This is a genomic window from Pseudomonas sp. OV226, assembly GCF_003148705.1.
Lineage (GTDB): Bacteria > Pseudomonadota > Gammaproteobacteria > Pseudomonadales > Pseudomonadaceae > Aquipseudomonas.
Genome location: NZ_QGGS01000007.1, coordinates 114,031 through 169,621, shown reverse-complemented (window position 1 = coordinate 169,621; position 55,591 = coordinate 114,031). Strand labels below are relative to the sequence as shown.

The window sequence follows — 55,591 nt, the reverse complement described above, 5'->3', positions numbered from 1 at the left end:
GTGTTCAGCGAGAGCAGGCATGGTTTGAGCACGATTCATGATCTTTTCCTTATTATTGTTCGCTCTCACCTATTGGTGTCGGCGGGTGCACTCTTTTCTAAGGGGTGCAGGAAATCGTCGCGGCTCGTCATGCCGCTGACAGTGCTTGTTGGGTGTTGATTTCCGGGTGAGCTCTACGCAGCTTGAGAGCCGATAAAGTTTTTGCCCCTGGCGCCCTGCATGGCGAAAAGAATCATTTGCTCGGCTTGCTCTGCCGTCACGCCATAGTCGGAAAACTCGGTTTTCACGCCCAGGCTATGCAGGAATTCACGCAGCTGAGCCTGGGCTTTATCCAGGTCGTTGCCGAAAATTCGTTGCAGGGTACGGTCGCGCGCTGCGTCGTGACCCCAGGCCAAGCCCAGCACCAGCGGCAATGTGAAGGAGCAGGCGATGCCATGCGGCAGGCCATAGTGCAGCGTCATCTCGTAGGAGATGGAGTGGGCGAGGGCGGTTTTGGTGTTGGAAAACGCCAATCCTGCCTTGAGGGCGGCCAATGCCATGCGAGAACGCAGTTCCTTGTTGGAGAGATCACGACGCAGGAGCGGCAGGCATTCGAGGATGTCCGCAATGGCGGAGATGGCGAAGGTGTCCGAAACCGGATTGGCATTGATGTTCCAGACCGACTCCAGCGCGTGAGACAAGGCATCCAGCCCGGTAGAGACGGTGACGCCACCTGGGACGGTCAGCATCAGCTGCGGGTCGACAATCGCGACTTTGGGCCAGGTGCACTCAAGGTGCAGCGAGTATTTTTTGTGGCTGGCCGAATCCCAGATCGTCGCCCAAGGCGTCACTTCGCTACCGGTACCCGCCGTGGTGGGCGCCGCGATCAGTATTTTGCTGCGCGCCGGAATGAAGGGCTTGCCGGTTGCCAGCAACGCGAGCAATTCATCAAAGTGCCCCGATTCAGTACCCACGATCAATGCCTTGGCGGTATCGATGGCACTGCCGCCACCGACGGCGATGACGGCGTGGCATTCGCCGGCTTCTTGCCAGAAGCGTTCATAGGTATCACGCAGCTGTGCCACGTCAGGATTAGGCTGGACATCTTCGATCACATACACTAGGCGGTCACCCAGCAGGTCTTGAATGCGATCAACCAAACCCAGCCCACGCGCCTCGGGGAAGGTCACAAGGGCGACTGTCTGGTGTTCAGTGATGTCGGCAAGTTGATGCAGGCTGCCCCAGCCGAATCGTGTATCAACTGGATTGTGGAATCGGGCAATCATGGCGGGTCCTTTGTTTTTGTTGTTGGAAGTGGCCCCATACTCGGGGTGCTTCAACAACAGCTCAAATCGATAATTCGCAGGCGTTAATCGGCTGAACCGATACTTGATTCAATGTGAGTGCATGCAAGGGGAGTGTTCAGGTGTGAGCGCCACGCTGGATCGCGTTGCGCAATCGACCCGACATCGCATCAGCAACGATCACCATGAGCGTGATGACAATGATGCAAGTGGCAGTCTCCTGATATTTGAAAAGTTTCAGACTGCTCACCAGCTCAAAACCAAGCCCGCCAGCGCCCACCATGCCCAGTACCGTCGCCGAGCGTAAATTGACTTCGAAGCGGTACAGCACCACTGCAATCCAGGCGGTGATGACCTGCGGCAATACGCCGAAAACGATGACTTGTAAGGGCCGTGCGCCGGTTGCCTGAAGCGCTTCGATCGGGCCTTGGTCGATCTCCTCTATGCTCTCGGCAAAGAATTTTCCAAGCATGCCCAGGCCATGCAACGCCAGCGCCAGCACGCCGGGGAAGGGCCCAAGGCCTACCGCCGAGACAAATATCAGGGCCAGAATCAGTTCATTGATGCTGCGAGTGAAATTGAGAAATTGCCGGGTCGTGTGGAAGACCAGCCGGTTCCGGCTCAGGTTGCGGGCCGCGAGAAATGACAGCGGAATGGCCATCAAGACACCGAGCAATGTGCCCCAAATGGCGATTTGCAGCGTCTCCACGGCGGGCGCCAACAGTCGGGGAAGAATGCTCAGGTCGGGTGGGACGGTGCGTGACAGGAAATCACCAATTTGTGGCAACCCTGCCGCGAGTTCACCCACGCTTAATTGCGCGCCCGTGGCGCTCCAGTGCAGGGTCAGAATCACCGCCAGCACGATTGCGCCCGTGGACAGCCAGCCACGCGGTCCGCGAGGCAGGTCTACTGTCCACAGATAACTTTGCTGTTTCATGCTCAAACCCTCAGTTGCGCGCAAGGGATTATCAGTTCGTCCGCTTTCGCGGAGGTGCTTGGGGCTTGCGTTGTCTGGCCGGGGTAAATGCGCTGCAAGTCGTCTTCGGTCATGCTGGAAGCGGTACCGTCAAACACCAGTTTTCCGTGGGCCAGGCCGACGATCCGGTCGCCGAACTCTCGGGCGTACTCAACCTGATGCAGGTTGCACAACACCGTGATACCCAGCTCCCGCGTGGCATCGCGCAAATATTGCAGCACCAGGCGCGCGGTCTTTGGGTCGAGACTGGCCACCGGTTCGTCCGCCAGAATCACTTTTGGGCGTTGCGCCAAGGCACGAGCGATGCCCACGCGTTGCATCTGCCCCCCGGAAAGTGCATCGGTGCGTTCGCCGGCTTTATGTGCCAGCTCTACGCGCTCCAGGCACTGCATGGCCAGCGCCACTTCTTCGCGCCGAAACAACTGCAGGATCGAGGTGAGCGTTGGCACTGCGCCCAGGCAGCCGGTCAGTACATTCTTCAGTACGCTCAGACGCGGCACGACGTTGTGGTGCTGAAAAATCATCGCAGCCTGACGTCGCAGAACGCTGGTGTCGCGACAGGCGAGTGCGTCAATGCCTGCCACCGAGAGCGTCCCGGAGTCGGCTTGGACAAGTCGGTTGATGCAACGCAGCAACGTCGATTTACCCGCGCCGGACTGGCCCAGCACCACCACAAATTCTCCCGCAGCCACGTCCAGATCAATCCCGCGCAAAACCGGGTTTGATCCGTAGTGCTTGGTCAGTTGGCGGATACTGATCATTTGAAACTCCGCAAATCGAGATCGAGCACCTTGGCGGTGTCGCGGACGACGTCGTAATTCGCATCGGAAGTAGGCTGGAAGCCATCCAGTTGGCCCTGGTCACCCCATGGCACGTCCTTGATCGAAGCCAGGGCGGCAGCGACTTTTTGCTTGAGTGCCGGGTCGAGGTTCTTGCGCCAGACCATTGGCGACTCCGGGATCGGACGAGAAGTCCACACCACCAGGAAGTCATCCGGCTTCACCAGCCCCCTGGTCACGGCGTTGGCCAAAATGCGGTCGGCTACGGCGGCGGCATCCACCTTCTGGTTGGCTACTGCGAGGATGCTGGCGTCATGGGAGCCGGAGAAAATCACGCGCGAAAACAAAGTAGCGGGATCAAACCCAGCCTGTTCCAGTCCGGCTTTGGGGAACAGATGACCAGAAGCAGAGCTTGGGTCGACAAACGCGAAGGTGTGATTCTTCAGGTCGGACAATTGATGAATGCCGCTTTCCTTACGGGTAATGATCAAGCTCTTGTAGGCGCTCTGACCGGTTTTCTTGGTGACGGCTACCGCGAACGCTTCAACGTCTGCTACCGACGTTGCCAGCACATAGGAGAACGGGCCGAGGTAGGCCACGTCCAGCTTGCCTGCACGCAGTGCCTCGATGATGCCGTTGTAGTCCGTGGCGACAAAGGGTTCGACGGGCATGCCCAGTTGGGCTTCAAGGCCGCTGAGCACTTGCTTGCTCGACTCGATCATGGCTTGGGAGTCTTCTGACGGGATCAGGCCAATCCGCAGTTTGTCGTTCGCCGCCGCGTGGCTGGCAGCACTGATTGAGAGGCAGGTCAAAGCGGCGACACGCAAAAATCGGGACAGGTTCTTCATGGCATTTCCGGAGTCGGGTTGGAGTTGCCCAAGGTTAGAAATGTCACGTGACAGTCATACGATCAGTTCAATATGGGTTTTCGGTGCTAACTATTGATGGAGTCTATGGATGTCTACCGCCAAAATGCGTGCATTCCTCGCGGTGGCACGCCATGGGAGTTTCAGCGCTGGCGCGCGCGCCTTGGGGCTAAGCCAGCCTACGCTGACCACCCAAGTGCAAAGCATGGAGCGGCAATACAATCTTGAGTTGTTTCATCGTCGCGGGCGACGCATTGAGTTGTCCGATGTCGGTCGCCAATTGCTACCCATTGCCCAAGCGATGGCTGCCTTGGATTTGGATGCGCACAACCTTTTGCGCGACTCAGGCCGGCTTGACAGTGGCCAGCTCAAGCTAGGGGCGGTGGGGCCTTTTCATGTGATCGAGATGGTCGACAACTACCTTCAGCAGCATCCGCGCATCGATGTTTCGATACGCGTTGGCAACTCGGCTCAGGTGCTTGCCGATCTTGAGAGTTACGTGACGGATATCGCGGTACTTGCTGGACGGCACGATGATCCAGGGCTCTGCGCCGTTCACTACGCGCGTCACGCCATCATCCTGTTTGCCCACCATGATCATCCTTTTGCGGAACGCGATTCAGTACGACTTGAAGAGCTGGAGGGGCAGCGGCTGCTACAACGAGAGCCCGGTTCTACAACTCGCCTGGTACTGGAGCAGGCTTTAACGGCGGCCGGAGTTGTACCGCGTATCGCAATGGAAATCGGCAGCCGTGAAGCACTGCGCGAAGCCGTGGTGCGTGGTATCGGGTTGGGCGTTGTGTCCGAGGCGGAGTTCATCCCCGATCCCCGCATCCGAACGATCCGGATCGACGGAGATCAGCTTTACACAGAAACCTATCTCTATTGCCTGACCGAACGTCGCTCCAGTCGGCTGATCACATCGTTCTTTGATGTAGTGCTTCATACAAACCTAAAGGCTTAAGCCACGCAGGCAATTAAGTGGCTGCTTTTGGCCGATTTCTGCCTGAGGCCAGGGGCTGGAATCGACCGATTCTGTTGAAAAAGTCGGTATGTCCAGACTGCTCCCATACTGACCGCTGAAAACGTCTTTTTTTGCGCGTCGCAACGCGAAATCTGAGCCCCGAATCTTCTGCTCAAAGTAAAGATTTCAATCTCAAGCGCATACTTTTCTACCGTAGAAACCATGGCCGACTTTTTCAACAGAATCGGCCGATAGTTGTCGGTCAAGATGTAGCTTTTCGTCGTGTGCAGCGCAGGTTTGGTCCGCCGATGGAATCTGGCACTCAACAATAGGCGCTTTTAAATCCTTACCGATGGTTGTTTTCTGTAAGACCTTGCAGCCCTTGTTCTGTAAGGGCTGCAGAGGATTGCCAGAATCCCCGGATCTAACACCGGTCCACCTGAGCCGTGACCAAATTGAACCCGTGTCTAACGGCCTGATTGGAAGTCGCTCAGTCTGGCCACCTCTACAAATGAGTGCGGGCGTTGTTTCTCGAGAGACCGAACGTGATATGACGGTTGTTTTCGCCATCGTGGGTGAGCCAATCCGCGATACACCAACCTAGGCTATCCCTCCATCAACATGGCTGGGTTGACTGGTTGTGATAAGCAGGGCCGCTAAACCTATAGAATCGGGGGGTCGCAGTGGTCGATCATGCTCACGGTGATGTGCTCAAAGCAATGCGGCGTTGGTGGATATCTTGGTTCCAGAGTGGGTGGCTGCTCAGACAGAGTTCCTTGTTTTGAAGCGAAGCGATCTGATCTGTTGGCCGCGGCTCGTCAGCGGCTACGGCATCACAGGGATGCCGGCAACACTGATTGCTCAGGTTGAACGTGGGCGTTTTGAGGGTTGAGCCAGCGCCTTCGAGCGTCCCTGCCGTCGCTCGAAGGCGCTCAGGTTACTTCAGGTTGCCGCTGAGGAATTGCTGCAGGCGCTCGCTTTTGGGGTTGCCCAATACGTCCTCGGGCGCACCTTGCTCTTCGACCCGCCCCTGGTGCAGGAACAGCACCTGGTTCGACACTTTGCGCGCAAAGCTCATTTCGTGGGTCACCATGATCATGGTGCGGCCTTCTTCGGCCAGCCCCTGGATCACCTTGAGCACTTCGCCCACCAGTTCCGGGTCCAGGGCCGAAGTCGGCTCGTCGAACAGCATGATCTCCGGTTCCATGCTCAGGGCACGGGCAATGGCGACCCGTTGCTGCTGACCACCCGAGAGAAACGCCGGATATTGATCTGCAACCCGTGCCGGCAAACCGACCTTGTCCAGGTAGCGCCGGGCGCGATCCTCCGCGTCCTTCTTGCTGACGCCCAGCACCCGGCGTGGGGCCATGGTGATGTTTTCCAGTACGGTCATGTGGCTCCACAGGTTGAAGTGCTGGAACACCATCGCCAGGCGAGTGCGGATGCGTTGCAGTTCATTGGCGTCGGCCACGCGCATTCCGTGGCGATCATGGACCATTTGAATCGGCTGGTTATCCAGGCTCATGGCGCCGTCGTTGGGCGTTTCCAGGAAGTTGATGCAACGCAGAAAAGTGCTCTTGCCCGAACCACTGGCGCCGATCAGGCTGATCACATCGCCGGTCTTGGCATTTAGCGAAACGCCCTTGAGGACTTCATGGTTGCCATAACTTTTGTGCAGGTTTTCAACGGTCAGTTTGTACATGAACAAGCATCCTGAATTTAGTGAGCCGGGCCGAGGAAAGACAACCAACGGCGTTCAGCCAGGCGGAACAGGCCGACCAGGGAGAAAGTGACTGCCAGGTAGATCAACGCGGCGAGGCCGAACGACTGGAAGGTCAGGAAGGTCGCCGAGTTGGCGTCTCGCGCGACTTTCAGAATGTCCGGAATGGTCGCGGTGAAGGCCACGGTGGTCGAGTGCAGCATCAGAATCACTTCGTTGCTGTAGTAAGGCAGCGAGCGACGCAGGGCGGACGGCATGATCACGTAGGTGTACAGCTTCCAGCCGGTCAGTCCGTAGGCTTTGGCCGCTTCGACTTCACCGTGGTTCATGCTGCGAATGGCCCCAGCGAAGATATCCGTGGTGTAGGCGCAGGTGTTCAGGGCGAAGGCCAGGATGGTGCAGTTCATCGCATCGCGGAAGAACGCATCCAGTACCGGCTGAGCACGCACCGCGGCCAGGCTGTAAATACCGGTGTAACAAATCAGCAGCTGAATATAGAGAGGCGTACCCCGAAACAGATAGGTGTAGAACTGCACCGGCCAGCGCACCCAGACATTGGTCGAGACCCGGGCGATCGACAGCGGGATCGACATCACGAAGCCGAAGAAGATCGAAGCACTGAGCAGCCAGAGGGTCATGGCCAGCCCGGTGATGTGATTGCCGTCCTGGAACAGGAAAGGCTTCCAGTATTCCTGCAGTAGCTCGATCATCGCACGGCCTCCCGGGTGCCTGCGGCGTAGAAGATTTCCATCCGGCGCAAGACGTAGTTCGAAACGGTGGTTATCACCAGATAGATCAAGGCGGCCAGCATCAGGAAGAAGAACAGCTGATAGGAGCTCTTGCCCGCGTCCTGGGCCACTTTGACCAGATCGGCCAGGCCAATGATCGACACCAGCGCGGTGGCCTTGAGGATCACCATCCAGTTATTACCGATGCCCGGCAGGGCAAAACGCATCATTTGCGGGAACACCACGATGCGAAAGCGCTGAGCGCGGGTCAGGCCGTAGGCGGTAGCCGCTTCCATCTGCCCTCGGGGTACGGAGAGGATGGCGCCACGGAAGGTTTCGGTGAAATACGCCCCGTAGATGAAGCCCAGGGTTATGACCCCAGCACTGAACGGGTTGATCTCGATGTATTCCCATTCCATGAAATCGGTAAACGAGGTTAGCCAGGTTTGCAGGCTGTAGAAGATCAACAGCATCAGCACCAGGTCCGGCACGCCGCGAATCAGCGTGGTGTAGGCCTGCGCAGGGACGCGCAGCAGTGCCGATTTCGAAAGCTTGGCGCTGGCGCCGATCAGGCCCAGGCCAACGCTCACCAGCAAGCACAGAAAGGATAATTTGACAGTCATCCACGAGCCTTGCAGCAACAGCGGGCCGAAACCCTTAAGGCTAAAGCCTGACAGCCCAAGAATCTGCAATAGGTTTTCTAGCATTGAGCAGCCCTACCTCAATCAATAAAGTGCCCATCCGGAAATGGGCGCAGGGTCATTATTTGCCGCTGTAGAGATTCAGATCGCCAAAGTGCTTCTGCTGGACGGCCGCATAGGTGCCATTGTCGTGCAGCGCCTTGATACCTTTGTTCAGCAAGGCCTGGAGCTCGGCGTTGCCTTTGGTGAGACCCACGGCGGTTTTGGCTGGTAGTAGCGGGCTTTCGACCGGCTCGCTGACTTGGAAGTCGGCGCCTGGTGGCGATTTCAGGAAGCCCAGTTCGGCTTGCAGCATGTCCTGGATCCCAGCGTCGAGACGACCGGAGATCAGGTCAGCGTACACCTGGTCCTGGTTGGCGTAGGCCAGGGTCTGTACCCCGGCCTTGTCCAGTACGGCCTTGGCGTAGGCTTCCTGGATGGTGCCTTGCTCGTAGCCGACTTTCTTGCCCTTGAGGGAGGCCGGATCGGTGCCGATGGCCGCGCCTTTCTTGAAGACCAGCGCGGTCGGGCCAGAGAACAGCTCGTTTGAGAAATCGATAACTTTCTCACGCGCTGGCGTGGCGGTCATGGAAGAAATCACGCCGTCGAACTTGTTGGCCTTGAGGCCGGGAATCATGCCGTCGAAGTCACTTTCGACCCATTTGCACTTGACCTTCAGCTCAGCGCAGATCGCGTTGCCCAAGTCGATATCGAAGCCCACCAGGCTGCCATTGGCGGCCTTGGATTCGAACGGCGCATAAGAGGGGTCGACGCCAAAGCGCAACTCCTTGTACTCCTTGGCCAGCGCAGAACCGGCAGCCACACACAAAGCCAATGCAGAAAGGGTGAGAAATACTTTTTTCATTATTTTATTCCCTGGGACCATCGAAAGCGCTTGTGCCGCAAGAGCGCATGTACTGCGTGGCACAATGTCTTATGCACACGCAGATACTTGTACAGACAAGCATATGCAATCACCCGGCCAATTCGCGGATTGGACGTTTGAGAAAGCGCGTACAGCGCTCTGGTAAGGGCTTGGCAGGCAGGTGAGCGCAGGGAGTGAGGCAGCCTGCGAGGCTGTTACCAAAGCAGGTTTTTACACCCGGATGGGGTATGCGGTAACAAAGTGTGAAATTACGCGGCGTGCGCTCCAGCGGTTTACCCGAATTTTCGTTTCTACCGTCCTTCAACCCGTGAATCACGGCAAACCCCTTGCCGTCCGAATGGCTGCCCTCGGCTCGTAAGGGCGTTTACTTCGCGGGAGACCGAACGTGTTGCGACGTCGCAACGGGATGCAGTTTTTGCACCCCACCAAAGGTTGTTTTCGTCGTTGTGGGGAGGCTTGCCTGGTCGCTAAATACGGTCCCGGTTGCTGTTTTCAAACCTCGGCGTCAACACATGTCGGAATTGACTCGCAGACCACGCCGTTCGTGACTTGCGGTCTGTTTTGCGGATCTTGAGATCTAACGCCTGTCCACCTGAGCCGCGACCAAATTGAACCCGTATCTAACGGTGCCAGCAGATACCTTTCGAGTTTCCTTGGCGCTTCAGGGAGCGAAGCGGTCATCATCCAGCGTCCGTTATTGGCCCAAGCTATGTGAAAACTCGAAAGGGAGACGTATCTGACAGGCAATTACGTTGCAGAGTCCACTTTTGGCTGTCGGGCGTACAGAATTTAACAATCGGAGGCTCAGATGAACTGCCCGCTTGCCTTCAAGACGGTGCATCCAAGGCGGCCATGTCGAACAGGCCATTCAATCGCGACCTGAGCAAACACGGCTAGGCGCGGGCACGCCGGTATAGTCGACTCTATTGCCTACCGTATTTCCCGGAGCCTCCATCCAGTGCCTGACTTGCCGAGCAACGCCGCCTACACAAAACGCTTCGACCTGGTACTCGCCTACATCGACGCCAATCTCGAAGGTGACTTGTCCGTGAAGACGTTGAGCGAAGTCGCGAACTTTTCGGCGTTTCACTTCCATCGCCAATTCACCGCGTTCGTGGGCGTGCCAGTTTCACGTTATGTACAACTGATGCGACTACGACGCGCGGCGCATTGCTTGTCTTCTCTCGCGAATTACTCGGTGCTGGACGCCGCTTTCGGTGCGGGTTTCGAAAGCCCCGAAGCATTTTCCAGGGCGTTCAGGCGGGCGTTCGGTATGACGCCGAGTGCATTCAGGAAGCAACCCAATTGGCAGGTCTGGAGTGCGGTGTTCACCATCCCTCATTTTTCCAGGAACATCATCATGCAGATACGAATTGTGGAGTTTCACGAAGTCAGGGTTGCAGCACTCGAGCATTGCGGAGCGCCCGGGTCCATTAATGAGAGCGTGCGTAAATTTATCGAGTGGCGCATGCAGAGCGGACAGTCGCCGGTGGCATCCAGTCGCAGCTTTGGTATTCCTTCCGGCAACCCCGATACGACCCCGGCCGACGAGTTCCGGTTTGCAATCTGCGGCGAGATTCACGAGGCAGTAGCAGCGAATGAGTTCGGCGTAATCGAGAGAGTTATCCCTGGCGGGCGCTGCGTCGTGGTGCGTCACGTGGGCTCGACGGATCACATCGGCGAATCGATTTATCCGATCTATCGCGACTGGCTCCCTACCAGCGGCGAGGAGCTTCGAGACCAGCCGTTGTTCTTCGATTATCTAAGCATTTCCCTCGAGACACCGCAGGATCAATGGCAGACCGATATATATGTGCCTTTGCAATAGCGGAGCGGACATGTTGCTTCTGGTTTGGAACGATCGTCGTTGAGTTCATGAAAAAATGGGGACAGATTTTTACGTCCCCTTTTGAATGGAAAAATAAATCAGTCACTTTTTTCATTTTTTTTCATGGTGGCCTATTTCTGCCTGTTGCCACCCTAGGAAGCAATCTGCAGCGCTCTACCGATCATGGTTATCGTGGGTTTGGCAGTTCTGATTAACACGCGAACCGCTTTTCTGCCTGAATCGATAAAACATCCAATATTCCTACAGTCAGCCATCCCAAGCTCACTCTGCCAACCCAGCCCGCCGCAATCCATCCGCAAACCGTGCAAGATCCTCCGCACGCTGGATAGGCAGCCAATCCCTAAGGTTAGAAACCCGCAACAACGGATCCAGCTCTTGCAGGTGCTGCATTGCCTGCTTCGCTTTGTCCATTCGTCCGCTGAGCGCATAGCTGGCTGCCACCAGAGCCGCCGGGGCCAGCAGACTGGGCAGGTTGCCCAAGGCTTTTTCCGCCCATTGTGCAGCGAGATCGAAGCGGCCGGCGAAGAAGTACGCGAGCGACATTCCGATTTGCATCCTGAACATTTCGGGGTCCACCGGGCTCAAGCGAACGGCATGGGTCAAGTCCTTGATGGCGCCTTCTGTTTCACCGCGCAGTGCACGCAAGATACCGCCCAGGAACCAGGCGGGGGCGAAGTTGGGATTGAGCAGGCGCGCCCTGTCGAGCAGCGCAATGCCGCCATCGACATCACCGGCCAGATGAGCGAGCGCATGCCCGCCGCGGGTCAACGCGACGGCATCATCGCGTCCGAGTGTCACCGCCAGGCGCGCGAGCCGTGTGCCTTCGGCAATTTCTGCCGGCCGGTCGGTCATCCAGCCGTTGAGCTTGCGCCAGAAGTGGCACCAGGCGGCCATGCCATAGGCCGAAGCGAATTCCGGATCGAGTTCGATGGCCGTGTAGAACATCGGCAGCGCCTCCGCGATGGCTTCACGGGTGCCGCTGTGCAGTTTTGCCATGCCTCTCAGGTAATAGTCGTAGGCGTCGAGGCTTTCAGTGGGTTTGCGTTTGGCGCGTTCGATTTCTGCCCGTTCCAGTTGCGGCGCGATTGCACCGACGACGCTTTCGGCGATTTGATCCTGCAGCTCGAAGATGTCGTCGAGCAGGCCTTCGAAGCGTTCCGCCCAGATATGCGTACCACTTGTCGCGTCGATGAGTTGCCCGGTGATGCGCACCTTGTTCCCGCACTTGCGCACGCTGCCTTCGAGCACGTAGCGAACGCCCAGCGTCTGACCGATGCCTTGGATGTCCACCGCTTGACCCTTGTAGGTGAAGCTCGAATTGCGCGCGATGACGAACAGCCAGCGGATCCGCGAGAGGGCGGCGATGATGTCCTCTACCACGCCGTCGGCGAAGTATTCCTGCTCTGGGTCGCCGCTCAGATTCTGGAAGGGCAGGACGGTAATGGAGGGCTTGTCCGGAAGGGTGAGCACGGCAGGGGGGAGTTCATTGGGGGTGAAGGGCGTGTGTTCGCCGATGCCTGGTTCGCCAGGCGCTCGCGCTTGTTCTACCTCGCCGACAAAACGGTAACCCTTGCGGGCAACCGTGCGGACAAGGCGCTGCTCTTCGCCCGTATCGCCGATGGCCTTGCGCACCGCATTGATGTGGCTGGTGATCGTCGATTCCGAGACGATCCGGCCGCTCCACACGGCCTTGAGCAGGTCGTCCTTGCTGACAACGCAATCGCGGTTGTTCACCAGATACTGCAATAGATCGAAGGTCTGTGGCCCGACGGCCACGGCTTGCCCACGCAAGGTCAATTCCCGGCGCTCTTGATCGAGCACGAAATCTTCAAACGCGAATTGCAAAGTGGGCTTCCCCTGGCAAAGCGCCTTCAACTCCGTGTCCCAGGCCGCTGGCGATATTTTAGTTGAGATTGATAATACGTCAGCTCGAAACCCCCTGCATGGTCCACGGTGAGGATGGACGAATAACCGCTTCTCTGGACGCAAATCCAAGCGTTCACGAAGGTAAATCCAAGCTTGCTGCAAGGACTTGCCGTGCACGCGCGCGCAACCTCTCTACACCGACGCAATGATTGCAGTCGACAAGTGGAGAAAAGCCATGAAGATCGTAGTTATCGGAGGCTCCGGCCTCATCGGATCGAAACTTGTGAACATCCTTCGCGAGCGCGGCCATGACGTGGTCGCCGCCAGCCCCAGCACGGGCGTGAACAGCATCACCCGCGAAGGCCTGGCCGCAGCGATGGATGGTACTGACATCGTTGTCGACGTGGCGAACGCGCCGTCGTGGGAGGACCAGGCCGTACTCGATTTCTTCGAAACATCGACACGTAACCTGCTGGCTGCCGAAGCGGCCGCCGGGGTTCGTCATCACGTAGCGCTGTCGATCGTCGGCAGCGAACGGCTTCCCGACAGCGGTTATTTCCGGGCCAAGGTCGCGCAGGAAAACCTGATCAAGGCGTCCGGCATTCCTTACTCCCTCCTGCGTGCCACGCAGTTCTTCGAGTTTGTCGAAGGCATCGTCCAGTCGTTCGCCGTCGGCGAGGAATATTGTGTTTCGCCGGCGCTGATCCAGCCGATAGCGTCCGACGACGTGGTGGCGGCGCTGGTCGATGTGGTGCTGGCAGCACCGGTCAATGGCACGGTTGAAGTCGGCGGCCCGGAAGCCATGCCGATCGACGAACTGGCCCGGCGTTTTCTGCGGGCGACCCGGGACAACCGCAAGGTCTTGCCGGACGTGCACGCACGTTACTTCGGTGCCGTGCTCAACGATCAATCGCTGGTGCCTGGCAAGAACCCACGCCTGGGCGCGATCCGCTTCGAAGACTGGATCGCTCGGTCGGCGAGCCGGTGACGGCTCGCACCCTCACATCCCTATCCACGAAGGAGCAACCCCATGGTTACCCGAATCCTGATGGCCGCCGTCTTCGCCGCGCTCTCGATCAGCGCAGCGTCCGCCGCTGAGCCGCCCCACGGCAAGGTGACGGTCGTATTCGACCGTCCCATTCCCAATCTTCCCGGCAAGAGCATGAAAGGCGTGGTCGTCGAGTATGGGCCGGGCGCTGCGTCGCCATCCCACACCCATCCGAAAACGGCCTTCATCTATGCAACCGTCCTGGAAGGCTCATTTCGCATCCACGGCAAAGGCCAGCCGGAAAAGATCTACACCGTCGGCGAAAACTTCGTAGAGGCGCCGGGCTCCGTGCACCTGGTCAGCGCCAACGCCAGCGACACCCAGCCTGCACGCCTGCTGGCAGTGTTCGTCCTCGACACCAACGAAAAGGAACTCGTCACACCGATCAAAAAGTGAGCCGGTCAACGCACTCATGAAAGTTCGACAGCCGGGTGGCAGGCTTCTGCCGCCCTTGCCGCTGACTCGGGCCCCGCAACCCCTGCCGTCGTGGCGCGGCGGAACAAGCGCAAGACCCTCGGCAAACTGCTGTGCGTCGCTGATCGAGCATCATGTCGTCATCAATGGCACGGTCCTCGGCGCCAACGTCACCCCTGGGGGAAACGCGCTCATCGAACGGCTGACCACCACGGGGGCGATGCTGGCGGGGAAGGGCGTGGATCAAGTCGCCGCCGGGCGGGCAGCGACGAGACTGCTGGGCAAGGTCGTGTCAGGTCAGGCGACGGTGATTGCTTTCGATACGGCGTTTTACGCTGTTGCGATGCTGTTTGTGGTTGCCGCGCCTGTGCTGGTGGGCATCAAAATTGGGCTCTCGAAATACGCGAAGGTGCGTGCGATGCGGGCCTTAGCTGAAGTCGGAAGGGGGGTAGCCACCAACAAAATCCCTATATTGGGTCGGTTTCAGCCGGTCGTGACAGGCAGCAATCGGCCAGAAGCGATTGCTCCATGGTTCTAGCCGTCTTATTCAGGTGAAGCCTTGCGCTGTTCAGTAATCCGCCGATTAGTCGATAATTGAAATACCCCTTTGCTATCGGCACGCCCAAATGGATCAGATTCTTTCTCTTCTCTCCGATACCATTCCCAAAGCCCAAACCCTGGAGCAGCTCACGCGTCCCTTGCTGACCCTGCTCAGTAAGATAACCGGTATGGAGTCGACCTACCTGACGACCATTGATACCGACGAGGGTGTCCAGCGTGTCGAGTTCGCACGTAACGTCGGTGACATGGTAATTCCTGAAGGGCTGGTCGTGCCTTGGGCAGATACTCTGTGCAAGCGGGCGCTGGATGAGAATCGCATGTACTCGGACAATGTTGCCGAATGTTGGGGTGATTCGGAGGCCGCCGCGGCCTTGGGCATCAGAACCTACGTGAGTGCGCCAATCAGATCCCAGGATGGGCAAGTGCTGGGAACGGTATGTGCTGCCAGCTCGGATCAAGTGGCCCGCTCTGCTGACGTGGAACCCTTGCTGATGCTGCTGTCAGGGTTGCTGGGGTATTCCCTTGAACGTGGGCTGCTTGTTGAGCGACTCCAGGCTGCCAACGCCGAGTTGACCAAACTGGCCCTGACAGATCCACTCACCGGCCTGTCTAACCGGCGTGCCATCCTAAACGATGCTGCGCGCCTGTTCGCCCTGGCCCAGCGGGAGAGCAAGTACATACTCATAGGTGTCATCGATCTGGATGGGTTCAAGTTCATCAACGATACCCGCGGCCACCTGGCAGGAGACCAGCTACTGCGCGGCGTGGCCGCAAAACTGCAGCATGACCTTAGAGCCAGCGACATCATCGGGCGTACTGGCGGTGATGAGTTCATCGTGATCGCCTTGGGCACACCCTCCGAACACACCGACCCGGCGAACGACATGCGACATGCCGCCGAACTGCTTCAGGATCGCCTGTCCAAAGCGACGATAGGGCGATATGAGCTGGGCCACGGTCTTGGTGATATTCAATATACCGGCGCGAGTGTTGGGGTAGTGGCAGTGATACCGGGCAGCATGACTGTGGACGAGGCCACAAAGCTGGCAGACCGCGAGATGTATAAGGTGAAACAGCAGCGAAACCGTCAACGGTTGTAGGAAAGCCGAGGGTCAGCTGTGGGGCGGATAGCGACCAGAAGCGGGCATTCAATTTCGCTATTCATACATTTCCCGAGCGTGCGAAATTACCAGCCCTTCAATTTCTCTCAAAGGCAGACTCATGACCTGCACCCTGGCAGTCTCGAATATTTTAGGTCCATGGAGTGGGGATGACCACACAGGGCTAATGCAGCGCTGCAGGGAGGCATGGGACACACCTCTAGAGAGTTTGAATGATCTTATGGTCGCCACTTTTTTGAATCAGAACATCGCGACCAAACACCTGCTCATCGAGGCAAAGCGCCGCATGGAAGAACAGGAACGAGATGGAACCGAGTACTTCGACGGCCAGCTTCTCGAAGCTATAGAGCGTCTGCAATCTGGGGAGTAATTCATCCCGACGAGTTATTGTGTTCGACACGGCATGCGCCCTACGGTACTAGCGATGGTTGCGATAGCGTTCGGTCAAGGACTGCACGAGGATGACGTAGGATTGCGTCTCGGCGTAGGGAGGCACCCCGTTGTACTCGACCACGGATGCTTCGCCGGCGTTGTAACCTGCCAACGCCAGCACCTGGTTGCCATTGAAGCGCTTGAGCAACCAGGCCAGGTAGCGCACGCCGCCACGAATGTTCTGTCGTGCGTCGAACGGATTGTCCACGGCGAAGCGCTCGGCGGTGGCGGGCATCAACTGCATCAGCCCCTGGGCGCCGGCTTCGGAAATGGCGTTGGGGCGAAACGCCGATTCGGCATGTATCACTGCGCGGATCAGCGCCCTGTCGACACCATAATGATCCGAAGCGGCTTCGATCTCCCGCTGATAGGAATGGGGGTCCAGGCGCAGTGAGGCGACCTTGAAATCCTTCGGCACCCTGCACAGATAGCAGCCCTTGATGACATAGAGCTCAAGGACATCGACCCGTGCGGAGATCCCGACGGGGCGCCGGCTCACATATTGACGAATACCCCTGTGGATGAAGGTAAACACCCGAATCCGCACCGCGCCTGAGTTGTCGTCCTGCACAAGCCGTGGCAGGGCCATTGGCTTGGCGCCGACACCCGCCATACCATTCAGGCGAGTGCAGCGGGCGCTGGCGATGGCTTGGTTGGTGTAGCTGATGGCTCCGTCGTTGGCTTGGCATTTGAACATGGCGCTGGCGCACAGTGGCGCGACCAGCAAGGCCAGCTCGATACAGCCAAGAAGGCTCTTGCGAGCCCATCGCCATGCTCTGGAACTCATCACATCGCTCCGCGCCGCAGACGCCGATCAGGCCTGGGGCGCCTGGCCCGGGCGCTGCCTTGGGAGGGCCTATTCTGGGTGATCCGCCTTTTGTTCTGATAGTTATACCCCTTGTATCCGGCCTTGGAACGTGTTTCTTCACCACGCCGTCCGCATCGGTCAGGCGCACGGTGCCTTCGAGGATGTGGCACATCCCGACGCAAACGAATGTCTCCTTCTGGCCGATTGCTACCCGTCGCGAAGGGGCGCAGTCGACCCGCAGCTGATGGTGAAGAAAATGCCCGCTGACCGTTTACGTCCAGCGGGCTTTTGTTTCCAGGTCAGCTACATCGAGCACTGCGAAGGAGTGGACGTCTGGTCACAGTGCGATGTCAGCCGGTGCCTTTTCCTTCGCCGGCTTGTTCTCCTCTTTTTCAGCCATCGGCGTAGCGACTTGACTGATTGCCGGTGGGGGCATCAGTTCAAGTATCTTGGCGGTATACGCCCACTCTTCAGCCACTTTTGCCGGATCGTTGTTAAGTTGGGTACCGTAGCTCGGGAGGATCTGATGCAGTTTCTCCTGCCAGGCGGGCGTCGCGACTTTGTCTTTGAAAACTGTCTGCAGCAAGCTCACCATGATCGGTACTGCGGTCGACGCGCCCGGAGATGCACCCAGCAAGCCGGCAATGGTGCCGTCCTGGGACGTGACAATCTCCGTGCCCAGTTTCAGGACGCCACCGGCCGCTTCATCACGCTTGATCACTTGCACGCGTTGGCCGGCTTGCCACAGATGCCAGTCTTCGGCTTTGGCGTTGGGGAAGTATTCCCTCAACGCATTGAGGCGATCCTCGTCCGACAGCATCAGCTGACCCGCCAGGTACTCAACCAGCGGATATTGCTTGATGCCGACGCGAGTCATCGGCCACACATTGTCTGTCGTGGTGGTACTCAGCAGGTCCAGAAAAGAGCCCTGTTTGAGAAACTTGGTACTGAAGGTTGCGAATGGACCGAACAGGATCAGGCGCTTACCGTCCAGTACGCGGGTATCCAGATGTGGAACCGACATGGGCGGCGCTCCCACCGAAGCCTGGCCGTAGGCCTTGGCGAGATGCCGCTCGGTGATGGCCGGGTTTTCTGTCACGAGGAATGAGCCGCCCACTGGAAAGCCTGCATATTCCCTGGCCTCGGGAATTCCCGATTTCTGCAACAGCTTCAGCGCTCCACCCCCCGCACCGATGAACAGGAACTTGGCATCGGTTGCTGTTTCGCTACCGTCCTTGAGGTTTTTGTAGCTGACGCGCCAACTACCGTCTTCGTTTCGGGTGATGTCCTGCACTTCGCTCGACAGCTTCAGGGCAAATTTCGGCGAGGTTTGCAGATAGCCGATCAGTTGGCGGGTCACTTCTCCAAAATTGACATCGGTGCCATTGGGGTTCCACGTGGCCGCAATTTTTTGCTTCGGATCACGCCCCTCCATCATGAGCGGAACCCATTTTTTGATCACGGCCGGGTCTTCGGAGTACTGCATACCGCGGAACAGCGGGCTGGCCTGCAAGGCCTCGTAACGCTTTTTCAGAAAGCTGGCGTTGTCAGCGCCCCAGACGAAACTCATGTGCGGGGTGGAATTGATGAACGAACGTGGGTTCTTCAGCACGCCTTGCCTGACCTGCCAAGCCCAGAATTGCCGGGTCAACTGGAAGCCTTCATTCACTTCAACAGCTTTCGAGATCGTGACTTTTCCGTTCTCGTCTTGCGGCGTGTAATTCAACTCGGCCAAAGCCGAATGGCCTGTACCCGCGTTGTTCCAGCCATTGGAGCTTTCCAGGGCGACACCGTCGAGGCGCTCGACCATTTCCATCGAGAGCCCTGGCTCCAACTCATTAAGCCAAACGCCCAGGGTCGCGCTCATGATGCCGCCACCGATCAGCAATACATCGACTTTTTTGGCTTCTTCGGCGTGCGAATGCACAGCGCCAAATGACAGCGTTAAACCGGCAAGAATGTGTCTCAGTTTTTTCGTGTTCATCCTGTGCTTCTCCCACAGATTTACGGTGATCCCTACCGCTCAGATGGCTCTATCGTTGGTGATAGGTGGTAAAGACCTGGTGAGAAGCTTCAAGATCAAGCATCACGTGAATCCAGGAGCCCGATTGGGCACTACGCTCGGCACCCAATGAAAATCAGGGTAACGAGGATTGAAGGCTCCTGTTTCCGTGTTTGCTAACTTATTGTGCCAATATGCATTTAATTCAAGCCATCCCCCTAATACACCTGCGGCACAATCAATTCCGCCGGCGTCGGACTGCGCGAATAGTCCTCCTGCCGTACACGCTCCGGCAATTCAATCACCGGGTATTCGACCTCTTCATAGGGCATCTGCCCCAACAAATGGTGAATGCAGTTGAGGCGGGCCTGTTTCTTGTCGTTGGCCTGCACCACCCACCATGGGGCTTCGGCGATGTGGGTGCGTTCCAGCATGATTTCCTTGGCCTTGGTATAGGCCTCCCAGCGCCGGCGGGATTCGAGGTCCATCGGGCTGAGTTTCCATTGCTTGAGCGGGTCATGAATACGGCTGAGGAAGCGCAGGTGCTGTTCCTGGTCGGAGATTGAGAACCAGTATTTGATCAGCTGGATACCGGAGCGCACGAGCATCCGTTCAAACTCTGGCACGGTGCGGAAGAACTCTTCATATTGGTCGGCGTTGCAAAACCCCATGACCTGCTCGACGCCCGCGCGGTTGTACCAGCTGCGGTCGAACAGCACGATTTCCCCGGCAGCCGGCAGGTGCGAGACGTAACGCTGGAAATACCATTGCGTGCGTTCGCGGTCGTTGGGCGCGGGCAGGGCGGCGACCCGGCAGACCCGTGGATTGAGCCGCTGGGTAATGCGCTTGATCACCCCACCTTTACCCGCCGCGTCGCGACCTTCAAACAAAATCACCACGTTGTGCCCGGTTTTCACCACCCAGCTTTGCAGCTTGACCAGTTCGCCCTGCAAGCGGAACAGCTCGCTGAAATAGCGTCGTCTCTGTTCTTTTGCACTGCTGTCACCCTCATGCGCATCAAACAGCGCATTGAGGTCGTGGCCGTCCTCCATCAATTCCAGTTCCAGCTCTTCGTCGCGGTGATCGAGCAGCTCGCGATGGATACGTTGAATCAGGGTGTCGTTGTCTAAAAGCATGGCCATAACTCCCGACGAAGGTGGAAGTGGTCATGCTAGGCCTGTGGATGTGACGGGCCAGTGACGGTTGTGGCGTGGTGAAAAAAAGGCCGGTGTCATCTTGGTGTCACCTAACCCATGGCAGGATCCTCGCAAACCGTCTTGAACGCTTCGATGGACTGCGTTCGCGGGCCAATGAAACTGCCAGGAATCCGCACCATGAAAGGAGACGCCTCGCTATTTGCAGCCATTGACCTGGGCTCTAATGCATTTCGCATGATGATTGGCCAGCCGGTCAAACGGAACCAGAAGTGGATGATCCAGGAAGTGAAAACCCTGCGTGAACCGGTCCGTTTATCGGAAGGTTTTCAGGGCGGCGCGCTGGATGAGATGGCGCTGGACCGTGGATGGCAGGCGCTCTCGCGATTCGGTAAAAAATTGCGCGGTTTTGAAGCCGGCCGGGTGCGGGCGGTGGCGACCAGCGCGGTGCGTGAAGCTGACAATGCGCAACTGTTTCTGGCCAGCGCCGAGCGGCATCTGGGGTTCAGGATTGATGTCATCTCGGGGCATGAAGAGGCGAATCTGGTGTACGCCGGCGTCGCCCATTCGATCCCCAGCCCGGCCAGTCTGCGTCTGGTTGTGGACATCGGTGGCGGATCCACCGAGCTGATTCTGGGGCAGGGCGCCCAACCGTTGTTGACCGAAAGCATTGCCATCGGCAGCGGCACGTTTGGCGCGCGTTACTTTTCGGGTGGCTGCATCACCGCCCCGGCGTTGCTGGAAGCCGAGCGGGTGGCCACGCTGCAGTTTGAAAAAGTGGCGCGGCGTTACCGCGCCTTGGGTTGGCAGCAGACTATCGGCTCGTCGGGAACGGCGCGAATGCTCGCCAAAGTGCTCAAGGCCAACGGCATGAATGACGACGGCGAAAGCGGCATCACCTACAGCGGCCTGCTGCGCCTGTCATTGCGCCTGCTGGAAGTGGGGCACGTCAAACAGCTCAAACTGGCCGGCTTGCAAAACCATCGCTTGAGCTCCTTGCCCGGTGGCCTGGTGGTGATGTTGGCCGCGTTCAAGGTCTTTGGTATCTCGCACATGACGCCCTCCGAAGGTGGACTGAGGTTCGGGGTGATGCATGGCTTGATGTCCAGGCATTGAACCCCGTCCCCCTTTCTAGACACCGTCAATGAGGCGAGGCAATCCCGACGGGTTCAGGTCTCGCAGCACCTCGGGCAGCAGCGCTTGAGGAAAGCCCTGGTAAGCCACCGGACGCAAGAAACGTTCAATCGACGTCATGCCGACCGAGGTGAAGCGGCTGTCCGACGTGGCCGGAAACGGCCCGCCGTGAACGGTGGCAAAGGTCACTTCCTGCGGATGCGCGAAAGCATTGACGACGATGCGCCCGGTGCGTCGTTCCAATACCGGCAACAAGCGCTGTGCCAAAGGCAAATCATCGTCCTCTAGGTGCAGGGCCGCCGACAGCTGACCCCGCAGCGAGCGCGCAACGGCGAGCATCTCAGCCTCATCCCGGACCTTCACCAGCAACGCTGAAGGGCCGAATACTTCTTCGGCGAGCAGCGTCTCGTTCAGGAAATGTGCGCCGTCGACCTCCAGCAACGCGGAGGCGCCTTCCAGCGCGGCACTGGCTGCCGAGCCTTCGGCAATGCGCTGGGCGCCGGCGTTCTCCATGAAACCGAGACCGTTCAAATAGGCCGCGTGAATGCCCGGTGTCAGCATCGGTCGCGCCGAGGTCTGGTTGACGCGTTCGATCATCGCGGCGCGCATCGCCTCAAAGCCCGGCCCGTCAATGGCGATCAACAGCGCAGGTTTGAGGCAGGCTTGCCCGACGTTCACCACCATGCGTTCGATAAAGCTGTCACCGATCCGCGCCCCTTGAGTGGCCTGTGCGTGGGGCAGGATGAACGTGGGGTTGATGCTGGTCATCTCGGTGAACACGGGAATCGGTTCGGGGCGCAGTTGCGCACGGCGATACAGCGCCATACCGCCACGTTCCGAGCCGGTGAACGTCACCGCTTTGATCAACGGATGATCGACCAGCGCTTCACCGATTGCATTACCGCCACCGCGCACCATCGAAAACACGCCTTCGGGCAGCCCGTGTACTTGCACGGCGTTGCGAATCGCCTGGGCCTGGATTTCCGACGCTCCGGGGTGAGCGTTATGCGCCTTCAGGATGACCGTCGCGCCAGCCGCCAGTGCCGAAGCGGTGTCGCCCCCGGCGACCGAGTACGCGATCGGAAAATTGCTCGCGCCGAAAATCGCCACCGGACCGAGGGCGATCTTCTGCAGTCGATGGTCCATGCGCGGGCGTGGCTGGCGATCAGGCTGCGCCGGGTCGATGGCCAGTTGCAGGAAGCGCCCCCTGCGCACGACCTCGGCGAATTGGCGGAACTGAGTGGCAGCTTTTATTGCTTCACCCTCAAGTTGCGCCTCGGGCAGGCCGGTTTCGAGTGCTGCCCTTGCTGCCAACGTCTTGCGCACCGAGTCGAGATTGTCGGCAATGCTGTCGAGGAACGCCGCGCGCCGGGTGAGCGAGGTGTGGCTGTACTCATCGAACGCTTCATCGGCGAGGGTCGCGGCCTTGTCGACGTCGGCTACGCCACCCAGGGCGAACGCCGGTTCAATCAACTGATTGCTGGCGGGATTGAGCGCCCTCATCGTCCCTTCGGTACCGGGCACATCGCTGGCGCCGATCATCAGTTTGCCTGTCAGTGTCATGGGCGTTCACCTCGGGTCAGGGTGGCGATGAGCTCTGGTGTGGTGACAATGGCGTGGGCGAACGTCGGACCGTTCAGCTCATGCGCCGCGTGCATCATTTCGGGCTTGAAGGCGGCCGTCGCGTCGCGCACCAGGGTGACGTGATAACCCAGTTCCACCGCGTAACGGGCGGTGGCCTCGATGCAGGTATTGGCCAGCAGGCCAACGATGATTACGTGAGTGATGCCTTTTTGTTTGAGTCGAAAATCCAGGTCGGTGTTGGCAAAACCACTGGAGCCCCAGTGTTCCTGAACAACGATGTCACCGGCCTTGGGCGCGAAATCGGGGTGCCAGTCGCCGCCCCATTCCCCGCGAGCGAAGTGATGCATGTGCATGATCTTGCATTGGGTGGGGCTTGGGTGATCCCAATCCTCGTAGTCGCCTTGTTCCCAGCGGTGGTGCGGTACGATGACCACCGGAATCTCGAGGGCCCGGACGGTGCGGTCGAGTGAGCGCAAGTTGTCGAGCAGGCCGACTTGTTCGGCGATCGGTTCGATAAGCGGATAGACTTTTCCGCCTTCGGAAAGGAAATCGTTGTAAGGATCGACCAACAGGTAGGCGGTTCTGTCGAGGGGATAGAGTGCTTTTGACATGGCTGTTTCTCCAGGAAATTGAGTGACCGGTGCGTCGGGCTTGCCCGTGCATCATGTTGATATGATAATCATAGTAACTGTGAAAGAGGCAAGGCCGCATGTCGGTAAACACCGCTGTTCCCGAAACCTTGTGTCCGATTTCCCGGGCTGAATCTGTCGTCGGCGACCGCTGGACGGTCCTGGTGCTGCGCGAGTTGTTCATGGGCAGCCATCGATTCGACGAGATCCAGGCGCAAACCGCCGGGACTCCGCAAATGATCGCCACCCGCCTCAAGCGTCTGGAGGCCGACGGACTGGTCGCCCGCCGCCCCTACAGTGAGCGGCCGTTGCGTTACGAGTACCACCTCACACCCAAGGGGGACGCGTTCTATTCCGTGGTGCTGGCATTGCGAGCGTGGGGGGAAACCTGGTGCAAGTCAGAGGAGGAGGGGTTGGCGGTGGTTTACACCCACGCCACCTGTCGTCAACCTGCCGGGCTGGGGCCGTTGTGTGCGCATTGCGGCGAGCCGTTGCGTCGTGCAGAGCTGATCAGTACGCCCAGCGAGGCCTATGCCGCAGAACGAAAGGCACGGCGTGATGCGTTCAAGGGCGCGCGCGGGGCGGACCCGGTTGCGGCGGCTCAGGATCAGTAGACGAGCGTCGGCGATACCGTGAGAAAAGCGTTCCCACGCAGCGCGCGGGAACGAAGGAGGGCAACGGCTTCAGCTCAGATTGCCGCAGAAAATGTTTTGATGGCCATCGCCCGGGCTTTCACGCACCACCAGCACATAGCCGCCGGCGCGGAGTGTCTCGACCGCCACGGGTGCGCTTTTCCAGAAGTACTGCATCGATGCCGATGAATAAAACCGTGCATTCGGCCCGTCGTTCAGGTCATACGCCGGCGTAGAGCCCAGTTGGGCGCAGCTTCCGGAATAGATATAAGCCATCAAGCGACCGGGTAACGCGCTGCCCATGGTTTCGCCGCTGACGGCAAACCAGAACTCGGTTGCATTGCCTTTGGGCATCATGATGGGCCGGGCGATATTCCCGCCGTTGACGGACGTAGCGTGCAGGGGAACGTTAGTGATCTGACTGTCTGGCACCGTCGAACACCCGGAGAGCCACCCGACCGCCACCACCAACGCCAGCGAAGATACGATTTTCATCGTGAAACTCCCGCTTGTAAGGACGCGTTGAAGTGATCCCCCCTGTCAATTTTAGCTGTGTGGTGACAGAGGACATTTCTTCGGATGGTCGGTCGGAGCGGACGGGGGCTTGTATCGCAACGTATCCCCGGTGCCGGCAGCCACCTTTGCATACAAAACCAAGGGATGTGCGACACACGCGAGATACACCGGTCCCTCCAAATGGTGTCACCGCATCGGCGGCAATCACTGGAGAATGACGATGTCCCGTATCACTTCCCGTAACACCGCTGGCCGGCTCGGTTTCACCCTTGCCGCTGTTTCACTGGCAGCCTTTGCAAGCTTTTGCCAGGCGGGCGAGACCACCCCTGAAGCACAACCTGCTAAAAACTGGCAGGCCGGCATTCACCGCACAGACCAGGTGCGCCAGGACCTGGACGTCGCCGACCGCGAGGTGATTCAAGTGCGTGTCGATTTCGACGCGGGCGTGACGTCGCCAAAGCATTCGCACCCTGGGGTTGAGGTCGCCTACGTTATCGAAGGCACCTTCGAGTATCAGTTGGAGGGGCGGGCACCGATCACGCTGAAGGCGGGCGATTCGCTGTACATCCCGGCGGGCACCGTGCATCTGGCGAAGAACGTGGGTAGCGGCAAAGCGTCTGAGCTGGCGACCTACATCGTGAAGAAAGGCACGCCGTTGCTGGTGCTGGAGCACTGATCAGTGATTGCCCGATGCATGGCATCGGGCATTTCTGTTTAGCGCTTTATCGCTGAATCCCAGGCCAACCGGCCTGGCGCAGTGCTTTTAGCAGCGTCTCGGCATCAAGCCCCGGCACAGTGTGGCCATTACCTTCGACCGTATCGGACGCCAACAGGGCATTGATAATGGCTTCTTCCACGGCTTCGGTGGCGGCCAGAAACAACTCGCTGATGTGATCGTTGTTGACCATGCTCAGGTTGTCGCACGTCGGCGCGCCTTTGCCTTCATAGGCAGCTGGCGGTACGTGCTGGTTGCCGGTGGCGAAGGCAATGAAGATGTCACCGCTGTGGTCTTCGTTACCGCCACCGGTGCGGGCGAGGCCGAGGCTGGCACGTTGCGCGAGGCGCGTGCATTGGTGCGGCAGCAACGGCGCATCCGTGGCCAGGCAGACGACGATGGAGCCCATGCCCGGAAACGGCAGCGAGGCCTTGAGGAAGGGCGAGTCGACCTGTTCCATATAGCGTCCGACCGGGTAACCGTCGACGCGCAGTTCATTGCGAATACCGTGGTTGGCCTGAACAATCGCGCCGACCGTCCAGCCGCCCTGCGCAGGGCTCAAGCGTCGCGAGGACGTGCCGATGCCGCCCTTGAACTCGTGACAAATCATCCCGCTGCCACCGCCCACCGCGCCTTCGATCACCGGGCCACCCACCGCATTGCGTTGGGCCTGGGCCACATGTTCGGGTTTGACGTGGAAGCCGTTGATGTCATTGAGCAGGCCGTCGAACGTCTCCAGCACCACCGGCATGTTCCAGTAAAGTCGGCCGTCGTCGGGTGGGTTCTCACGGTCCAGCGCAATCAGCGCGTCGCGCACCACGCCCAGGCTGTGGGTGTTGGTGAAGGCGATCGGACTGGTCAGCAGGCCGGCTTCACGAATCCACTCAAGACCGGTGGCGTCACCGTTGCCGTTGAGCACATGCACACCGGCAAAGCACGGTTGTTGATTGGTGGAACCGGCGCGCGGTTCGATCAGGGTGACGCCGGTGTGGATGTCACGACCGCTGTCGGTGCGGCCACGCACATCACTGTGGCCGACGCGCACACCGGGCACGTCGGTGATGGCGTTGAGAGGGCCGGGTTGCAGTTGGCCGAACTGGATGTTCAAGTCGCGGGCACGTGGTTTCATGGGTTTTCTCATGTTTATGGTGTTAAACAAAATTATTGGATGACCGATTCCCTGTAGCAGCTGGCGAAGCCTGCGTCCGGCTGCGCAGCAGTCGTAAAGTCAGAGCGCACGGTGTTTCAGGTAAGCCGCATGAGCCGGATTTACGACTGCTTCGCAGCCGGACGCAGGCTTCGCCAGCTGCTACAGAGTCACCGGGGGTTATTGACCGTTTTTCACCTTGCTCCAGATCCGCGTCCGCACCCGCTCGGTGGCGGGCGGCAGGGGCTGGAGGGTGAACAACGTGGCCAGCGCTTCAGCCGACGGATAAACGGCAGGATTGGTGCGGGTCGCCTCAGCCACCAGCGGCGTCGCGCTGCGATTACCGTTGGGGTAGTTCAGGTGATCGCTGACCGGGGCGATAACATCCGGGCGCATCAGGTAGTCGATGAAGGCCAGGCCTTGTTGCGGATGCGGGGCGTCCTTGAGCAGTACCAGCGTGTCGAACCACACCGGCGCACCTTCCTTGGGCAGGCTGTAGGCGATCTTCACGCCGTTGTTGGCTTGCTCGGCATTGGTCTTGGCTTCCAGCATCGCGCCGGACCAGCCCACCGCCACGCAGATGTTGCCGTTGGCCAGGTCGCTGATGAACTTGGACGAATTGAAGTACGCAATGTGCGGGCGCAACTTGAGCAGCAGCGCCTCGGCCTTCTTGTAGTCTTCGGCGTTGGTGCTGTTAGGTGGCAAGCCCAGATAGTGCAGGGCGACCGGCAGCATTTCGGATGGCGAATCGAGCATCGCCACGCCGCATTGGCCGAGCTTGGCGAGGTTCTCCTCCTTGAACACCAGGTCCCAGGAGTCCACGGGCGCCTTGTCGCCCAACGCGGCGCGGACCTTGTCGATGTTGTAGCCAATCCCGTTGGTGCCCCACAGATACGGCACGGCGTACTGATTGCCCGGATCGTTGTTGGCCAGTTTTGCCAGCAGGTCGCTGTCCATGTTCTTGAAATCAGGCATTTGCGCGTGCGGCAACGGTGCCAGGGCGCCGGCCTTGATCAGCGTCGGCAAACTGAAGTTACTCGCCACCACCACGTCGTAGCCGCTGCGGCTGGTCAGCAGTTTGCCTTCCAGCACTTCGGCACTGTCGAAGGTGTCGTAAACCGGCTCGATTCCGGTATCGCGCTTGAAGTCATGCAGGGTGTTGGGACCGATGTAGTCGTACCAGTTGTAGACATGGACCGTGGGTGCGTCGGTGGCCATCGCCGACAGCGAGACGCACAAACAGGCGCCCAGTCCGAGATTGATATGCGAACGGTGACGACTCATGATGCGGCACTCCTGGCCTGCTGCAGGCCGGTGATGAACAGGTGCTTGCAGCGTATCGGCAGGCGCGGGACTCACCCATTCCCATCATGGGTTACTCGAAAGGGGTAGTGCGTGGACGCGTTGTTGAAAGAGTTGCCCGTGCACCAAGGGCTGGCGCGGGTGTTTGGTGCGTTGGGTCAGGACGGTTTCTGGCGGGCGCTGGTCGACACCTTGCGGTTGCTGGTGCCGCTGGACAATGCGTTGGTCGCGGTGATGGGCGCGGGGCGGGTGCCGCGGTTGCTGATTGATTTCGACTCAAAAGGCGATGCCGCCGAGCATGAAGAACTGGCGGACTACAGCGCCGGCATGTACCTGCTTGATCCCTTCTACCAGGCCGCTTGCGCCGGCATTGCCGATGGCCTGCACAGCCTGGAATCGGTGGCTCCCGACCAGTTCCAGCAAAGCGAGTACTACCTGAGCTATTTCCGTTCGGTCGTGGGCGCCGACGAGTTGCAGTTCATGATCAACCTCGATGGCGCCGTGCTGGGCTTGTCGCTGGGGCGCTCGACGCGATTTACCCTCCAGGAGCAGGGCCGTCTGTTGTGCGTGCGCGACTGGGTGCTGTCGGCGATGCGCCGTCACCTGCAACTGATGCCGCCGGAAGGCGCGACCGCCGAGCCTGTGGCCGGCGATCTCACCCTGTTGCTGGATCGCTTCGACGCGCGCCTGTCGGTGCGGGAAATCGAAACGGCCAGGCTGATTCTTCAGGGCTTCTCCAGCAAAGCCATCGCCCAGCAGATGGGCATTTCACCGGAGACCGTGAAAGTGCATCGGCGCAACGTGTATCACAAGCTCAACGTGAATGGTCACGGCGAGTTGTTTGCGTTGGTGCTGCAGCCGCGTTGATACCGGCGGTTTACTCGCCCAACTTGAACACCAGCGCCTTCAATCCGCAGGCCTCATCGGCATCCGGAAATTCCGGTGGATTGTCCAGCCGCTGTTCAAAACGCAGGCTCGGCGCTTCCCGCATGACGCCATCGATGAGGAAGTCCGGGCCGAACGCCGGGTCGTTCATGCAGGCCAGCACCGTGCCTTGCGGGCCGAGCAGCTCCGGCAAGCGGCGCAATACGCGCTGGTAATCCTTGGTCAGCAAAAAACTGCCTTTCTGAAAGGACGGCGGGTCGATGATCACCAGGTCATACGGACCTTTGCCAATCACCTTGCCCCAGGACTTGAACAGGTCGTGACCGAGAAAGCTGACCTTGCTCAAATCGTGCCCGTTGAGCCGGTGATTGTCGCGCCCACGGCTCAAGGCCGGGCTGGACATGTCCAGATTGACCACGTGCTCGGCGCCGCCCTCGATGGCCGCGACCGAAAAACCGCAGGTGTAGGCAAACAGGTTCAACACACGCTTGCCGTCGGCATTGGCCCGCACCCAGTCGCGGCCGTAGCGCATGTCGAGAAACAGGCCGGTGTTCTGTTTGCGCCCCAGGTCCACACGGTAACGCAAGCCACCCTCGGTGATGGTCATTTCATCGATCACGTCCCCCAGCAGCCACTCGGTGGTGCTTTGCAGCAGGTAGCGATGTTGCAGCAACAAGGTATGCGCGCCGGATTGCTGCCACTCGGGCGACTGCGTGATCAGCATCAGGCGTTGTTTCAAGTCTTCGAGCTGCGACGCTTCCGGCTCTTTGAACAGGGCGACCAGCACCACGCCCTGAAGCCAGTCGACGGTCAACTGCTCCAGGCCCGGCCAGCGGCGGCCACGGCCGTGGAACAAACGGCGGGTTTCTGCGGGGGGCGTTGCCAGGGCCGTCAGCAAATGGGCGTGGAGGGTGGCGAGCGCGTCTGGGTTCATCGGGCAGGGTCGGCAATTTGAGGGGGCGGCATTTTAACCACAATTGCAGGGTAAGGCGCGTGGCAACGCGTCGAGAGTTATCACGTTTAATTTAACTTTACGTGAGGATTTGGCGATCTGTCCGCTCACATACTCGGCCCCATCGATCAACTGCCGGGAGCCGGACATGTCGCAGCTATCTGCTTCACCCCGTATCAGCAGCCATCCGCGCTGGCTGCGGCTGACCCATTGGCTGAACGCCCTGGCGGTTCTGGTCATGGTCACCAGCGGCTGGCGGATCTACAACGCATCGCCCATTTACGATTTCAGCTTCCCCAAATCGATCACGCTCGGCGGCTGGCTGGGGGGCGCCCTGCAATGGCACTTCGCGGCGATGTGGTTTCTCGCCATCAACGGCCTGATTTATCTGGCCATCAACCTGTTCAGCGGTCGTCTGAAACGCCGTTTCTTCCCGGTTTCGCCCAAAGGTGTCCTGCATGACGTATGGGCCGCGTTGCGAGGGCGGTTGGGGCATGCCGACCTGAGTCATTACAACCAGGTGCAACGGCTGGCGTACCTGTTCGTGATGGTCGACATCATGCTGCTGGTGGTTTCAGGGCTGGTGCTGTGGAAGTCCGTCCAGTTCCCGCTGCTGCGCGAGTTGATGGCGGGTTACGAAGGTGCGCGACGGGTGCATTTCTTCGCGATGGCGCTATTGGTGGCCTTCGTTGCGGTGCATCTGGTGATGGTCGCGCTGGTCCCCAAAACGTTGTGGGCCATGATCGTCGGTCGCAAGGAGTCGGTATGAAAAAGCGCATCGAAAGTACCGGGCTGGACGAGTCGTCGATCCTGACAGATGCCCGGAAAATCCTCGCCCCGCAGATCGCCGACCGCTCGCGTCGCTCGTTCCTGCTGCGTGGCCTGACGCTGGGCGGCGTGGCGATGTTGTCCGGCTGCAACATCACCGACAACGAAAACGTCGACACCGCGTTGTCCGCCATGTCCCGCTTCAACGACCGGGTGCAGGGCTGGCTGTTCAACCCCAACGCCATGGCACCGACCTATCCCGAATCGATGATCCCCCGGCCATTTCCGTTCAACGCCTTCTACGGCATCGACGAAGCGCCGACGGTGGAGGCGGAGAGTTACCGACTGGAAGTTACCGGCCTGGTCGCGGACAAACGCAGTTGGCGGCTCGAAGAATTGCGCGCCATGGCGCAGACCGAACAGATCACCCGGCACATCTGCGTCGAAGGCTGGAGCGCAATCGGCCGCTGGGGTGGCGTGCGGTTCAGTGATTTCCTCAAGCGCGTTGGCGCCGACACCGATGCCAAATACGTCGGCTTCAAATGCGCGGATGACTACTACACCAGCATCGACATGGCCACCGCGCTGCATGCGCAAACCTTGCTGACGCTGACCTACGACGGCGCGGTGCTGCCGCGCCAATACGGCTTCCCCATGAAACTGCGCATGCCCACCAAGCTGGGCTACAAGAATCCCAAACACATTCAGGCCATTTTCGTCAGCAACACCTACAGCGGTGGCTACTGGGAAGACCAGGGCTACAACTGGTTCGGTGGCAGCTGACGGGCAACTTCACTCGCCCGCAACCTGTGCTTCAAGGAGTTCATCATGAAAAAGTTAGCCACCGCCGTACTGTCCATGTGCCTGGCCGTAGGTACCGCCTCTGTATTCGCTGCTGACACCATGAGCAACGACACCATGAGCAAGGACTCGATGTCCAAAGATGCCATATCCAAAGACACGATGAAAAAAGATTCAGCGATGAAAAAGGACGCGATGGCCAAGGACACGATGAAGAAAGACAGCATGTCCAAGGATGCAATGTCCAAGGACAGCATGAGCAAAGATGCGATGAAGAAGGACGCTACTTCTCAGTAATCCAGTTCCTCTCGATCCCTGTGGGCGCTTGTTCCCACAGGTTCGTGCAGGGCATGACATCACTACAAACAAGGGCGTTGATGGCAGAGAAGGGCGCTGCTCTGATTTTGCAGGACGCCTGATTTCGTCACCCCGGTGTATCAAAAATGAATTTCCGCCGAGCTGGCTGCTCATACTTGATAGGTAGCGCATTTAGCTCGCGAAATCATAGATGCATTCAGGGAGTGGCAATGTCATGGGACCAGTATCGACGGTCGACGCGAAACCTTCGGGTGGGTTGATTCTTGTGGTCGAGGACGATCCGCTGATCCTGGAGTTTCTTTGCGAAATTCTTCAGGACGAAGGGTTTGTGGTCGAGCCTCAAATCAGTGCAGATGCCGCTTCGATGTATCTGGAGCAGCATGCGAATGACGTTTGCCTGTTGCTCACCGATATCACCATGCCGGGCACCCTCAATGGCGCTGACCTGGCCAATCAGTTCGGCGACCGCTGGCCTGACAAGCCGATCATGATCATGTCCGGCTTCGAAACCCCGCAAAGCTCAGGCGTAAAACATTCGGTCTCGTTCATTAAAAAACCCTGGGCGATCGGTCAATTGCTGGACTGTGTCGACGGTGCCTTGAAGTCCAAGCCTGCTGGCTGAAACGTTACTGCGCCGCATGAGCCCGTCTCGCTGGTAAATGCTACATTGCCTGGTACTACCTGCCTGGCCACTTGCGAGAGGAAGCTTATCCTTGTCTGCTCATCCATCCGTATTCAACACGCCTTACCGCGCTTTCCTGTTCGATATGGACGGCACTGTTCTTAACTCTATCGCTGCCGCCGAGCGGATCTGGACGATCTGGGCCTTGCGCCACGGGGTGGATGTCGAGTCTTTCCTGCCGACCATTCACGGCGTCCGCGCTATCGACACCATCAATCGCCAGGGATTGCCGGGCGTCGATGCGCAGGCGGAAGCGGCGTGGATTACCGAGGCGGAAATCGAGGACGTGGAGGGAATTGTTGAGGTCCGCGGCGCGGCGGCATTCCTGCAATCCTTGCCGGCCAATCAATGGGCAATCGTGACCTCCGCACCCCGAGCGCTGGCCTTGCGCCGGATCGCGGCCGCGGGGATTCCCGTACCTGACGTGATGGTGACTGCGGAGGATGTCAGCGCCGGTAAACCCGATCCGGCGGGTTATCGATTGGCGGCGAAACGGCTGGATGTCGAGGTGACGGAATGCCTGATCTTCGAAGATGCCAGCGTGGGGATACGGGCGGCAGAAGCGGCCGGGGCTGATTTGGTGATCATCACCGAGACGCACGCACATCCGATTCAGACGGCGCATGCGACATTGGCCAGCTATCAGTCAGTCACCGCAGCGGTCGATCCCGACCACTCTCTGCGCCTCAACCAAATCTAATTGTAGGAGTGAGCCTGCTCGCTCCTGCAATGGAGCTGCGCAGTGACTAGTACACACCGGGAACCAAGCGCCAGGTGTGGGCGCAATACGCCTCATATTCGTGGCCAAACTGTGCCCTCAACAACGCCTCTTCCGCGTGAATCCGGGCAATCAGCGGAATCACCGTCAATGCGGCCAACAGCAGGCCGACACCTGAACGAAACGCCAGCGCCCAACCCAAGGCGATGACCAGCATCCCCAAGTAACTGGGGTTGCGCAGACTACGATAAATCCCGTCGGTGACCAGCGTATGCCCCGGTTGAATCGCCACCAACCCGCTGAATCGATTGCCCAGCACAAACACGGGCCACAACCGCAGGGCGCCGCCGACGATGAACAGCAACGCGCCGATCCAGCGCAGGCCTTCACCGCCGAAGGTCCAGTAATCGATTCGGTCGGTGTACGCCGGCAAAAAGCCGCTGAGTATCCCGATCACCCCGAACGCCGGAAGCACCCAGCGATTGGCGCGGTCCTCTCGTTCACCGGAACTCAGATTGACCTCGGTGAACAGCGAAGCCACGGTCATCACCAAGGTCGCCAAGGCAACCACCACCAATGGCGCATGGGCGAAAAACGCGGCCAACCCGCCCATGCCCCACACCGCGAGACCGAGGTAGGCAAGGGTGCCGGCGATGGCGAAGAATGCCAGCCTGGGCGAAATTTTCATGAGCACCTCGTGATGAGCCATTGCCCCATTCAGTTTAGAGGCCGGGGGCTGCTCACGCGTTCAACTCGGACCTGGCATTGCGCCGAATGACCTGCGGCGGTTGGCCGAATGCCCGAAGAAAGGCTTCACGCATGCGGCGACGGTCAGTGAAACCGGCCTCGGTGGCGATTTGATCAAGACTCAGACGCCCGCGTTCAAGCATCTGCCGTGCCGCCTCCAGGCGCAGGTTTTCGATGGCCTTGGCCGGCGTCTGCCCGGTCTCGGCGCGAAAACTGCGGCTGAATTGTCGAGGGCTCAAGCGCGCCACGTCTGCCAGTTGCTCCACCGACAGAGGCGAGGCCAGGTGTTCGCGGGCATAGCCGAGAACGGTTTGAATCCGGTCGGATTTCGGTTCCAGTTCCAGCAGTGCCGAATGCTGGGACTGCCCCCCCGCGCGGCGCTGATACATCACCAGTTTCTGCGCCACAGAGCGCGCCAGTTCGGCGCCGTGATCCTTCTCGACCATGGCCAGCGCCAGGTCGATGCCGGCGGTCATGCCGGCCGAGCTCCAGATCGAGCCGTCAACCACGTAGATGCGGTCTTCTTCCACTTTGATCAACGGAAATCGCGCTTGCAGCTCCCGGGCATAGGCCCAGTGAGTGGTGGCCCGTCGTCCATCGAGCAAACCGGCCTGGGCCAGCACGAATGCCCCTGAACAAATCGACGCCATGCGCCTGGTGGTGTTCACCCGGTTGCGCAGCCAGGTCAATACACCTTCGGGTGCCTGTTCGACGATGGTATCGCCGCCCACCACGATGACGGTGTCGAAGACTCGCTCATCGAACGCCTGGGTCCCGACGTTCAAGCCTCCGGAGGCGCGCAACGTGCTGCCGTCCTGCGAGATCACACTGACCTCATACAGCGGCTCACCGGCGCTGAAGTTGGCGTACTCGAACACCGGCATGGCCGCCAGCGCCATGGACTGGAAACCCTCGAACACCACAAATGCCACGGCAGTCATCGCAGGACCCTCAAATGAATATGTCCGAAAAACGTACTTTAAACGTCATTTGAGACAAGTGTAAGACCCTTTATAACGGTTCACACCCGGCGAACTGATCGCCTCACTGTGAAGGAAATCCGACATGGCTCTCTCATCCAAAGGCACCGCACTGATCACTGGCGCTTCTTCGGGCATCGGCGCGGTGTATGCCGACCGTCTCGCCCGGCAGGGTTACGACCTGATTCTGGTCGCCCGCAGCCAGAGCAAACTGAACGCGCTGGCGAACCACCTGAGCAACGAAACCGGGCACGCGGTGGAAGTGGTCGCCGCTGATCTGAAAGTCAAAGCCGATGTGCTGCGGGTCGAGGAGATTCTGCGCAATGACGCCAGCATCACCCTGTTGGTGAACAACGCCGGCGTTGGCGCGGTGATGCCGTTGTTGGGCAGTCCGGTCGACGAGATGGAAGACATGATCACCCTCAACGTCACTGCGCTGATGCGGCTGGCCTATGCGGTGGTGCCTGGCTTTGTCGCCCGTGGCACGGGCACCGTGATCAACATCTCATCGATCGTGGCCATCGCGCCGGAAATCCTCAACGGCGTGTATGGCGCGACCAAGGCCTTTGTGCTGGGCCTGAGCCAATCAATGCACCGCGAGCTGGCGGATAAGGGCATTCGTGTTCAGGCGGTATTGCCTGGCGCGACGGCTACCGACTTCTGGAGTGAGGCGGGCAACCCGGTGGAAAACCTGCCGCAAGAGATCGTGATGTCGGCGCCCGACATGGTCGACGCCGCACTGGCGGGCCTGGCGAAAGGCGAAGTGGTGACCATCCCGAGTCTGCACGACGGCGAACAATGGGACCGTTACGAAGCGCAGCGCCAGACCCTTTCGGGGCTGTTTGGCAACGCCAGCGCCGCACCGCGTTATCGCTAAAAGGGGGGCGGCGGGCTGGGTGAACTAAGCTTGGATAAGTAGGGTTCACCTTTGGGAGACCCGCGATGCTGCACATCCGGACACCGTTGATCTTGCACCCGGGGCTGTCGACGCCGACCCGGCGGATCTGGCTCAAGATGGAAAACCTGCAACCCAGCGGTTCCTTCAAGCTGCGTGGCATGGGGCTTCTGTGCAGTCAAGCCAAGGCCCAGGGCAAGCGTCGAGTCGTTTGTCCTTCGGGCGGCAATGCCGGTTTTGCCACCGCTGTTGCTGCTGCCAGCCTCGGACTGAGCGCCTGCATTGTCGTGCCGCACACCACCCCTGAATCGACCCGCAACCGGATCAAGAAAACCGGTGCCGAGGTGATTGTTTACGGCAAGGTCTGGGACGAGGCCAATCAACGGGCCAAAGAACTGTCGCAGGATGCGGACACCGAATACGTGCCGGCTTTCGATCACCCGCTGTTGTGGGAGGGGTACAGCACCCTGGTCGATGAGGTGCTTGAGGTGTGTCCTCAGGTTGATGTGATGGTGACGTCGGTGGGCGGCGGTGGTTTGCTGGCGGGAATCCTCACGGGGCTGATTCGCCATGGCCGCACGGACTGTCGGATCGTTGCTTGCGAAACCGAGGGGGCGGCCTCGTTCGCGGCCGCCATGAAGGTTGGGCATCCGGTTCGATTGCCGCGTATCGATACCGTGGCGACATCGCTGGGCGCGGCACAAGTCGCAGCCTGGCCAGTGCAACACCTGCGCGATTTCCCTCACCAGTGCGTGGTGCTCAGCGATGAGAACGCCATCATGGGCGTGGTTCGATTCGCCAGTGATCTGCGCCAGTTAGTGGAACCGGCCTGTGGTGTGTCATTGGCGGTGGCATACCTGAACCATAGCGCCATCGCAGATGCGCACGATGTGGTCATTGTGGTGTGCGGCGGGGTAAGTATCAGTGCGCAGTTAGTGGCCGGATGGGCGCGTTTGTCCACCGGGAAAGCGAAGTAGGGCTGCAAACGCTATCCAGCTGTCGCAAGCCCCACCACTATTTATTGGCCTTCACTTCATTGGCCGGCAGCATCGCCTTCCTGAATCAGGATGGCGCGAGCCAGGTCTTCGTCACTGGCGTTCAGACCGGGATTGTCCTGGCGGATTCTCTTCAGCACCGACTCCAGATAAACACCGCGAATTGCACCGCCACTGGCAACGAAGCTGGAGGCATCATCCCTGGCAGGAATCATGAGTTTGTGGTCCTTGAAGGTCGAATACAGCGAGGCAGATACCCCGGCCGAAGTGGCTACATCTTCCGCATCCACTTTGGCCATAGCCGAGCCGAAGGGTAAACACAACATCAGGGAGGAGATGATAATCAGACGGCGCATGACAGTGTCCTCTGAAGCAATTGGGATGTACCTCATAGTTTAGGATGCCTGGCGATCGCCAGGAGTTCCTTTGTCACGCGATATCGTTCAAAACCGCAGCGTTGCTCCCGTGGTCAGCCACTGGTCACGTTCCCCCGTCAAGTTGCGTCCCGCCACCAGATCGATGTCGAGGCGCTCGCCCACATGAAACCTCGGCCCAGCCTGCCACGCCTGCTGCGCGCCTTGCTGGCCGAAGCGTTCGGCGATCAGCGTGAGGGCGCGGGCCACGTCGTATTCAACGCCGGTGCCCCAGGTCCAGCGATGGTTTTGCTCGCCGTCGTCATAAGCGTGAGCCCAGCCGGCATTGAGGTTCAGGCGCAGCGTTTCGAACGGTTGGTAGGTGAGTGGCAGGTTCAGTTCGCCGCCGTCGAAGGTGTGCGCCCGATTCAAGGCAACGTGCGCCGAGCCCGCCAGCGCCCATTCAAGACCCAGGTTTTCGCTGGCGAATAATTGAGCCTTGAACTGCGGGCTCACCTGCGTTTGCGCGTCATCGTGGCTGTGCTGCAACACCGCGCCGAACTGCACGGTGGGCAGTGATTTGAACGTACAGTCCTGCGACAAGGTACTCGTGCCGGAAGACGTGTGCCGACCGTTCTGGTACCAGGCGTCGATGTTGCATTCACCGGGCGCATTGATCCCGGCGTCGTCCACCACATAAGCGCCACCGGCGGCGTTGGCGTGAGAGATCATCGTCAGGCACCCGAGCACACTCAGGGTGATCCCGACAAACAACAGATTGCGCCGCAGTGACCGGCCTTGGGCTGGCGGGAGATCGCGTACAAAGGAGGTGAATTTTTGCATGAGGTTTATCTCGATAATTTCGTTGGAATGAACAGATCAGCCCTGAAGCAGCTGTCGAGCCTGCGAGGCTGCGTCCGGTGGCGCCGCCGTCGTGAAATCAGGGAATGCGGCGTGTCAGGAAAAAATGTGCGCAGGGTTTACGACGGCTGCGCCGCCGGACGCAGCCTCGCAAGCTCGACAGCTGCTACAGCGAGGAAGCGACCGATAAGGTTTGCAGGCCTGCCAAACCGGCCTGGATGATCAGTTCTTCGGTGTCTCCGCCGCCGGGCAGGGCGATCACCACGTCCGCTCGGCTGTCGAGCAACATGAAGCGGTTGCGCACGCGTTCCGCGGACTTGCCGTGGCGTTGCCAGTTGGGCGGGTAGCGCACGATGTCGATGCCCTGTTCCCGTGCCCACTCTTCGATGACACCGCCCAGGTGCTGGTTGCCGCCATGAATCAACACACGCACGGGGTGCACGCGTTGAAAGGCGTCGAGTACCCGTCGGCACTGGCGGGTGTCGGCGTAATGGCGCCCCGCGCAGATCAGCAGGCGCATGTCGGGGTGTCCTTCGCCAAGTCGTTATTCTCGATGGCCCGCTCACCGGCGCGTTCGAGCAGCGGATAGGCGAGGGCGGCGATGTGGTGGTGCACGCGACGGTAATCGCGCAGCACGCGCTGGAAGATGTCGCCGGATTCGGCCCAGGTGTTTTTGTCCTCCTGCAAATTGCGAAAGTGCTCGCGGCTGGCCTGTGCTTCGAGTTGCCTCACGGCGTCCTTGCGCTTGATCAGTTGATGCGCGGTGGTGATGTCTTCGCGCAAAAACACGGTGATCGCCAGGCTCAGGCTCTCCATCAACGCATCGTGCAACGGGGCAATGCTGGACAGTTCGAATGCGGTGAACTGTTCCCCACGGCGCACCCGGCGCATGGCCAACTGCGCGAGGCTGCTGGAAAGAATGTCCGCCGCGTGTTCGAGGTTGATCACGAACAACAGGATTTCCTGGGCGCGATCGGCGTCGCCGTCACTGATGCCTTCTTTGCCGATGTCGGCCAGGTAGGCGCGAATCGCCGCACTGAGCAAGTCCAGGGATTGATCGATGCATCGCACCTCGTCGACACCGGTCGGCGCCGATGTGTGGAACAGCTGCAACAGGCGCCCGAGCATCGCCGAGAACATATCGGCCATGCGCAGCGCTTCGCGGGCGGCGTTGGACAGGCCGATGTTGGCCACTTCCAGGCCGGCTTCATCGAGGTAGTGCGGCATCCCGGGGTCGACATCCCGCACCGGTTCCGGCAGCAGCCGGGTCAGGGCGTTGGCGAGTACGTCGGTCAGGCCGATGAATACCAGCGCCAGCAGCACGTTAAAACCGCTGTGCACGACCACGACCAGCGTCGACGGGTTCAGATTCGTCTCGGCCAGCAAACCGGCAAACGGCAACACCGCCAGCGCACCCAGCAGCCGCACGAGCAGATTGCCCAGCGGCAGGCGTCGACCGACGCTCGATCCGGCGTTGATTACGGGCGGCAACGCACCGCCAATGTTCACACCCATCACCAACGCTACCAGCGTGGTGGCCGACAGCATGCCGGTCGCCGCCAGCGAGACGATCAACAACACCACCGCGACGCTTGAATGGCAGAGCCAGGTGAGAATCAGCGCCACCAGCAAGGCAATCAGCACGTCGCCGTCGAGGCTTTGCATCATCACTTGGAAGACCGGCGTGCTTTCGACGTGCGCCAGGGTCGAGCCGAGCATGTGCAGGGCCAGCAGCATCAACCCAAGGCCGATCAGCGCACAGCCGACGCTTTCATAGCGTGAGTCATCGCGCAGGCGAAAAACGATCAACCCCGTCAGCAACGCCAGTGGCGTGAGTATCGACACGTCGAGGCTGAGCAGTTGCACCACCAGGGTCGAACCGATATTGGCGCCCAGCATCACCGCCAGCGCCGGGGCCAGCGCGAGGGTGCCGGCCGCCGTAAACGACGTTGCCATCAGGCTGACCGCGGTGCTGCTTTGCAGAAGGCCGGTGATGCCGATCCCCGACAGCAACGCCATCCAGCGGTTGCTCAGGTTTTGCCCCAGCCATTGGCGCAGCGGCGAGCCAAAGCCACGCAGCAACGCCGAAGAAATCATGTGAGTGCCCCACAGTAACAGTGCGATGGCGCCTGCGAGGTTGATCAGTAGAGTCGTTCCCGACATCAGGACTCTCCCTTTTTTGCTGTTTCATTTATTGAAGGCCCGAACGGAAAACCTGTGGGAGCGGGCTTGCCCGCGATGAGGGCGGGTCAGCCAACATTGATGTCGACTGACAAATCGCTATCGCGGGCAAGCCCGCTCCCACAGGGATTGTGCTGTTCAATCCCTGTGGGAAAGGCCTCTCACTACAGGGTGTTCAGGCGATCAGAACCACTGCTTGAAGCGGCGGATGTAGATCGTTTTCATGACCTGCGCGAAGACGCAGTAGCTGAGCAAGGTGCCCACCAGCCAAGGGAAGTACGCCCATGGCAACGGCTGCAAACCGACCAGCGTGCCCAGTGGCGAAAACGGAATGTAGATGCCCAGCACCATCACCAGTCCGGTCATCAGGATCACCGGCAATGCGGCCGTGCTCTGGAAGAACGGAATCTTCTGCGTGCGCAACATGTGCACCACCAGCGTCTGGGACAGCAGCCCTTCGATGAACCAGCCGGACTGGAACAGGCCCTGCATCTCCACGCTATTGGCGGCGAACACGTACCACATCAGCGCAAACGTGGTGATGTCGAACACCGACGAGGTCGGCCCGATCCACAGCATGAAACGGCCGATGTTCTTCGCGTCCCACTTGCGTGGTTTGCTCAGGAACTCCTTGTCCATCTTGTCCCACGGCAGCGCCAACTGAGAGATGTCGTACATGAGGTTTTGCAGCAGCAGATGAATCGACAGCATCGGCAAGAACGGAATGAACGCACTGGCCACCAGTACCGAGAACACGTTGCCGAAGTTGGAACTGGCGGTCATGTTCAGGTACTTCATGATGTTGCCGAAGGTTTCGCGGCCTTTGAGCACGCCTTCTTCGAGCACCATCAGGCTCTTTTCCAACAGAATGATGTCGGCCGATTCCTTGGCGATGTCAGTGCCGCTGTCCACCGAAATACCGACATCGGCATCACGCAGGGCAGGGGCATCGTTGATGCCGTCGCCGAGGAAGCCCACGGTGTGACCGTTCGATTGCAGCGCCTTGAGCACCCGCGACTTTTGCAGCGGCGTCAACTTGGCAAACACCGTGCGTTCTTCGACGCGCAACTTGAGGGTGGTGTCGTCCATGGTCTCGATGTCGTGACCGAGCAGCGGGGTGCCAGGCTCCAGACCGACTTCGCGGCAGATCTTGCACGTCACCACGGCGTTGTCGCCGGTCAGCACCTTGACGGTCACGCCCATGTCCCGCAGTGCCGCAATCGCCGGGCCAGCGGTTTCCTTCGGTGGATCGAGGAAGGTCAGGAAGCCGCGAATCACCAGACCATGTTCGTCCTGAGTGGTGTACTGGTTTTTGCTCTGCGCCTTGGGAATCTCGCGGGTGGCGACCAGCAATACGCGGAAACCGTCCTCGTTGTATTCGTTGGCCAGGCTCAACAGGTCTTTGCGACGTTGTTCGTCGAGTGCGACCACCGCGCCGTTTTCATGCAGGTGGCTGGAAATGCTCAGCATCTCCTCGACCGCACCCTTGCACACCATCAAATGATCGTCGTGGCTGTCCTTGACGACGATCGACAGGCGCCGGCGGACGAAGTCGAACGGCAACTCATCGACCTTGCTGTAGGCGAATGGCACACGGAACTTCGGGTTGCCGTTGGCGAACTGCACCACCGCCTGGTCCATCAGGTTTTTCAGACCGCTCTGGTGATGGCTGTTGAGCCACGCCAGTTCCAGGATCGCATCGTCGCGCCGGCCGTGGCTGTCGACGTGGTGCTCAAGGATGATCTTGTCCTGGGTCAGGGTGCCGGTCTTGTCCGTGCACAGCACGTCCATTGAACCGAGGTTCTGGATCGCGTTGAGGCGCTTGACCACCACCTTGCGCTTGGCCATGGCCATGGCGCCTTTGGCCAGGTTGGCGCTGACAATCATCGGCAGCATTTCCGGGGTCAGGCCGACCGCGACGGCCAATGCAAACAGCAACGCGTCGCTCCAGTCGCCCTTGGAAAAACCGTTGAGCAGGAACACGATCGGCACCATCACCAGCATGAAGCGGATCAGCAGCCAGCTGACGCTGCTCACCCCTCGGTCGAACGCCGTTTGTACCCGTGAACCGACAATGGCTTTGGCCAGCGAGCCGAAATAGGTGCGCGAACCGGTCGCGACCACCACGGCTTTGGCGGTGCCGCTGACCACGTTAGTGCCCATGAAGCAGATGTTCGGCAGGTCCAGCAGGTTCGACTGATCGGCAGCGTTGCCGGTCGCGCATTTCTGCGCGACGTTGCCCAGCGTGTCGTATTTCTCCACCGGCAAGGCTTCACCGGTGAGCACGGCCTGGCTGATGAACAGGTCGCGTGATTCGATCAGGCGGATGTCTGCCGGGATCATGTCACCGGCGCTGAGTTGCACAATGTCGCCGGCCACCAACTCGCGCATCGGCACTTCGCGCAGCGTCGCACGGCTGCCGCGTTGCCCGCGCCGCAGCACAGTCGCGGTGGTGCGTACCATGGCTTTCAGGGTTTCGGCGGATTTAGCGGAGCGGTATTCCTGCCAGAAGCGCAACAGGCTGCTCAAGGTGACCATGGTCATGATGATAATGACCTTGGTCAGGTCGGCTTCGTCGCTTTCACCCTGGCTGATTGGCAGCCAGTAGTCGGTGAAAAAACTGATGCCGGCCAGGGTCAGCAATACATAGATGAAGGGATTGTTCAGGGCTTTGAGCAGTTGGACGAGGGCGTGGGGCGGCTTGTCGTGGGCCACTTCGTTGTAGCCCCCGCGTGCCAGCCGCCCTTCGGCTTCCAGCTCGGTCAGGCCGTCAGTGGTTGCGTTGAGGTTGGCGAGGGTTACGGCCAGGCCGTTCTGGGCTTCTCGTGCAGCGCGCATCGACAGCTTTGCGTTGTCGTTGCTGGCACCTTGGGTGCGGGTCTTCGGAGTTTTTACTGTGGTCATTGCGTGTGCTCCTGCCGCTGTCTTGCGGCACGACACACAGCCAACTCGCCGAACTAGAGGCGAGCGAACGTATGTCGAGCCGCAAACAAGCGATCGATGTCAGAAGTGTTGTTTTTTTGTTTTAACGTTCGCTGGCTATCAATAGGGAAGTGATAGGCAGCGAACCGTCTACTGGCTTCGTCCATAACTAACTCCGATTAACTAAAGTTTTAAAAGGCAATAAGAAGCTGCCGGTTTTCATGATAAGAAAACCGTTAGAAGAAGGACTTTAAAGTGCCTTCAAATCAATGGGCGGAGCGGGCCCCGAGGCTCGGATTCAGCCGGGGGGAGCGGCGCACGTAGCGCCGACTCGGTGGTTCCTGGTTGTCGTCCAGGCTCCAGCGCTGCACGAGCCGACCGGTCATCGGGCAGACGCGCCAGTTGGCACGCGGGTGTGCCTTGGCTTGGGAAGAAGGTGCGCAATAGGGCGCAATGGCGCGGTTTGCGGTGGTGCGCTCACGGCAGGGCTTGACCCGCATGGTCAAAGCAAAGGCGCGTACGCCGGGCATTACAGTGGTGTTGAAGTTCATAACATGCCTCTGGACCGGACTGACGCCGGTGAGGCAAGTTACGGTGGAGCATCAAGCTCTAGCGCAGCTCACCCGACCGAAAAGTCGAGCCCCGTCATTTTCTGGGTTGTGTGCCAGATTCTGCAGTTTTGCAGTAACCCGACAGCGACTAGATACTGTGTCCATTGGATTCTTTTGTGAGTTGAAAAAAGGCCTTCGTCGAAGGCCCGGGCAATTTACTCAGGGACGTTGGATACGTCAACCTTAAATGCCCGATTAATAGTGCATTGAGTGGAAATAGCGACAAACTTAATTAGTGGTTCAGCTAAATGACAGTGAGTTGTCTTTATCTAACTGCTTACACAATTGTGTAGCAGCTGCCGAGCCTGCGAGGCTGCGTCCGGCTGCGCAGCAGTCGTAAATCCTGCACGTGCGATTTGTCTGATGGAACCCAGTGTGTGAGTTGGCGACCACTGCGCCCGAGCGCGGACCGGCCGACGCAGGCTTCGCCAGTTGCTACAGAAGTCGTGTGGCGCAGGCGCCAGTTATCAGCGTTTGTGATGCGGCCCGCCATCAGGGCTATGCTTTGCAGTGCGCCCATCACCATGGGAGACCTCTGATGATCAACGTACGCACGGCCCGCATGCTTGCCGATTACAAAAACTGGGCCGACCAGCGCCTCTTTGACAGCCTGGCGGCATTGCCGGCGGGCGAGGTCAGCAAAGAGCGAGTGTCGGTATTCAAAAACATGATCGGCACCCTGAACCACATCTACGTCGTGGACTGCATCTGGCAGGCTCACCTCGAAGGCCGAGGCCACGGTTTCAAAACCTCACACGATCTGTTGCATGCCGACCTTGCCGATCTGCGCAGGGCGCAACGGGAGATCGATCACTGGTACTGCGACTGGAGCGAACGCCAGACCGATGCATCGCTGGATAAACCCTTCGAATTTACGTTTGTATCGGGCGAAAGCGGCACCATGAGCGCCGGCGCGATGCTGATGCATGTGGTCAACCACGCCAGCTATCACCGTGGCTGGGTGATCCAGATGTACTTCGAGATACCGGCCATGCCGCCGGTCACGGACTTGCCGGTGTACCTGCGCGAGGCCCAGCCAACCGCTTTCAAGTCGCTGCATACCCCGGCAGTGGAGCCGACATGTGCTGTGCAATTTTCGAGCGCAACCAGCGTTCTGCCGGATCGTTATCGTTGACGCCGTTCCAGACCATGGACAGCTCGGACAGCTCGGACAGCACGATGTCGAACGGCGGGTCATCGGCCCGCAACTGGCTGCTGCCTTCGATCAATGCACACGCGGCATAATCCGGCACCGAGGCGAGCATATCGGTGCCGGCCAGCAACGAGCGCAAACCGGCGAATTGCGGCACCGCCAGCACGACCCGCCGTGAACGTCCGATACGCGCCAGGTCGTTGTCGATGGCCCCACTCAAATCCCCGGAAAACGACACCAATGCATGGGGGCGCTCGCAGAATTCATCCAGCGTCAGCGGGCTGGGGCGGTCATCGCCGCGCAGGATCTTCACGCTCAGGTCGCGCAACTTTTTGCGCTTGGCGTTGGCCGGCAACTCCGTGGTGTAACTGATTCCGACAGAAATCTCGCCGCTGGCGAGCATCGACGACATCAGCAGAAAATTCACGCGTCGCACCACCACCACAACGTTCTGCGCCTCTTCGCGAATTTGCTTGAGCAGCGGCGGAAACAGGCCGAACTCGGCGTCGTCGGATAAGCCGATGCGGAACACATCACGACTGGTGGACGGGTCGAAATCCTTGGCGCGGCTGACCGCGCCGGAAATGGTGTCCATTGCCGGCTGTAACTCCTTGAGAATCGCCAGCGCCCGTGGGGTGGGTTCCAGGGAACGGCCGATGCGCACCAGCAACGGGTCGTCGAACAGATCGCGCAACTTGGCCAGCGAGGCGCTGACGGCGGGTTGGCCGAGGAACAGTTTCTCCGCGGCGCGGGTCAGGTTTTTCTCGAACATCAGCGTTTCGAAAATCACCAACAGGTTCATGTCCACGCGGCGCAAGTCGTTGCGGTTCATGGAGAGGCTCGCAGGGATTTGAGGGTTTGTTCAGTAAAGCATCAAACCTGGAAGAGCCATTAAACAGCGATGTTTAACACACATCTCCAGACACTCTGCGAGGCTACACATCCTTGCGCCGTTACCTACGACTGCGCCAGAATCCGCCGGCTTGTGCGCCTTGGGCCGGGACTTTACTGTTTGCGGGTCGCTGCCAATTCAGCGACCGGATTTGACCGTCCGATTCGATCAAGGCGTATCAGTGTCCAAGAAAAGTGTCAGGCTTTTTGCGGTGGCTGTGCGCGGGACACCTTCGGGTGTGCCGGATTCCTTGATTTCCGGTCGGTCAACCCGCGTACAGCTGCCACCTTATCGTTTGACCGCGAACGGTGGCGGCTCCGCCAATCAAGGAGTTTCACTGTGTTCAAGATCACACCCAACCCACCCGAAACCGTCACCGACGACGTTTCCCCCTACGAATCCACCGATTCCAAAAAACTCAATACCGCCGCCGACCGCGCCCTCGATTACTACCTCAAACCCGTCATCCCCAAAGACACGCCACGCAAACCCAGCACGATCTACTTCGTCGGCCCCGACACCGATAACGAAACGTTGCTGGTGAACGCCTGCGAGACGTTGGCGTCCGCGAGCGTCATGTTGAGCGAATTCGCGGGGCAGTTAAGCGGCCCGCAGCGTCACACCCTGTTGGGCATTCAACACTCCGTCATGCTGGGTGAACTGGCGGTGAACCGGATGCTGGATAACGTCGACCCGCAAAACGCTTAACGCACAGATCGTTCCCACGCTCTGCGTGGGAATGCAGCCCGGGACGCTCCGCGTCCCATTTTAAAGCTGGAACGCGGAGCGCCCCTTTAGGCATTCCCACGCAGAGCGTGGGAACGATCCTCTCGCCTTAAGCCGCCCTTGGCTCTTGCGAACTGACCCTTGATCTGACCGATGCCCAACCCGACGGCTTCCTGCTGGCGGGTCGCTACACTCTTCTGGGCCATGATCGTGCCTTCAATGTCTTATGGACGTCGCGTTGGCACAGAACGTCGAGATCGTGGTCGGTGGTCCTTACAGTTCGGGCATTTTGGCCGGTGGTGCGCGAGGCCAAACGGGTGGCCGACCGCGCGCCATTGCCAATCACAGGAGTTTGAGCATGAAAATTGATCTGACTGGAAAACTCGCGATTGTCAGCGGCAGCACCGCCGGCATTGGCCTGGGCATCAGCAAGGCACTGGCCGAGTCCGGCGCCACGGTGGTAGTGATCGGCCGCGAGACGGCCAAGGTCGAGCAGGCGCTGGCGAGCATTCGTCAGAGTGTGCCAGGGGCTCAGTTGCGTGGCCTCACCGCCGACCTGGGCACCGCCGAAGGCGCCGAGGTGTTGTTCGCTGCCGAACCGCGCGCGGACATCCTGGTGAACAATCTCGGGATCTTCAACGACGTCGATTTCTTCGACACGCCAGACAGCGAGTGGACGCGGTTTTATGAGGTCAACGTGATCTCTGGCGTGCGCCTGTCCCGGCATTACGTGCCAGACATGGTCAAGCAGGGTTGGGGCCGGGTGATTTTCCTGTCCTCGGAATCCGGCATCGCGATCCCCGCCGACATGCTCAATTATGGCGTGACCAAAAGCGCCAACCTGGCAGTGTCTCATGGCCTGGCCAAACGGCTGGCCGGCACTGGCGTCACGGTCAATGCGATCCTGCCCGGCCCGACGTTGACCGATGGCCTGGAACAGATGCTCAAGGACGCCACCGCCACCGCCGCCTCCGGCCGCAGCGTTCGCGAAGAAGCCGATGCGTTTGTGCGCAAGGCCCGGCCGACCTCAATCATCCAGCGCGTGGCAGATGTCGAGGAAGTCGCCAACCTGGTGGCCTACATCGCTTCGCCACTGTCCTCGGCAACCACCGGCGCGGCGCTGCGGGTCGACGGAGGTGTCGTCGATAGCCTGGCGATTTGAAAACCAGTGATTGAGAGAGCATTTCCACGAAGTATTTGGCGACGATCAACGTTGAAGCGCAGGGGCAGGGGGCGCGGGTGACGTGGTCGGCTTGGTTTGAGCCGGTGGGGGGAGTGAGGAAGAAGTCGTGGCGTTGTTTACCGGGATTAATCAGGGTGGACTGGACGCTTTGCGGGCCAACTATTCCGCTTAGAAGTACGACTTAACCTTGTAGCAGCTGCCGAGCCTGCGAGGCTGCGTTCGGCTGCGAAGCAGTCGTGGAATCAGATGGCGCGGTGTTTCAGATAGACCGCGTGTGCAGGGTTTACGACTGCTTCGCAGCCGGACGCAGCCTCGCAGGCTCGGCAGCTGCTACAAGCGGACGCAGCCTCGCAGGCTCGACAGCTGCTACAAGCGAACGCAGGCTCGGCAGCTGCTACAGAGCTGCTACAACGGTTGTGTCAGTGCAGAGCTTTTGCAATCGAGCGCCAACCGCGCGCCACCGAGTTCGCTGTTACCCACTGCAAGCGCAAAGCCATGCAGGCTGGCAATCGCCGCGACGATCGACAACCCCAACCCAAACCCGCTTTTCTGATTTCCGCCTTCAGCACGATAAAAGCGCTGGAACACCGCCTCCCGCTCGGCCTCGGGAATCCCTGGCCCTGAATCGAGCACTTCGATTCGCGTAAACCCGCCCTCGCTGACCCCACGCAAAATCACCTCGCCACCCGGAGGTGTGAATTTGATCGAGTTGCTCAACAGGTTCGCCACGGCTTCGAACAACAGTGCGCGATCGCCAGTCAGTGCGGGCAATGTCGCCGGCAATTGCAGTGTGAACACCAGTTCGCCTTCTTCCGCCAGTGGCAGGTAAAAGTCGTGCAGCTCTTGCAGCAACGGCACGGGATCGAGTTGCACGAACCCCGACCGACGCTGGCGATCCTCCAGCTCGGAGATCCGCAGCAACCCACGAAAACGCGCCATCAGGGTGTCGGCTTCACCGAGTACGGAATCCAGTTGCACGGCCAGCGTCGAGCCGTCTTCAGCCTGCTGTTGAATCCGGTACAACTGGGCCCGCAGGCGTGTCAGCGGGGTGCGCAGGTCGTGGGCGATGTTGTCGCAAACACCCTTGACCTCGTGCATCAAACGCTCGATGCGTTCGAGCATGGCGTTGACGATGGCAGCGAGCATGTCCAATTCGTCACGACGATTGGACAATGGCAGGCGCCGGGTCAAATCGCCGGCAACGATGGCTTCGGCGCTGGCCTGGATCGCGCGGATACGCCGCAGCGGTCGGCGGCGCAACACCTGCCAACCGACGATGCCCGGAAGAATGGTCAGCGTGACACCCCAGAACAACGCGTGAAGGATGATCCGGGTCACAGCGAACAACGAACCGTTGTCGCGCACCAGAATCAGCCAGCGACCGTCACGCGTCTGGGTCGCCACGGCGTCGCAACTGTCGGCGGGCAGGGTCGGGTCGTCGGACTCTGCGCAGTCGCTGAGCATGTGGATCTTGCCGTCCAGCGGCAAGTCTTCGGGGATATGGTGCAGCGCACCACTGAGGTAGCGATGTTGGTGGTCGAACAGGCCATAGGCGTCGATGCCACGTATGTCGAAGGTCATGCTGACGGCTAGGGCGTCCACCAGCTGTTCGCCCTGAAAGCGTGAAAACAGATGCTGACGTTGCATCAGCGAGTGTTTGGCCAGATTGTCCAGGTAAGCGGACACCTCGTAATACATGACACCCATGAGGATCGCGCTCCAGATCACGAACAGCGAGCTGTAGAGCGCCAGCAAACGGCTGCTGGAGGAACGCCAGCCTTTAGACGGGTTCGGCAATGACATAACCCGAGCCTCGCACGGTCCGAATCAGTGGGACCTGGCCTTGCGGATCGATTTTCTTGCGCAGACGGCCGATGTGCACGTCGATCAGGTTGGTGCCGGGGTCGAAGTGGTAGCCCCAGACTTCTTCGAAAATCATCATGCGCGACAGGATCTGCCCGGTGTTGCGCATCAGGAATTCGAGCAACTTGTACTCGGTCGGTAGCAGTGTCAGCAGCAGGCCGGCGCGGCTGGCTTCGTGGCTGATCAGGTTGAGTTCCAGGTCGGCCACTCGCAAGGTGGTGGCCTGGGCGGTCACGGTGTTCTGACGGCGCAGCAGCACTTCGACCCGGGCGGCCATTTCATCGGTGGCGAACGGTTTGGTCAGGTAATCGTCACCGCCGGCGCGCAAACCACGCACGCGCTCATCGACGTCGGAGAGGGCGCTGATCATCAGGATTGGCGTGGCCACGCCCATGGTCCGCAACGTGGTGACAATCGCCAGGCCATCGAGCTCCGGCAGCATGCGGTCGAGGGTGATCAAGTCGTAATCGCCACTGACGGCACGCTCCAGGCCTTCACGACCGTTGTCGACCCAATCGACATCGAGGCCGTGGCTGCTCAGTTCGGCGACAATTTCCCGGGCGGTCACGGCGTCGTCTTCGATGGTCAAGATGCGGGTCATAAGGCTGGCCTGATAATCGGTTCAATACGGAGTGGGGAACATTTTGCCCAGAATTACGCGTGACTTAATAAATTAACTTTCATGTTGCACCAGGGGCCACTGCGGAACATTGATATCATACGGCCACAACTTAAACAGGAAGCTGCGTTGTGCACTCGTTGATTCGCCGTAGTGGGATGCTGATTGTATTGCTGTTGTGCCTCACCAGCCTGTCTGCCTGGGCGGGCAATACACCTTGTTCGGGAAAGAAAGGCGGTATTGCCCGCTGCGATGGCGATCTGTTTTTGTGCAATGACGGCTCCATCAGCGGTTCTAAGAAAAGCTGCTCGGCGATGTATGGCGGCCAAAGCCAGGCCCGTCCGCAAACGCTGATCCAGAGCGACGATGGCTGCGCCTGCGGCACTGGTTCGTTCTGCACCGGGCCCAGAGGCGGGGTGTATTGCCTGACGCCTAGCGGTAATAAAAGCTACAAGCGCAAGTAACTCATCTGCAGTGCATAAAACCCGTCGGGATGACGTGTTCCTTGCAAAATGCATGGAAAAGGGAAGTTCAATCTTTATAGATTATTGAAATACAACGATTTATTTAAAAGTCGCGACTGGCACGGTGACTGCAATTACTCATTCGAAGAGTTGTAACACCATCTTTCCTGCCTGGAGCGATACAACAATGAATAGATCCTCTGAAGGTTTCTATCCCATCGCAGAAGAAACAAGCACGCTGTCGGGGGTGTCCTGGGGCGCGATTTTCGCCGGGGCCGCGGCAGCCGCGGCGTTGTCGTTGATCCTTTTGCTGCTCGGTGTCGGCCTGGGTTTTTCCGCGGTATCGCCGTGGGCCAATGAAGGCGTGAGCGCCAAGAGCCTGGGCATATCAACCATCGTGTGGCTGGCGGCGACGCAAATCGTCGCTTCCGGGCTCGGTGGCTACATTGCCGGTCGCCTGCGGATCAAGTGGGCGAACCTGCACGGTGACGAGGTGTATTTCCGTGATACCGCCCATGGCTTTCTCGCCTGGTGCGTGGCGACGCTGGTGACGGCGACCCTGGTGGTCGGCTCGGTCAGCAGCATCGTCAGTGGCGGTGTGCAAGCCGGGGCGAGCGTGGTCGGCGGGGCGGCCAGTGCGGCCACTCAAGCGGCGAGCACTGCGGCCGGTAATACCGACAGCGATCAGTACGGTTACTTCGTCGACAGCCTGTTTCGTGACGATCGCCCGGCAGCCGTCAGCGATGACGCCGTGCGTGGCACGGTCACGCGCATCTTCATGCGCAGCCTGAGTAACAACGGCTTGACCGCCGAAGATCGGACTTACCTGGCGCAACTTGTTGCACAGCGGACCAACCTGACTCAGGCAGACGCTGAACGCCGTGTCGATGACGTCTACGCCCGTACGCAAAAAGCCGTTGCCGACGCCAAACTGGCCGCACAGCAAGCCGCCGACACGGCCGCGAAAGTCGCCGCCTGGACCTCGTTGTGGATGTTCATCGCACTGCTGATCGGCGCTTTTTTCGCCAGCCTCGCCGCGACCTTCGGCGGTCGCCGCCGGGACGCTGTGGTGTATGTCGAAACCGACGCCTACCTCACCACCGCTTCGCTGCAACCTGTTCGTTAACCCAGGAGAATCATCATGCGCTCATTACTGCTGTTCTTCCTCGGCGTGCCCATCCCGATCATCATCCTGATCGCCTTGTTCATGCATTGATCCCTTGAGGCACATGCCTCTGCCGCTTCTGCCTCTGGTGGAAGCGGCGTTTTGCTTTGTGGCCTCCAATAAAGCGAAGATGCCCGCCACGGTTCTTGAATTGGGTTGTCTTTGAAAGGGGAGTAGTGAGTTGGACAAAAAGGAAATCAAGCGGCAACTGGCGGCAATGCTCGAAGCCGGGCGCTCCAAAACCGAAACGTTCAAGGCGTTTTCCGGTGGGGCGGTCAAGGACCGGGTACTGGCTTACTGGATTGGCGCCCGAGCGGATCCGGCGCTACGGGAAAAACACGCACTCAAGGTCAATATTTTGCTGGCACTGATGTGCGTTCAAGCCTTGCTAGGTGCCGTCAGCGGATTTTACCTGGGCTCGACGATCGGCCCCGGTGCCGTGGTGTTTTTTACTCTGTTTGCGGTGCTGGTGCCGCTGGCGTTTGCCTGGGGGTTCTACAAGAACTCGGCACGGGCCTACACCCTTTACTTGATTCTGACCGTCAGCCAGATCTCGCGGATGTTCAAGGGATATGAGGAAGACCCGGTGATGACCGTGGCCGGTTTTGTGATCACGTTGGGCATCGTGTGTTTTGTCGCTTGGGTAAAAGTGCTGCTGTTCCCGGACCTGGGCTTCGTCGGCTCGAAAAGGGTCAAGGGCGAGTACGTGTTTTCCAACTGATTTTTGGGAGGCGCCTGGCATTGCACCGCGTCATCGTTCATCGCGGGCAAGCCATGCTCCCACAGGGGCACACTGTCACACTGTGGAAGCATGGCTTGCTTGCGATGGCGTCATTACAGTCGCCACACCGCTTAAACCTTGCTCGCCTCCTGCTCCTCCAACTGATCCGACTCAAACAGTTTCGCCAACTCTGCCCGCGCTTCCTGCGCCGTCTGCAACACCTTCGCTGCATCGTCATAAACCGCATGCTGTGCTTCCAGCACCTGTTCGTCGTGATGCTGGAAGCGCTTGATCCGCGCATCGGCCTGGGCCTGGGTCAGACCCAGGCCAACCAACGTGCGCCGGCTCATCTCAAGGCTCGAATAGTAGGTTTCGCGGATGGCCTCGGCGCCAAGGTCCACCAACCGGTGCACATGCTGACGGTTACGTGCACGGGCGATGATTTTGATGTGCGGATACAGCCGGTGCACGACCTCGGCGGTCTTGATATTGGTGTCTGGGTCATCGGTGGCGATGATGAAATATTCCGCCTGCTCGACCTTGGCCGCGCTGAGGATTTCCGGGCGCATCGGGTCACCATAGAACACCGGCACGCCGCCGAAACTGCGGGACAGTTCGATGGTTTCAACCGAGGTGTCGAGCGCCACGAACTTGATGTTCTGCGCCCGCAGAATCCGCGCGACGATCTGCCCCATCCGGCCCATGCCGGCAATCACCACGCGCGGCGTATCGGTGTCGATGTGGCGGAATTTCTCGGGCACCACGACCGGTTGCACCTTCGGCGAATACAGACGTGCGCACAGCAGCAACAACAGCGGTGTCACCGCCATGGACAAGGTGATCGTCAGCACCAGCAAGTCGTACAGGTGCGGTTCGAACAAGCCCTGGTCGCGGCCGATCTTGAACACCACAAACGCGAACTCACCGCCGGCCGCCAGCACGATGCCCAAGCGGATCGCACTGACCTTGCCCAGCCCACCAGCCAATCGCCCGACCACAAACAGCAGCGGCAATTTGATTGCGATCAGCAGCAGGGTCAGCCCGAGTACTGCAATCGGTGCGTTGAGCAACAGGCTCAGGTTGGCGCCCATGCCGACGCTCATAAAGAACAGCCCCAGCAACAGGCCTTTGAACGGCTCGATCTGCGCTTCCAGTTCATGACGGTACTCGGAGTCAGCCAGCAGCAGCCCGGCGAGGAACGCACCGAGCGCCATGGACACGCCGACCAGGTCCATCAACCACGCCGTGCCGATCACCACCAACAGCGCGGTCGCGGTGGACACTTCCGGCAGACTGGTTTTGGCGACCACGCGAAACACCGGTCGCAGTAGGTAACGTCCACCGATCACTACCACGGCAATGCTGCCTAGCACGCGTAAGCCGTGATTCAAGTCTTGCGCAGCAGTGGAAGTGTGATCACCGCCGGCCAGCAACGGCACCATAGCAATCAGCGGGATCGCGGCGATGTCCTGAAACAGCAGAATCGCAAACGCCAGGCGACCGTGAGGGCTGGTCAGTTCCTTGCGCTCGGCGAGGCTTTGCAGGCCAAAGGCTGTCGACGACAAGGCCAGGCCCAGACCGAGCACGATGGCGCTGTTCAGCGGTTGGCCGAACACGAACAAGGCGACTACGCCGATGACCGAACCGGTCAGCAGCACCTGTGCCAGGCCCACGCCAAACACCGATTTGCGCATCACCCACAAGCGCCGCGGCGACAGCTCAAGGCCAATGATGAACAGCAGCAACACCACGCCCAGTTCAGAGATATGACTGACGCTTTGCGGGTTGCCAATCAGCCCCAGCACCGACGGCCCGATGAGGACGCCGGCAAACAGATAACCCAAGACGGCACCCAACTGCATGCGTTTGGCCAGGGGAACGACGAGCACCGCCGCGAACAGAAACACGACAGCGGCTTGTAAAAGGTTGCCTTCATGGGGCATGACTGACTCCAACAACGGTACGGCGGGGGGGCAAGGATAAAGGCTGAGGCGAGAGGCGTCAGCTATGAACATAAACGGGGTTAGCGTCTACACCGTTGAAGCGCGCTGATGTTGAAGGTGCGGTTACATTTTGCATCAATTAGTGACATTCATAGGATAAGCTGATCAATCTGTTTGTTCACGAGTACACACCGATGGCCATCAATTTTGACCTGAACGATCTCCAGGCTTTTCGCGCGGTGGTTGAGCAGGGCAGTTTTCGCAAGGCCGCCGATACGGTGCGTATCTCCCAGCCAGCACTGAGTCGTCGGATCGAAAAACTTGAAGATGCCCTGGGTGTGAGACTGTTCGAGCGCACCACGCGCAAGGTCAGCCTGACCCAGGCGGGACGCGGTTTCATGCCCAGTGTCGAGCGGTTACTGGATGACCTGGACGTGGCGTTGCTGGGCATCAGCGAAGTGGCCTCGACCCGGCTCGGCCATGTCACGGTTGCCTGCGTGCCGTCGGCGGCTTACTACTTCATGCCGCGGGTAATCGCCCATTACCACCGGCAATTCCCACGGATCAAAGTCAAAGTGCTGGATTCCAGCGCGCACGAGGTGCTGAGTGCAGTGGTCAACGGTGAGGCGGATTTCGGCCTGAGTTTCATGGGCACGCTGGAGGCCGAAGTCGAGTTCGAACCGCTGGTGAAGGAGGGCTACGTGGTGGCTTGTCGGCGCGATCACCCGCTGGCCGGGCGCAGCAGCGTGACCTGGGACGAGTTCTATCAGCAGGATTACATCTCGCTGGACAAAACCTCGGGCAACCGCTTCTTGCTGGATCAGGCACTGACCGGCATCGTGCCGCAGCGGCCGAGCATCTGCGAAACGCGGCATGTGACGACAATGATTGGCCTGGTGGAAGCGGGATTGGGTGTCGCGGCGGTGCCGCTGATGGCGATGCCAGCGGCAGATCATCCGATCCTGACCCGGGTGCCATTGATCGAACCGCAAGTGATGCGCAGCGTCGGTCTGATCAAGCGCCGGGGTCGTACATTGACCCCGGCAGCATTGGAACTGGAGCGGCTGGTGGTGGAAATGAAAGTGCAGTCACCTACGATCAGCGGCTGACAGAATCCAGCCCTGTTGACTTTACATCCGACTGAGCGGCTGAGGAGGCCAGGTACTCAAGCAAGGCCTTGACTTGCGCAGGGTGTTGCGCACCCACCGCAATACCGGCGGCGAATCGGGTCACCGACTGCACTGACTCCGGAATCTTCGCTACAAAACTCACCCCCGGCACTGGCAGCAATTCGCTGACCTGCTGAAAACCCAATTGATAGTCGCCACTGGCAACGACCGAACCCACCGGGATTTTCGGGATCATCTTCGACTTGGGTTTGAGCTGGTCTTCGATGC

57 protein-coding genes and 3 pseudogenes (2 of these 60 running past the window's edge) are annotated in these 55,591 nt (G+C 59.6%); 28 read left to right on the top strand and 32 right to left on the bottom strand.

The features are described from left to right. From C7534_RS14795 to phnD, 5 genes are all read right to left on the bottom strand, one after another. Positions 1–39 carry the 5' portion of an MFS transporter gene (locus tag C7534_RS14795; RefSeq protein ID WP_109786206.1) on the bottom strand. The gene continues 1,257 nt to the left of window position 1, outside the view, so 39 of the gene's 1,296 nt are visible here — the first part of the coding sequence; it begins with the start codon at positions 37–39; the stop codon falls past the left edge of the window. A gap of 134 nt (positions 40–173) precedes the next feature. Further along, entirely contained in the window at positions 174–1,265 is a 1,092-nt protein-coding gene (gene psrA, locus C7534_RS14790) for an iron-containing alcohol dehydrogenase PsrA (RefSeq protein WP_109786205.1), read from the bottom strand. Between the two features lie 136 nt (positions 1,266–1,401). After that, positions 1,402–2,220 carry a phosphonate ABC transporter, permease protein PhnE gene (gene phnE / locus C7534_RS14785; RefSeq protein WP_109786204.1) on the bottom strand — a complete coding sequence of 273 codons (819 nt, stop codon included), beginning with the start codon at positions 2,218–2,220 and terminating at the stop codon, positions 1,402–1,404. 2 nt (positions 2,221–2,222) lie between these two features. Continuing rightward, positions 2,223–3,020: a phosphonate ABC transporter ATP-binding protein gene (gene phnC, locus C7534_RS14780; RefSeq protein WP_109786203.1), complete on the bottom strand. Its 798-nt coding sequence runs from the start codon at positions 3,018–3,020 to the stop codon at positions 2,223–2,225. Continuing rightward, positions 3,017–3,886: a phosphonate ABC transporter substrate-binding protein gene (gene phnD, locus C7534_RS14775; protein ID WP_109786202.1), complete on the bottom strand. Its 870-nt coding sequence runs from the start codon at positions 3,884–3,886 to the stop codon at positions 3,017–3,019. The genes phnC and phnD overlap by 4 nt, the downstream gene beginning before the upstream one ends. A gap of 109 nt (positions 3,887–3,995) precedes the next feature. Here phnD and C7534_RS14770 point away from each other — a divergent pair, with 109 nt between their 5' ends. Then, positions 3,996–4,868 carry a LysR substrate-binding domain-containing protein gene (locus C7534_RS14770; RefSeq protein WP_109786201.1) on the top strand — a complete coding sequence of 291 codons (873 nt, stop codon included), beginning with the start codon at positions 3,996–3,998 and terminating at the stop codon, positions 4,866–4,868. 730 nt (positions 4,869–5,598) lie between these two features. Then, a complete protein-coding gene (locus C7534_RS14760) occupies positions 5,599–5,760 on the top strand; it encodes an efflux RND transporter periplasmic adaptor subunit (protein ID WP_221174460.1) in 162 nt (53 codons plus the stop codon). Between the two features lie 45 nt (positions 5,761–5,805). Here the strand turns inward: C7534_RS14760 and C7534_RS14755 are convergent, their stop codons facing one another. The 4 genes from C7534_RS14755 to C7534_RS14740 are packed head-to-tail and all read right to left on the bottom strand — an operon-like array spanning position 5,806 to position 8,861. Continuing rightward, entirely contained in the window at positions 5,806–6,570 is a 765-nt protein-coding gene (locus C7534_RS14755; protein WP_046031503.1) for an ABC transporter ATP-binding protein, read from the bottom strand. A 17-nt stretch (positions 6,571–6,587) separates the two neighbouring features. Then, positions 6,588–7,298 carry an ABC transporter permease gene (locus C7534_RS14750; protein ID WP_109786200.1) on the bottom strand — a complete coding sequence of 237 codons (711 nt, stop codon included), beginning with the start codon at positions 7,296–7,298 and terminating at the stop codon, positions 6,588–6,590. Then, positions 7,295–8,023, bottom strand: a complete 729-nt coding sequence (locus tag C7534_RS14745; protein ID WP_046031501.1) for an ABC transporter permease — start codon at positions 8,021–8,023, stop codon at positions 7,295–7,297. Before C7534_RS14745 ends, C7534_RS14750 begins: the two co-directional genes overlap by 4 nt. 55 nt (positions 8,024–8,078) lie before the next feature. Further along, complete coding sequence (locus tag C7534_RS14740; protein WP_109786199.1) at positions 8,079–8,861, bottom strand: transporter substrate-binding domain-containing protein; 783 nt, start codon at positions 8,859–8,861, stop codon at positions 8,079–8,081. A 979-nt stretch (positions 8,862–9,840) separates the two neighbouring features. Between C7534_RS14740 and C7534_RS14730 the strand changes: the two genes are divergently transcribed. Further along, positions 9,841–10,710 carry an AraC family transcriptional regulator gene (locus C7534_RS14730; protein ID WP_109786198.1) on the top strand — a complete coding sequence of 290 codons (870 nt, stop codon included), beginning with the start codon at positions 9,841–9,843 and terminating at the stop codon, positions 10,708–10,710. Positions 10,711–10,992: 282 nt separating this feature from the next. On the opposite strand, the gene C7534_RS14725 is transcribed toward C7534_RS14730, so the two are convergent. Next, positions 10,993–12,576 (bottom strand): winged helix-turn-helix domain-containing tetratricopeptide repeat protein, encoded by a 1,584-nt coding sequence (locus C7534_RS14725; protein ID WP_109786197.1) that lies wholly within the window; start codon positions 12,574–12,576, stop codon positions 10,993–10,995. 256 nt (positions 12,577–12,832) lie between these two features. Here C7534_RS14725 and C7534_RS14720 point away from each other — a divergent pair, with 256 nt between their 5' ends. The 5 genes and pseudogenes from C7534_RS14720 to C7534_RS14700 all read left to right on the top strand — a co-directional run bounded on the left by C7534_RS14720 (position 12,833) and on the right by C7534_RS14700 (position 16,111). Further along, complete coding sequence (locus tag C7534_RS14720; protein WP_109786196.1) at positions 12,833–13,585, top strand: SDR family oxidoreductase; 753 nt, start codon at positions 12,833–12,835, stop codon at positions 13,583–13,585. Positions 13,586–13,627: 42 nt separating this feature from the next. Continuing rightward, positions 13,628–14,041 (top strand): cupin domain-containing protein, encoded by a 414-nt coding sequence (locus C7534_RS14715; RefSeq protein ID WP_109786195.1) that lies wholly within the window; start codon positions 13,628–13,630, stop codon positions 14,039–14,041. Positions 14,042–14,177: 136 nt separating this feature from the next. Then, positions 14,178–14,486: pseudogene (locus C7534_RS14710) on the top strand (MFS transporter); the annotation flags it as partial. Positions 14,487–14,685: 199 nt separating this feature from the next. After that, positions 14,686–15,720: a sensor domain-containing diguanylate cyclase gene (locus C7534_RS14705; protein WP_109786194.1), complete on the top strand. Its 1,035-nt coding sequence runs from the start codon at positions 14,686–14,688 to the stop codon at positions 15,718–15,720. A gap of 121 nt (positions 15,721–15,841) precedes the next feature. After that, positions 15,842–16,111 (top strand): hypothetical protein, encoded by a 270-nt coding sequence (locus C7534_RS14700; RefSeq protein WP_139348122.1) that lies wholly within the window; start codon positions 15,842–15,844, stop codon positions 16,109–16,111. 48 nt (positions 16,112–16,159) lie between these two features. On the opposite strand, the gene C7534_RS14695 is transcribed toward C7534_RS14700, so the two are convergent. The 3 genes from C7534_RS14695 to ppk2 all read right to left on the bottom strand — a co-directional run bounded on the left by C7534_RS14695 (position 16,160) and on the right by ppk2 (position 20,119). Beyond that, complete coding sequence (locus C7534_RS14695; RefSeq protein ID WP_109786193.1) at positions 16,160–16,960, bottom strand: lytic transglycosylase domain-containing protein; 801 nt, start codon at positions 16,958–16,960, stop codon at positions 16,160–16,162. Positions 16,961–17,318: 358 nt separating this feature from the next. After that, a complete protein-coding gene (gene mqo, locus C7534_RS14690) occupies positions 17,319–18,965 on the bottom strand; it encodes a malate dehydrogenase (quinone) (RefSeq protein WP_109786192.1) in 1,647 nt (548 codons plus the stop codon). Positions 18,966–19,201: 236 nt separating this feature from the next. Then, complete coding sequence (ppk2, locus tag C7534_RS14685) at positions 19,202–20,119, bottom strand: polyphosphate kinase 2 (RefSeq protein ID WP_109786191.1); 918 nt, start codon at positions 20,117–20,119, stop codon at positions 19,202–19,204. 198 nt (positions 20,120–20,317) lie between these two features. Between ppk2 and C7534_RS14680 the strand changes: the two genes are divergently transcribed. Continuing rightward, positions 20,318–21,253 (top strand): Ppx/GppA phosphatase family protein, encoded by a 936-nt coding sequence (locus C7534_RS14680; protein WP_046031488.1) that lies wholly within the window; start codon positions 20,318–20,320, stop codon positions 21,251–21,253. 15 nt (positions 21,254–21,268) lie between these two features. Here the strand turns inward: C7534_RS14680 and C7534_RS14675 are convergent, their stop codons facing one another. Both C7534_RS14675 and C7534_RS14670 read right to left on the bottom strand, forming a co-directional pair. After that, entirely contained in the window at positions 21,269–22,834 is a 1,566-nt protein-coding gene (locus C7534_RS14675; RefSeq protein WP_109786190.1) for an aldehyde dehydrogenase (NADP(+)), read from the bottom strand. Continuing rightward, positions 22,831–23,466, bottom strand: coding sequence for an isochorismatase family cysteine hydrolase (locus C7534_RS14670; RefSeq protein ID WP_109786189.1), 636 nt, complete (start codon positions 23,464–23,466; stop codon positions 22,831–22,833). Before C7534_RS14670 ends, C7534_RS14675 begins: the two co-directional genes overlap by 4 nt. Positions 23,467–23,564: 98 nt before the next feature. Here C7534_RS14670 and C7534_RS14665 point away from each other — a divergent pair, with 98 nt between their 5' ends. Continuing rightward, positions 23,565–24,098 carry a winged helix-turn-helix transcriptional regulator gene (locus C7534_RS14665; RefSeq protein ID WP_046031485.1) on the top strand — a complete coding sequence of 178 codons (534 nt, stop codon included), beginning with the start codon at positions 23,565–23,567 and terminating at the stop codon, positions 24,096–24,098. A gap of 69 nt (positions 24,099–24,167) precedes the next feature. On the opposite strand, the gene C7534_RS14660 is transcribed toward C7534_RS14665, so the two are convergent. Continuing rightward, positions 24,168–24,611 (bottom strand): hypothetical protein, encoded by a 444-nt coding sequence (locus C7534_RS14660; protein ID WP_109786188.1) that lies wholly within the window; start codon positions 24,609–24,611, stop codon positions 24,168–24,170. 241 nt (positions 24,612–24,852) lie between these two features. Between C7534_RS14660 and C7534_RS14655 the strand changes: the two genes are divergently transcribed. Then, positions 24,853–25,308, top strand: a complete 456-nt coding sequence (locus C7534_RS14655) for a cupin domain-containing protein (protein ID WP_109786187.1) — start codon at positions 24,853–24,855, stop codon at positions 25,306–25,308. 46 nt (positions 25,309–25,354) lie between these two features. On the opposite strand, the gene C7534_RS14650 is transcribed toward C7534_RS14655, so the two are convergent. Next, positions 25,355–26,476 (bottom strand): DmpA family aminopeptidase, encoded by a 1,122-nt coding sequence (locus C7534_RS14650; protein WP_109786186.1) that lies wholly within the window; start codon positions 26,474–26,476, stop codon positions 25,355–25,357. 198 nt (positions 26,477–26,674) lie between these two features. Next, a complete protein-coding gene (locus C7534_RS14645) occupies positions 26,675–27,778 on the bottom strand; it encodes a polyamine ABC transporter substrate-binding protein (protein WP_046031478.1) in 1,104 nt (367 codons plus the stop codon). Between the two features lie 111 nt (positions 27,779–27,889). Here C7534_RS14645 and C7534_RS14640 point away from each other — a divergent pair, with 111 nt between their 5' ends. After that, positions 27,890–28,663, top strand: a complete 774-nt coding sequence (locus C7534_RS14640; protein ID WP_046031477.1) for a helix-turn-helix transcriptional regulator — start codon at positions 27,890–27,892, stop codon at positions 28,661–28,663. Positions 28,664–28,673: 10 nt separating this feature from the next. Here C7534_RS14640 and C7534_RS14635 read toward each other — a convergent pair whose 3' ends face one another. Beyond that, entirely contained in the window at positions 28,674–29,615 is a 942-nt protein-coding gene (locus C7534_RS14635; protein WP_077431992.1) for a class I SAM-dependent methyltransferase, read from the bottom strand. A 166-nt stretch (positions 29,616–29,781) separates the two neighbouring features. Here C7534_RS14635 and C7534_RS14630 point away from each other — a divergent pair, with 166 nt between their 5' ends. The 5 genes from C7534_RS14630 (at position 29,782) to C7534_RS14610 (ending at position 32,902) form a co-directional block, all read left to right on the top strand. Beyond that, positions 29,782–30,402 carry a cytochrome b/b6 domain-containing protein gene (locus C7534_RS14630; RefSeq protein ID WP_109786185.1) on the top strand — a complete coding sequence of 207 codons (621 nt, stop codon included), beginning with the start codon at positions 29,782–29,784 and terminating at the stop codon, positions 30,400–30,402. Further along, on the top strand, positions 30,399–31,184 hold the full coding sequence (locus C7534_RS14625; protein ID WP_109786184.1) for a molybdopterin-dependent oxidoreductase: 786 nt from the start codon (positions 30,399–30,401) through the stop codon (positions 31,182–31,184). Before C7534_RS14630 ends, C7534_RS14625 begins: the two co-directional genes overlap by 4 nt. A gap of 45 nt (positions 31,185–31,229) precedes the next feature. Beyond that, on the top strand, positions 31,230–31,499 hold the full coding sequence (locus tag C7534_RS14620; protein WP_109786183.1) for a pentapeptide MXKDX repeat protein: 270 nt from the start codon (positions 31,230–31,232) through the stop codon (positions 31,497–31,499). A gap of 235 nt (positions 31,500–31,734) precedes the next feature. Continuing rightward, entirely contained in the window at positions 31,735–32,142 is a 408-nt protein-coding gene (locus C7534_RS14615) for a response regulator (protein ID WP_077431996.1), read from the top strand. A 91-nt stretch (positions 32,143–32,233) separates the two neighbouring features. After that, positions 32,234–32,902 (top strand): HAD-IA family hydrolase, encoded by a 669-nt coding sequence (locus C7534_RS14610; RefSeq protein WP_109786182.1) that lies wholly within the window; start codon positions 32,234–32,236, stop codon positions 32,900–32,902. Between the two features lie 46 nt (positions 32,903–32,948). Here C7534_RS14610 and C7534_RS14605 read toward each other — a convergent pair whose 3' ends face one another. Continuing rightward, positions 32,949–33,608 (bottom strand): methyltransferase family protein, encoded by a 660-nt coding sequence (locus C7534_RS14605; protein WP_109786258.1) that lies wholly within the window; start codon positions 33,606–33,608, stop codon positions 32,949–32,951. Positions 33,609–33,660: 52 nt separating this feature from the next. Next, positions 33,661–34,608: a GlxA family transcriptional regulator gene (locus tag C7534_RS14600; protein WP_109786181.1), complete on the bottom strand. Its 948-nt coding sequence runs from the start codon at positions 34,606–34,608 to the stop codon at positions 33,661–33,663. A gap of 124 nt (positions 34,609–34,732) precedes the next feature. Here C7534_RS14600 and C7534_RS14595 point away from each other — a divergent pair, with 124 nt between their 5' ends. After that, positions 34,733–35,524 (top strand): SDR family NAD(P)-dependent oxidoreductase, encoded by a 792-nt coding sequence (locus C7534_RS14595; RefSeq protein WP_109786180.1) that lies wholly within the window; start codon positions 34,733–34,735, stop codon positions 35,522–35,524. A 65-nt stretch (positions 35,525–35,589) separates the two neighbouring features. After that, the gene (locus C7534_RS14590; protein WP_109786179.1) at positions 35,590–36,519 is read left to right on the top strand and encodes a pyridoxal-phosphate dependent enzyme; all 930 of its coding nucleotides are present in this window, start codon (positions 35,590–35,592) and stop codon (positions 36,517–36,519) included. Between the two features lie 56 nt (positions 36,520–36,575). Here C7534_RS14590 and C7534_RS14585 read toward each other — a convergent pair whose 3' ends face one another. From C7534_RS14585 to C7534_RS14560, 6 genes are all read right to left on the bottom strand, one after another. Beyond that, positions 36,576–36,893 carry a DUF2388 domain-containing protein gene (locus C7534_RS14585; RefSeq protein ID WP_109786178.1) on the bottom strand — a complete coding sequence of 106 codons (318 nt, stop codon included), beginning with the start codon at positions 36,891–36,893 and terminating at the stop codon, positions 36,576–36,578. A gap of 87 nt (positions 36,894–36,980) precedes the next feature. Next, the gene (locus C7534_RS14580; protein ID WP_109786177.1) at positions 36,981–37,733 is read right to left on the bottom strand and encodes a hypothetical protein; all 753 of its coding nucleotides are present in this window, start codon (positions 37,731–37,733) and stop codon (positions 36,981–36,983) included. A gap of 184 nt (positions 37,734–37,917) precedes the next feature. Next, positions 37,918–38,271, bottom strand: a complete 354-nt coding sequence (locus C7534_RS14575; RefSeq protein WP_109786176.1) for a DUF2493 domain-containing protein — start codon at positions 38,269–38,271, stop codon at positions 37,918–37,920. Continuing rightward, positions 38,259–39,914: a Na/Pi cotransporter family protein gene (locus C7534_RS14570; protein ID WP_109786175.1), complete on the bottom strand. Its 1,656-nt coding sequence runs from the start codon at positions 39,912–39,914 to the stop codon at positions 38,259–38,261. The genes C7534_RS14575 and C7534_RS14570 overlap by 13 nt, the downstream gene beginning before the upstream one ends. Positions 39,915–40,115: 201 nt before the next feature. After that, positions 40,116–42,836, bottom strand: a complete 2,721-nt coding sequence (gene mgtA / locus C7534_RS14565) for a magnesium-translocating P-type ATPase (RefSeq protein WP_109786174.1) — start codon at positions 42,834–42,836, stop codon at positions 40,116–40,118. A 284-nt stretch (positions 42,837–43,120) separates the two neighbouring features. Beyond that, the gene (locus tag C7534_RS14560) at positions 43,121–43,405 is read right to left on the bottom strand and encodes a hypothetical protein (protein WP_109786173.1); all 285 of its coding nucleotides are present in this window, start codon (positions 43,403–43,405) and stop codon (positions 43,121–43,123) included. A 598-nt stretch (positions 43,406–44,003) separates the two neighbouring features. Between C7534_RS14560 and C7534_RS14555 the strand changes: the two genes are divergently transcribed. Further along, positions 44,004–44,600, top strand: a complete 597-nt coding sequence (locus C7534_RS14555) for a DinB family protein (protein WP_109786172.1) — start codon at positions 44,004–44,006, stop codon at positions 44,598–44,600. On the opposite strand, the gene C7534_RS14550 is transcribed toward C7534_RS14555, so the two are convergent. Then, the gene (locus C7534_RS14550) at positions 44,512–45,450 is read right to left on the bottom strand and encodes a LysR substrate-binding domain-containing protein (protein ID WP_109786171.1); all 939 of its coding nucleotides are present in this window, start codon (positions 45,448–45,450) and stop codon (positions 44,512–44,514) included. The two genes, C7534_RS14555 and C7534_RS14550, sit on opposite strands and share 89 nt — an antisense overlap. Positions 45,451–45,849: 399 nt before the next feature. On the opposite strand from C7534_RS14550, the gene C7534_RS14545 reads away from it, so the two are divergent. From C7534_RS14545 to C7534_RS33155, 4 genes and pseudogenes are all read left to right on the top strand, one after another. Continuing rightward, positions 45,850–46,218 (top strand): DUF6124 family protein, encoded by a 369-nt coding sequence (locus C7534_RS14545; RefSeq protein WP_109786170.1) that lies wholly within the window; start codon positions 45,850–45,852, stop codon positions 46,216–46,218. 146 nt (positions 46,219–46,364) lie between these two features. Beyond that, positions 46,365–46,544 (top strand): annotated as a pseudogene (locus C7534_RS14535) (aldo/keto reductase); the annotation flags it as partial. A 50-nt stretch (positions 46,545–46,594) separates the two neighbouring features. After that, positions 46,595–47,398 (top strand): SDR family NAD(P)-dependent oxidoreductase, encoded by an 804-nt coding sequence (locus C7534_RS14530; protein WP_109786256.1) that lies wholly within the window; start codon positions 46,595–46,597, stop codon positions 47,396–47,398. Positions 47,399–47,421: 23 nt separating this feature from the next. Further along, positions 47,422–47,591, top strand: a pseudogene (locus C7534_RS33155) (SRPBCC family protein); the annotation flags it as partial. 233 nt (positions 47,592–47,824) lie between these two features. On the opposite strand, the gene C7534_RS14520 reads toward C7534_RS33155, so the two are convergent. Together C7534_RS14520 and C7534_RS14515 are read right to left on the bottom strand one after the other, a co-directional pair. After that, positions 47,825–49,222, bottom strand: a complete 1,398-nt coding sequence (locus C7534_RS14520) for a sensor histidine kinase (protein WP_109786169.1) — start codon at positions 49,220–49,222, stop codon at positions 47,825–47,827. Next, a complete protein-coding gene (locus C7534_RS14515) occupies positions 49,200–49,883 on the bottom strand; it encodes a response regulator transcription factor (protein ID WP_046031458.1) in 684 nt (227 codons plus the stop codon). The genes C7534_RS14520 and C7534_RS14515 overlap by 23 nt, the downstream gene beginning before the upstream one ends. Positions 49,884–50,059: 176 nt before the next feature. Between C7534_RS14515 and C7534_RS14510 the strand changes: the two genes are divergently transcribed. The 3 genes from C7534_RS14510 (at position 50,060) to C7534_RS14500 (ending at position 52,251) form a co-directional block, all read left to right on the top strand. Continuing rightward, positions 50,060–50,365: a hypothetical protein gene (locus C7534_RS14510; protein ID WP_109786255.1), complete on the top strand. Its 306-nt coding sequence runs from the start codon at positions 50,060–50,062 to the stop codon at positions 50,363–50,365. A gap of 187 nt (positions 50,366–50,552) precedes the next feature. Next, positions 50,553–51,491, top strand: coding sequence for a hypothetical protein (locus tag C7534_RS14505; RefSeq protein WP_109786168.1), 939 nt, complete (start codon positions 50,553–50,555; stop codon positions 51,489–51,491). 220 nt (positions 51,492–51,711) lie between these two features. After that, positions 51,712–52,251, top strand: a complete 540-nt coding sequence (locus C7534_RS14500) for a hypothetical protein (RefSeq protein ID WP_109786167.1) — start codon at positions 51,712–51,714, stop codon at positions 52,249–52,251. Positions 52,252–52,382: 131 nt separating this feature from the next. On the opposite strand, the gene C7534_RS14495 is transcribed toward C7534_RS14500, so the two are convergent. Continuing rightward, on the bottom strand, positions 52,383–54,194 hold the full coding sequence (locus tag C7534_RS14495) for a monovalent cation:proton antiporter-2 (CPA2) family protein (protein ID WP_109786166.1): 1,812 nt from the start codon (positions 54,192–54,194) through the stop codon (positions 52,383–52,385). Between the two features lie 194 nt (positions 54,195–54,388). Here C7534_RS14495 and C7534_RS14490 point away from each other — a divergent pair, with 194 nt between their 5' ends. Continuing rightward, on the top strand, positions 54,389–55,303 hold the full coding sequence (locus C7534_RS14490) for a LysR family transcriptional regulator (RefSeq protein WP_109786165.1): 915 nt from the start codon (positions 54,389–54,391) through the stop codon (positions 55,301–55,303). Here the strand turns inward: C7534_RS14490 and C7534_RS14485 are convergent. Further along, a protein-coding gene (locus C7534_RS14485) for a substrate-binding domain-containing protein (protein ID WP_109786164.1) crosses the window boundary here: on the bottom strand, positions 55,293–55,591 show its final stretch. The gene runs 478 nt beyond the window's last position; only the last 299 of its 777 coding nucleotides appear in the window; its start codon lies off the right edge, out of view; the stop codon is at positions 55,293–55,295. The two genes, C7534_RS14490 and C7534_RS14485, sit on opposite strands and share 11 nt — an antisense overlap.

Coding starts and splice junctions, on each gene's coding strand:
- C7534_RS14715 (WP_109786195.1), top strand. CDS start 13,628: ATGGTTACCCGAATCCTGATGGCCGCCGTCTTCGCCGCGCTCTCGATC.
- C7534_RS14645 (WP_046031478.1), bottom strand. CDS start 27,778: ATGAGTCGTCACCGTTCGCATATCAATCTCGGACTGGGCGCCTGTTTG.
- C7534_RS14490 (WP_109786165.1), top strand. CDS start 54,389: ATGGCCATCAATTTTGACCTGAACGATCTCCAGGCTTTTCGCGCGGTG.
- phnE (WP_109786204.1), bottom strand. CDS start 2,220: ATGAAACAGCAAAGTTATCTGTGGACAGTAGACCTGCCTCGCGGACCG.
- C7534_RS14560 (WP_109786173.1), bottom strand. CDS start 43,405: ATGAACTTCAACACCACTGTAATGCCCGGCGTACGCGCCTTTGCTTTG.
- ppk2 (WP_109786191.1), bottom strand. CDS start 20,119: ATGCTTTTAGACAACGACACCCTGATTCAACGTATCCATCGCGAGCTG.
- psrA (WP_109786205.1), bottom strand. CDS start 1,265: ATGATTGCCCGATTCCACAATCCAGTTGATACACGATTCGGCTGGGGC.
- C7534_RS14755 (WP_046031503.1), bottom strand. CDS start 6,570: ATGTACAAACTGACCGTTGAAAACCTGCACAAAAGTTATGGCAACCAT.
- C7534_RS14720 (WP_109786196.1), top strand. CDS start 12,833: ATGAAGATCGTAGTTATCGGAGGCTCCGGCCTCATCGGATCGAAACTT.
- C7534_RS14570 (WP_109786175.1), bottom strand. CDS start 39,914: ATGTCGGGAACGACTCTACTGATCAACCTCGCAGGCGCCATCGCACTG.
- C7534_RS14705 (WP_109786194.1), top strand. CDS start 14,686: ATGGATCAGATTCTTTCTCTTCTCTCCGATACCATTCCCAAAGCCCAA.
- C7534_RS14670 (WP_109786189.1), bottom strand. CDS start 23,466: ATGTCAAAAGCACTCTATCCCCTCGACAGAACCGCCTACCTGTTGGTC.
- C7534_RS14635 (WP_077431992.1), bottom strand. CDS start 29,615: ATGAACCCAGACGCGCTCGCCACCCTCCACGCCCATTTGCTGACGGCC.
- C7534_RS14750 (WP_109786200.1), bottom strand. CDS start 7,298: ATGATCGAGCTACTGCAGGAATACTGGAAGCCTTTCCTGTTCCAGGAC.
- C7534_RS14495 (WP_109786166.1), bottom strand. CDS start 54,194: ATGCCCCATGAAGGCAACCTTTTACAAGCCGCTGTCGTGTTTCTGTTC.
- C7534_RS14655 (WP_109786187.1), top strand. CDS start 24,853: ATGTCCCGTATCACTTCCCGTAACACCGCTGGCCGGCTCGGTTTCACC.
- C7534_RS14510 (WP_109786255.1), top strand. CDS start 50,060: ATGCTGATTGTATTGCTGTTGTGCCTCACCAGCCTGTCTGCCTGGGCG.
- C7534_RS14530 (WP_109786256.1), top strand. CDS start 46,595: ATGAAAATTGATCTGACTGGAAAACTCGCGATTGTCAGCGGCAGCACC.
- C7534_RS14505 (WP_109786168.1), top strand. CDS start 50,553: ATGAATAGATCCTCTGAAGGTTTCTATCCCATCGCAGAAGAAACAAGC.
- C7534_RS14575 (WP_109786176.1), bottom strand. CDS start 38,271: ATGCGCCTGCTGATCTGCGCGGGGCGCCATTACGCCGACACCCGCCAG.
- C7534_RS14585 (WP_109786178.1), bottom strand. CDS start 36,893: ATGCGCCGTCTGATTATCATCTCCTCCCTGATGTTGTGTTTACCCTTC.
- C7534_RS14620 (WP_109786183.1), top strand. CDS start 31,230: ATGAAAAAGTTAGCCACCGCCGTACTGTCCATGTGCCTGGCCGTAGGT.
- C7534_RS14680 (WP_046031488.1), top strand. CDS start 20,318: ATGAAAGGAGACGCCTCGCTATTTGCAGCCATTGACCTGGGCTCTAAT.
- C7534_RS14630 (WP_109786185.1), top strand. CDS start 29,782: ATGTCGCAGCTATCTGCTTCACCCCGTATCAGCAGCCATCCGCGCTGG.
- C7534_RS14625 (WP_109786184.1), top strand. CDS start 30,399: ATGAAAAAGCGCATCGAAAGTACCGGGCTGGACGAGTCGTCGATCCTG.
- phnD (WP_109786202.1), bottom strand. CDS start 3,886: ATGAAGAACCTGTCCCGATTTTTGCGTGTCGCCGCTTTGACCTGCCTC.
- C7534_RS14770 (WP_109786201.1), top strand. CDS start 3,996: ATGTCTACCGCCAAAATGCGTGCATTCCTCGCGGTGGCACGCCATGGG.
- C7534_RS14600 (WP_109786181.1), bottom strand. CDS start 34,608: ATGACTGCCGTGGCATTTGTGGTGTTCGAGGGTTTCCAGTCCATGGCG.
- mgtA (WP_109786174.1), bottom strand. CDS start 42,836: ATGACCACAGTAAAAACTCCGAAGACCCGCACCCAAGGTGCCAGCAAC.
- C7534_RS14700 (WP_139348122.1), top strand. CDS start 15,842: ATGACCTGCACCCTGGCAGTCTCGAATATTTTAGGTCCATGGAGTGGG.
- C7534_RS14615 (WP_077431996.1), top strand. CDS start 31,735: ATGGGACCAGTATCGACGGTCGACGCGAAACCTTCGGGTGGGTTGATT.
- C7534_RS14745 (WP_046031501.1), bottom strand. CDS start 8,023: ATGCTAGAAAACCTATTGCAGATTCTTGGGCTGTCAGGCTTTAGCCTT.
- C7534_RS14520 (WP_109786169.1), bottom strand. CDS start 49,222: ATGTCATTGCCGAACCCGTCTAAAGGCTGGCGTTCCTCCAGCAGCCGT.
- C7534_RS14695 (WP_109786193.1), bottom strand. CDS start 16,960: ATGAGTTCCAGAGCATGGCGATGGGCTCGCAAGAGCCTTCTTGGCTGT.
- C7534_RS14550 (WP_109786171.1), bottom strand. CDS start 45,450: ATGAACCGCAACGACTTGCGCCGCGTGGACATGAACCTGTTGGTGATT.
- C7534_RS14590 (WP_109786179.1), top strand. CDS start 35,590: ATGCTGCACATCCGGACACCGTTGATCTTGCACCCGGGGCTGTCGACG.
- C7534_RS14660 (WP_109786188.1), bottom strand. CDS start 24,611: ATGAAAATCGTATCTTCGCTGGCGTTGGTGGTGGCGGTCGGGTGGCTC.
- C7534_RS14740 (WP_109786199.1), bottom strand. CDS start 8,861: ATGAAAAAAGTATTTCTCACCCTTTCTGCATTGGCTTTGTGTGTGGCT.
- C7534_RS14595 (WP_109786180.1), top strand. CDS start 34,733: ATGGCTCTCTCATCCAAAGGCACCGCACTGATCACTGGCGCTTCTTCG.
- C7534_RS14580 (WP_109786177.1), bottom strand. CDS start 37,733: ATGCAAAAATTCACCTCCTTTGTACGCGATCTCCCGCCAGCCCAAGGC.
- C7534_RS14515 (WP_046031458.1), bottom strand. CDS start 49,883: ATGACCCGCATCTTGACCATCGAAGACGACGCCGTGACCGCCCGGGAA.
- C7534_RS14665 (WP_046031485.1), top strand. CDS start 23,565: ATGTCGGTAAACACCGCTGTTCCCGAAACCTTGTGTCCGATTTCCCGG.
- C7534_RS14555 (WP_109786172.1), top strand. CDS start 44,004: ATGATCAACGTACGCACGGCCCGCATGCTTGCCGATTACAAAAACTGG.
- C7534_RS14605 (WP_109786258.1), bottom strand. CDS start 33,608: ATGAAAATTTCGCCCAGGCTGGCATTCTTCGCCATCGCCGGCACCCTT.
- C7534_RS14650 (WP_109786186.1), bottom strand. CDS start 26,476: ATGAAACCACGTGCCCGCGACTTGAACATCCAGTTCGGCCAACTGCAA.
- mqo (WP_109786192.1), bottom strand. CDS start 18,965: ATGAACACGAAAAAACTGAGACACATTCTTGCCGGTTTAACGCTGTCA.
- C7534_RS14675 (WP_109786190.1), bottom strand. CDS start 22,834: ATGACACTGACAGGCAAACTGATGATCGGCGCCAGCGATGTGCCCGGT.
- phnC (WP_109786203.1), bottom strand. CDS start 3,020: ATGATCAGTATCCGCCAACTGACCAAGCACTACGGATCAAACCCGGTT.